The organism is Streptomyces sp. NPDC007205 (assembly GCF_040634095.1).
Taxonomy (GTDB): Bacteria; Actinomycetota; Actinomycetes; order Streptomycetales; family Streptomycetaceae; genus Streptomyces.
In genome coordinates this window covers 57,672-115,164 of the sequence record NZ_JBEYEW010000003.1, presented here as the reverse complement: position 1 = coordinate 115,164, position 57,493 = coordinate 57,672, and the positions used below count along the sequence as shown (strand labels likewise).

Sequence of the window (57,493 nt, the reverse complement as noted above, 5' to 3'; positions counted from 1 at the left end):
CGTACGGGAACGTCTTGGGCTCGGCGGCCTGTGCCGATGCGTCCGCCTCGGTGGCACTGGTGGTCACGGTGGGTCCTTTCGGGAGGATCGGAAGGAGTGAATGCCTGGGGGGCGCCCGGGAGCTGTCCGGGCCCGCCGCGGGGCCCTACCGGGCGGCGATGTCCAGACCGCCGTCGACCGTGATGATCTGGCCGGTGACCAGCTCGTTCGCCCGGTCCGCGAGGCGGGTGATCCACTGGGCGACGTCCTCGGGCTCGCCGATCCGGCCCAGCGGGACGGTGGCGGCGACACCCGCGAACAGGCCCTCGACCTGCTCGGGGCCGAGGCCGTTGGCCGCGTAGGCGTCGGTGCGTACGAAGCCCGGGGCGACGGCGTTGACCCGGATGCCGCGCGGGGCCAGTTCGGCGGCCCAGCTCCGGGTGAAGCTGTGCACGGCCGCCTTGCTCGCCGAGTACACGGAGCTGTCCGGGCCCGGGTTGTGGCCGCCCCGGCTGGAGACCAGGACGATCTGGCCGCCGGGGGAGCGCAGCTGGGGCAGCAGGTGGCCGGTGAGCAGCAGCGGGCCGAGGACGTTGGTCTCGACGACGTCCCGGGCGGTGGCCGCGTCCAGCGCCGCCAGCGGGCTGAAGCGGAAGATCCCCGCGTTGTGCACCAGCACGTCCAGCACGCCGCCCCGCTCGCCCACCGCGTCCGCGACGGCCTGGGCGCCGGCCTCGGTCGTCACGTCCGCGCCCACCGGCACGATCGCGTCGTGCAGCGCGGCGACCTCGGCGAGCCGTTCCTTGCGCCGCCCGGTGATGATCACGGTGCGTGCGCCGAGTTCCGCGAACGACAGCGCGGCGGCACGGCCGATACCGGTGCCGCCTCCCGTGACGACGACGGTCTGCTCCGCAAAGGGCTGGTCCGGCATGGCGGTCCCTCTCTGGTTCGGTCCGAGGGGGCCAGTACAGCGGGTGCGTCTTGGGCGGCGGTCGAGCCCGGGGAGAGCAGACGCCGCCGGTCACGGGGCGGGCGCGGCCTCACGCCCGGCGGTTCTCCCGGGCGTGCGGTCCGGTGGCGTGACGGCCGTGGCGGGAGCCGCGGCCATCACGGCCGGCGGCGGTCGCGGGCCGCACGGTCCGGTGCTGCGCAGACCGGCCGGCGCCGCCGCCTGTTGCGGAGGCGGGCCGGGCCTGTGGGCTCAGATCCAGCGGATCTCCGGGTTCGTGAGGCCCGGTGCCGTGAAGGCCAGCAGAGCACGGCCCTCGCGCTCCACGGCCGTGCGGTCGCGGCGGGCGAGGGCACGCCCCAGCGGCTCGACGACCAGGGCACCGTCCTCGATCCGCCACAGCGCCCGTACGAAACCGTCCACGAGCACCGTCGACCTGATCAGCCCGTTGCGGGTGAAGACCAGACGCCGCTGCTCCTCGGTGAGGATGCGGCTGCGGTCGGCGTGGCCGAGCAGGATGTTGTCGAACTCCGGCAGGAACCGCACCGGTACCGGCGTCGAGGGATCGGGCAGCGGCGCGTCGGGGACGTCGTACAGGTCGGCCCCGTTCTCGTCCTGGAAGACCCGCAGTCCGGGCCGCAGCCGCTTGACGACCGCGCCGATCCGGGTCATCCCGGACCAGGCCTGGATGTCCTTGACGGTGGCCGGCCCGAAGGCCGCCAGATACCGCCGCACCAGGGTGTCCGGCGAGGTGTCGGTGCCCAGGGGCCGGCCCAGCCAGGTCTCGGCCGTACCGTGCACGGCCTGCCCGCTCTCGCCCCACAGTCCGCGCGGCGGCAGCTGCACCAGCGGCACGCGGGCACGGATGACGTTGGCCAGGGCGAACGGCTCGTACTGCGGCCAGCGTTCGGCGAGCTGCGCGCCGAGGCCGCCCAGCGTGAGCCGCTCGGCATCGGACAGCTTGCGTCCGCAGGCGGTGACCTCGTCGAGGTCCAGGCCCTCCAGCTGGCGGCCGAAGGTGCTGGTCAGCTGCCGGTCCAGGGCACTCTGCAGCACCGGCCGCAGGGCCAGGCAGTCCCGTGCCGTGACCAGGTGGATGGTGCCGCGCATCAGCGCGACACGCACGGCCTCGCGCCCGCGGATCAGCTCCGCGAGTTCCTCGGCGGCGAAGCCGGCCAGCCGGGTCCACAGGCCGATGTACGGCGGGTCGGGCGCCTGCGCCTGCATGCCGACCAGATGCTCCAGGACGGCGGAGGCGGACCCCGGCCGCCGTTCGAGCAGCAACTGCCGTGCCAGCAGCGCCCGGTTCAGCGCGCGCCGGTCCAGTACGGTCATCCCGCCTCCGCCTCTCTCTCCCCGCCACCGGGGCCCCGATCAGGACAGCTTCACCACGACGGTGCCGGTGTACCTGCGGTCCAGCAGCGCCACGAAGGTCTCGGGCAGCGCGGCCACCCCGCCCTCCACGACAGTGTGCGGGAAGACGATCCGCCCCTCCCGCAGCCAGGCGCCGAACTGGGCGTTCCACTCCTCGATCTGGTCCGGCGTGTGCAGCGTCGCGAAGCCGCGCAGCGTCAGCGACTTGGTGATGGCCGACATCAGCGCGAGCCGGGGCCGGCCGCCGTCGTCCGCACCGTGCTGCCCGGACAGCGCGCCGCACAGCGCGAACCGGGCGCCCGGCGCCGCGACCTGGACCGCCGCCTCGAACTGCTCGCCGCCGACGTTGTCGAAGACCACGTTCAGCCCGTCCGGGGCCAGCTCCGCCAGCCGCTCGGCCACCGGGCCGTCGTGGTAGTCGAACGCGGCGTCGAAGCCCAGCTCGTCCACCAGGAAGTCGGTCTTCTCCTTGGAACCGGTGCTGCCGATGACCCGGGCCGCGCCCTTCAGCCTGGCGATCTGCCCGGCCAGCGCGCCGACCCCGTTGGTGGCGCCGGACACGAACACCACATCGCCCTCACCGACCTCGGCGGTGCCGACCATGCCGTGCCAGGCGGTCGGGCCCTGGGAGAGGAAGTACTCCGGCCCCGGCAGCAGCGAGCGGTCCCGCTTGAAGAACTCGTGGGCGGTGCCGACGGCGTACTCGCGCCACCCGTTGAAGTGCTCGACGAGATCGCCGACGGCGAGCAGGGGGCTGTTGGACCTGACCACCGTGCCCACCGTACGGCCCCACATGGCCACGCCCGGCTGGAACACCGGGATCGGCAGTTTCGTGTCCGGGTTCATCTGGTCCCGGGCGACCGAGCCCAGCGTCATCCAGTCGTTGCGCACGACGACCTGGCCGTCGCCGGGCTCGCCGAGCGGCGACTCGCCGGGCTCGAAGTGCTCCAGGGTGACGGGTCCTTCGGGATAGGCGGCGAGCCGGATCTCGCGGCTCGTCGCGGGCAGGTGCTCGTGCTCGGTGGTCATGGGGGCTCCCTGGGGGTGCAGGTTCATGGGAAGGGCCAGCAGGTTGTGGTTCACGTCGCCCAGTCGCCAGCACAGCTCCTGTTCCGGCACGGCGAGCCGGGCGCCGGGAAACCGGCGCGTCAACTCCTCGATGGCGACGGCCAGTTCGAGTCGGGCCAGCGGGGCGCCGAGACAGCGGTGGATGCCGTGGCCGAACGCCAGATGGCCGGGCCCCGTGCGCCGCAGGTCGACCTGGTCGGGCCGGTCGAACACCGCCGCGTCCCGGTTGCCCGAGGGGAAGGCGAGGAAGACCGCGTCGCCGGCCGGGACGGTGACGCCGCCGACCACCACGTCCTCGGTGGCGATTCTCGGCAGTCCGGAGGTGTCGTTGCCGTTCAGGTTGACCGTGCGCAGCAGTTCCTCCACGGCGGGCGGAACGTCCTCGGGGTGCTCGCCGAGGTGTCGCCAGGCGTCGGGGTGGTCGGCCAGCAGGGCCAGGGTGAAGTTGGCGATCTGGCCCGCGGACGAGTCGAAGCCGGCGCCGAGGAGGGTGAAGCCGAGGGCTACCAGCTCGTCGAAGGAGAGTCTGTCGTCCGCGGGCGCGGCATGGTCGGTCCGTGCGGCGATGAGCGCGGACAGTACGTCGTTGCCGGGGGTCTGCCGCTTGGCGGCCACCAGCCCTGCGATGTACTCGCCCAGCTTCTTCCCGCCCTCCGCGCTGTGCTCGGGGGGTGCCGACACATCGGCGAACCGGCGTACCCAGGCATGGAACCGGTTACGGTCCGCCTCGGGTACGCCGAGCAGTTCGCAGATCACCGTCATCGCGAGCGGGGCCGCGAAGGACGCGACTAGGTCCACGGGGCCGCCGGTCGTCCTCGCCTCGCGTTCCACGGAGTCCAGCAGCCGGCCCGCCAGCTCCCGTACACGGGGGCGCATGGCCTCGATCCGCTCCGCCGAGAAGGCCTGCTCGGCCAGGGCACGCAGCCGGGTGTGGTCCGGCGGATCGACCGAGATGATCATTCCGGGCGGTGCCTGGAAGAGCCCGCTGAAGGCCGGGGCCCCGGGGGCGTAGGCGGCTGCCCGGCTCAGCCGGGGATCTTCGAGGGCGGCCTTGATGTCCGCGTACCGGGTGACCAGCCACGCGTGACCACCGCCCTGCCAGGCCACCCGCACGACCGGCCGCTCCCCCCGCAGCCGCGCGAACAGCGGCGCGGGCCCCCGGTAACTCGACCCCGGGAACGGGAAGAGGGGCAGCTCCTCGGTGGAGTGCACGTCGGGCACGATGATGACTCCTCGGGGGAAAGCGCCCTGAAGGGGCGCGGGGCTGGGTCAATATGCGGCTCCGCCCCGTGGGCGCGACAAGCCACGACGCCGCCGCACTCGCGCGACGGCACAACGCGGCACTACCGGACGCGCACTCAGCGCACGGAACGGAAAAAGAACCGCAGCTCGTCCACGAGCGCCCCCGGCTGCTCCAATGCCGGAAAGTGCCCACCCCGCTCGTGGTCGGTCCACCTGCGCAGATCCGTGAACCGGGCCTCGCACCAGGCCCGCGGCATCCGCGCGTCCTTCGGAAACACGGAGAGCGCCGCAGGCACCCGCACGGGGGCGAGCGCCATCCTGTTGTGGCTCTCCCAGTAGATACGGGCCGACGACGCACCCGTGCGGCAGAGCCACGCCAGGGTCACGCAGTCCAGCAGCGTGTCCCGCGGGATCAGCTTCTCCAGGTCGCCGTCATGGTCGCTCCACGCCCAGTACTTCTCGGCCATCCAGGCCAGCTGGGCGACGGGGGAGTCGGTGAGGCCGTATCCGAGGGTCTGCGGGCGGGTCGCCTGGATCGCCGAGTAGCCGCCCTCGCTCTGCTGGAACTCCTTGAGCGCGGCGAGACCGGCCAGGTCCCTGTCGTCCAGGGCCACCTGCTCCTGCGGCGGCTTGGCGAACGGCATCGCCAGGTGGATGCCCGCCAGGTGGGCGGCGTCCGTCTCGCCGAGTACGCCGGTGAGGAAGGAGCCCCAGTCGACGCCGTGGGCCGCGTACCGGTCGTAGCCGAGCCGGGCCATCAGCTCGGCCCAGGCGGCGGCCGTACGCTCGATCGTCCAGCCGGGGGCGGACGGCTTGTCGCTGAAGGCGAAGCCGGGCAGCGAGGGGCACACCACGTGGAAGGCGTCGGCCGGGTCCTCGGGGTGTGTCAGGGGCTGGATCAGGTCGAGGAACTCCACCACCGAGCCGGGCCAGCCGTGACTGAGGAGCAGCGGCAGGGCGTCCGGATGCGGGGAGCGCGCGTGGAGGAAGTGCACGCCCAGGCCGTCGATCTCGGTGCGGAACTGGGGCAGCGCGTTCAGGCGTGTCTCGGCCGGCCGCCAGTCGTACCCGGTCCGCCAGTACTCGGCCAGTTCCTTCAGGTACGCCAGCGGCACGCCCTGTGACCAGTCGTCCACCGTCTCGGGCTCGGGCCAGCGGGTGCGGGCCAGGCGGTCCTTGAGGTCGGTGAGGTCCGCCTCGTCGAATGCCACGTGGAACGGCGTGACGTCCCTGCTCATCGCTGGGCCTCCCGGGTCGGGTACGTACTGGTGTCCCGCGGAGGGTAGGAGGGCCGGCTCGAGCACGGCTGGAACCGGCAGCGGGTGTACCGCGTGCTGCCGGCCCGCCACAGGCGCCGCGAGCCGCTTGCGGGGCCGTCCGGGCGTACCGGTTCGAGAGCGGCTCGAGTGCTCCTGAGGCGGAGTTCCAGGGGCCGCTTGCAGCGTGCCCACTCCGACGAGGAGGAGCCGCAGATGTCGACAGGCACAGGACCGTTGAACGGCCTGCGGGTGGTGGAGCTCGCGGCGATCGGGCCCGCCCCGTTCGCCTGCATGATCTTCGCGGATCTCGGGGCCGACGTGGTCCGGATCGACCGGGCCGACGGCGTCCGGTCGTTCGTGGACTGGCACGGAGAACTCGACCGTGGGCGCCGGTCGGTGGAGCTGGACCTCAAGGACCCGGGTGACGTCGACTGGCTGCTGCGGCAGCTGGAGCAGTCGGACGTCCTGGTGGAGGGGTTCAGGCCGGGCGTGGCGGAGCGGCTCGGTATCGGTCCGGAGGTCTGCCTGGGGCGCAATCCCCGCCTGGTGTACGGCCGGATGACCGGCTGGGGTCAGGAGGGGCCGCTCGCCCGTAGCCCGGGTCATGACATCAACTACCTCGCTCTGACGGGTGCGTTGCACGCCATCGGCGAGGCCGGCGGTCCTCCTGTGCCACCGGTCAATCTGCTCGGCGACTTCGCGGGTGGCGCGATGTTCCTGGTCGCAGGGGTGCTGGCCGCGCTGTACGAGCGCCAGACCTCGGGCCGGGGACAGGTCGTGGACGCCGCGATCGTGGACGGGGCCGGCGCGATGCTCGGCATGCTGACCGCGATGGCCGACAGCGGCCAGTGGCGGCATGAGCGCGGGGTCAATCTGCTGGACGGTGGCGCGCCCTTCTACACCTGCTACGAGTGCGCCGACGGCGGACATGTGGCCGTCGGCGCACTGGAGGAACGGTTCTACCGGGCGCTGCTGGAGGGTCTTGAGCTGGATCCCGAGCGGCTGCCCGACCGGAGTGACCCGGTCAACTGGCCTTCGCTGCGCCGGGTGTTCGCCCGCCGGTTCCTCACCCGGAGCCGGGACGACTGGGCCGGTCGCCTCGCCGGGACGGAGGCGTGTGTGACGCCCGTCCTCAGCGTCGCGGAGGCGGCCGCGCACCCCCACCACCAGGCCAGGGGCAGTGGGCCCGCCACCCCGGCGCCGCGCTTCAGCAGGACTCGAGCGGAATTCGACTGACCGCGGTCATCCTGCCGGGTGGGCGACAGGTTTGCCCACCATCGCCCCACCCCACACCCATCCCCCAGACCACCCCCCAAGTAATAGGAGAGGCCACATCATGGCTATTTCGTCCGAACAGGCTCCGTCCGTCGAGACGGAGGTGGACAGCAGGACGGCGGGCGCGGATCCGACGGCGGGGGACAGGCCGCTGGACCCCCGGCGCTGGGCAGCCCTGCTGGTGCTGCTCGTCTCCGCCTTCCTGGATCTGCTGGACGGCACGATCGCCAATGTGGCGGCGCCTTCCATGCAGCGGGAGCTGGGCGCCGGATACTCGGCCATCCAGTGGGTTCTGGTGGGCTACCAGCTCGCCTTCGCCCTGACCCTGATCCTCGGCGGCCGGCTCGGTGACATCTACGGCCGCAAGAAGATGTTCCTCGTCGGCGTCGCCGGGTTCACCCTGTGCTCGCTCGCGGCCGGTATCGCCCAGGAGCCGTGGCAGCTGGTCGTCGCCCGGGTGATCCAGGGTGCCTCGTCCGGTGTCATGGTGCCCCAGGTGCTGTCGATCATCCACGTCACCTTCAACGACAAGGAACGCGGCACCGCCTTCGCGCTGCACGGCCTGGTCGGCGGTCTCGCCGCGACGCTCGGTCTGGCCCTCGGCGGCCTGCTGGTGGAGTGGAACCTGTTCGGTCTCGACTGGCGTCTGGTGTTCCTGGTCAACGTGCCCGTCGGCCTGGTGGGTCTGGCGTACGGCGCCAAGGTCATCACCGAGTCCAAGGCGCCGCAGGCGCTCCGGCTGGACATCCGTGGCGTGGTGCTGCTGACCGTCGGCTTCGTGATGCTGGTCTTCCCGCTGCTGCAGGGCCGGGAGCTGGACTGGCCCGTGCTCGGCTTCGTCTCCATGGGTGCTTCGGTGCTGGTGCTCCTCGGCTTCGTCGCCTGGCAGCGGGCGAAGACCCGCCGGGACGGGTCGCCGCTGGTGGAGCTGGGTCTCTTCCGCACCCGCAGCTACTCGGCCGGCCTCGGGGTGAACCTGATCTTCTACGCGGGCATGGGCATGTTCACCATCGGGTGGACGCTGTACATGCAGGTCGGCCAGGGCTGGTCCCCGATGCGGGCCGGCCTGACCAGCCTCCCGTTCTGCGTCGGCGCCTTCCTCACGGCCACCTCGTCCGTGATGATCCTGGTGCCCAAGTTCGGCCGCAAGGCGATGCAGGTCGGTGCCGTGGTGCTGATGATCGGCCTGGGCACGTACATCTGGGTGGCCGGCAAGTACGGCCATGACGTCACCTCCTGGAAGATCGCGATCCCGCTGTTCCTGGTCGGTCTCGGCTTCGGCACGGTGGCCACGCCGCTGCCGCTGATCGTCACCTCCGAGGTGCCGCACGAGCACGCGGGTTCGGCCTCCGGTGTGGTCAACACCAACACCCAGCTCGGCTTCGCCATCGGCGGCGCCCTGATCAGCGTGGTCTTCTTCGGCGGCATCGTCGGCAACACCACGAGCAACGTCGATCACCAACTGCCGCAACTGCGCAAGGAACTGGTGGCGAGCGCCCGGGTCACCCCGGGTGACGCGGACAAGATCGCCGCGGCCTACCGGACCTGCGCGATCGACCGGGCGAGCGAGAAGGACGCCTCGCTCGTGCCCGCGAGCTGCACCGTGCAGCCGCTGCGCGACCCGAAGGTGGCGCAGGTCGTCGGCACCTACGGCAAGGAGCAGGTCGGCGACTCCTTCGCCGACAGCTTCCAGACCCTGCTCAAGGCCTTCGTCGGCGTCACCGCCGTGGTGTTCCTGCTGATGTTCGCCCTGCCCAAGCGGCTGAGCCAGGAGCAGCCGGCCGCGGAGCCGGAGACCGCCCCGGCGTCCTGACACGCTCCCACCCAGGGGCCGGACGGCACACCAGCCGCCCGGCCCCTTGTACGTGCCTCGGCGGCAGCGCCCCGAAGGGGGGAGCGGGGCACCGCCCCCGCAGGTGTTCGACCCCGGCTCCGGTCCCCTTCTAGTCACCGGTCCGACCCTTGGCCCAAGCCGGCGCAGCGAAGTGCAGGCCCGACAGGAAGGAGGGACGATGGCGCAACAGAGCGGTTTCCAGCTCTACGACACGACCCTGCGCGACGGGACCCAGATGGCGGGCCTGGCCCTCACCGTCGACGACAAGCTCGCCATCGCGCGCAGCCTGGACGCCCTCGGCGTGGGATTCATCGAGGGCGGCTGGCCCGGCGCGATACCGAAGGACACCGAGTTCTTCCGCAGGGCGCGCACCGAACTGGACCTCGGAGCCGCCCTCCTGACGGCCTTCGGCGCCACCCGCAGGCCCGACGTCGCCGTCTCGCAGGATCCGCAGGTGCGGGCGCTGCTGCAGGCGGAGACGCCCGTGGTGACGCTCGTCGCCAAGAGCCACACCGGGCATGTGGACCGGGCGCTGCGCACCACGCTCGCCGAGAACCTCGCCATGATCCGGTCCACCGTGCAGCACCTGGTGCTCGCCGGCCGCCGGGTGTTCCTGGACGCCGAGCACTACTTCGACGGATACGTCACCAACCGCGAGTACGCGCTGGAAGTGGTGCGCACCGCCGCGGAGGCCGGCGCCGAGACCGTGGTGCTGTGCGACACCAACGGCGGTTCGCTGCCGGAGGAGGTGAAGGCGGTCGTCGCCGACACCATCGCCATGACCGGCGCCGCCATCGGCATCCACTGTCACGACGACACGGGCTGCGCGGTCGCCAACACCATGGCGGCCGTGGACGCGGGTGCCGTGCACGCCCAGGGCACCGCCCACGGCTACGGCGAACGCTGCGGCAACGCCAACCTGTTCACCGTCATGGCGAACCTCGTCCTCAAGCGGGGCCGTGAGGTGATCCCGCTGGAGCGGCTCGCGGAGCTGAAGCCCACCGGCCGGGTCATCACGGAGGTCACCGGGATCCCCGGCGTTCCCGCGGCCCCCTACGTCGGTGCGGCGGCCTTCACCCACAAGGCGGGCCTGCACGCATCGGCGCTGCGCGTCGACCCCGGCCTGTACCAGCACATCGACCCGGCCCGGGTCGGCAACACCATGCGCGTCCTGGTCTCCGACATGGGCGGACGGTCCTCGGTCGAGCTGAAGGCCCGCGAGCTGGGCTACGACGTCGGGGCCGGCTCCGAGGCGGTCGGCCGGGCCGCGGCCCGGGTCAAGGAGCTGGAGAGCCGCGGCTACAGCTTCGAAGCCGCCGACGCCTCCTTCGCGCTGCTGCTGCGCGCCGAGCTGGCCGGGCACACCCCGCCGGAGCCGTTCGGTGTCGAGTCCTGGCAGGTGGCCCTGGACGGGGACGGCGGCGCACGGGCCTCGATGCGGGTGCGCGTCGCGGGGTCGTCGTGCACCGCCACCGGCCTGGGCCTGGAGCCCGTGCACGCCCTGGACGCCGCCCTGCACCAGGCGCTGGACCCGGTCTTCCCCGAGCTGGCCGGGCTGCGCCTGACCGGGCACACGGTCCGGGAACTCGCCGGGGACCGTACGACGCCGCCCTCCGTACGGGTCCTGCTGTCGTTCGAGTGCGGCGACCGGCGCTGGGGCACCGTCGGCGTGGACCGGCATGCGGCGGGGGCGGCCCTGGCGGCCCTGCTGGACGCCGTCCACTACGCCCTGTCCGACGCGCCGGAGCGGCGCCAGGACGCCGAGAGCCTGGTGGCCGCACCGGCCGGCTGACCCTTCGAACCCTCTGGAGCGGCTGTGCGTGTGGAAGACATCTATCTGCGGGGGACCTCCGTACGTCTCCCCTCCCGACTGCGCATCGAGGACGCCGTGGCCGCCGGCGAGTGCCCGCCCGGCCTGGTCGCCGCCACCGGCGCCGTCTCGGTGGCGTACTCCCCGGACGAGTCCGCCGCCGAGATGGCGGCCCACGCCGCCCGGACGGCACTGGCCCGTGCGGGCAGCGCCCCGGCCGACGTCGACCTGGTGCTGCACGCGGACACCTACCACCAGGGCCAGGACCTGTGGCCCGTGGCCTCGTACATCCAGCGGGAGGCCCTCGGCAACAACTGCCCCGCACTGGAGATCCGGCAGATGTCGAACGGGGGCCTCGCCGCCCTCGACCTGGCCGCCGCCTATCTCACGGCCGGCCACGGCCACGGCGACGCGCTGCTCACCTGCGCCGACCGCTTCTGCCCCCCGGGCATCGACCGCTGGCAGACCGACCCCGGCACGCCCTACGCCGACGGCGCCTCGGCGCTGGTCCTGTCCCGGCGCGGCGGCTTCGCCCGCCTGGTCTCCCTCGCCCTGCACGCCGACCCGTCACTGGAACCCCTGCACCGCGGCGACGAGCCGTTCACCAGGGCGCCGTTCAGCAGCCGGATACCCGTCGACTTCGAAGAGGCCAAGCGCGCCTTCGTCGGCCGGGTGGGGATGTCGTACGCCATCACCCGGGCGCACGCCGGACAGCAGACCGTGCTCAAGCAGGCGCTCGCCGACGCCGGCATGGAACTCGGTGACGCCCGGTGGGTGGTGCTGCCGCACTTCGGGCGGCGCCGGCTGCAGTCCATCTACTACAAGCCGTTCGGCATCGAACCGGACCGCACCACCTGGGAGTTCAGCCGGACCGTCGGCCACCTCGGCGCCGGCGACCAGTTCGCGAGCCTCGACCACCTGCTGGTCTCGGGCAAGGCCGGCCCCGGCGACCGCTGCGTACTCGTGAGCGTCGGAGCGGGATACAGCTGGGGCTGTGCCGTCGTCGAGATCACCGAATGCCCCGACTGGGACAGCCCCGACAGGTCCTGAGGCCGTACCCGGCCCGATATGGCCGGTCTCCACCCGCCGTCGAGGTGCGCTCGAGGCGGCTGTGCCACTCTGCTGATCGCCGTCCCGGACGGCACGACTCGAAGGAAGGACCCGCCGTGGCGACGACCGTTACGAGCGAGACACCGGACACCGCCCTCGTCACCGGAACGCATCTGACGGAACACTCCGTCACCGTGGCGGCGCCCCCGGAGGCCTGCTACGCGCTGGTGGCCGACGTCGCCTCCTGGCCCCAGGTCTTCGGGCCCACCGTCCACGTCGAGGTGCTGGAGGAGAGCCGGGACGAGAGGGGCGCAGGCGAGCAGCTGCTGCGCATCTGGGCGATCGCCAACGAGCAGGTCCGCACCTGGACCTCACGCCGCACCCTCGATCCGCACTCCCGTACGGTCACTTTCCGCCAGGTGGTCCCTGCGGCCCCCGTCGCCTCGATGGGCGGCACCTGGCGCATCGAGTCCCTGGAGGACGGCACGACCCGGGTGGTGCTGCTGCACGACTACCGCGCGGTCCACGACGACCCGGAGGCCGAGCAGCTCATCGAGCGCGCCGTCGACCGCAACAGCGTCGCCGAACTCGCCGCCCTGAAGAACGCGGCGGAACTCGGCGAGTCCGCCGACGAACTCCGGTTCACCTTCAGCGACTCCGTGACGGTCGCCGGGGCCGCCGGTGACGTGTACGCCTTCCTGGACCGCGCCGACCTGTGGCCCGAGCGGCTGCCCCATGTGGCGCGGCTCGCCCTCACCGAGGACGAACCGGGCATCCAGCACATGGACATGGACACCCGCAGCCCGGACGGGTCCCTGCACAACACCACCTCGGTCCGGGTGTGCTTCGCGGACCGCAAGGAGATCGTGTACAAGCAGCTGCGGGTACCGGTGGCCATGCGCGTGCACACCGGACGCTGGACCATCGAACCGTCGGGCGACGCGGAGACCCTCACCGTCACCTCCTGGCACACGGTGGTGCTCGACCCCGAGGGCGTGCGCTCCGCGCTCGGCCCCGACGCCACGCTCGCCGAAGCCCGGGCCCTGGTCCGCAAGGCCCTGGGTACCAACAGTTCGACCACCTTGCGCCATGCCAAGCAATACGCGGAGGACGTGCATGCCGGGACGTGATCTCACCGGACCCGTCACGATCATCAACCGTTTCGAGGTCAAGGGCGACACCGACAGGTTCGAGCGGCTGTTCCGGGAACACTCCCAGTTCCTGCGCCGCCGCACCGACTTCGACTTCCTGGTGACCGTACGCCTCGCCGACCATCCGCACGTGTACGTCCACCTGGGGCACTGGCGCACCCTGCGCGCCTTCCGCGACACCGTGCACGACGAGACGTTCCTCGGCCACGTCGAACGTCTGGAACCGCTCGTCGAGACGGAGGTCGACCAGGCCGTCAGCGTCGGCCGGGTGCTGCGGGACAACGCGCGCGTCGGCACCGAGAGCGTCGTCCTGCTGCGCGCCCGGGTCGGCGGGGACTGGCGCGCCTTCGAGCGGCGGTTCGCCGGCCTCACCGACCGCCTCGGCGAGGCCGACGGCTTCGGCGGCAGCGACCTGCTGCGCTCCCTGCTGCGCCCCACCCTCTACACCGGCCTGCTGTGGTGGCGGGACGCCGAGTCGCTGGACCGGGCCCTGGACAGCGAGCCGGTCCAGGCCGCCCGGCGGGAGCTGCAGCGGGGTGCCGAGGTCGTGCTGGAGCGGACCCGGCACGTGGCCTACGAACGCGTGATCGACTGATCCCTCCCGGGGCGTGCGGGCCCCAGCGGTGACCGAGCCGAGGACCTCCTGGTCCTCGGCTCGGTCGCGTTCGGGACGCGAGGGCGGCTCTAGCTGCCGCGTGCACGCTGGTGCCATGACCGACGAGACGCACATCACCGTGGTGCGCGGCCGTCCCGACGCCGCGGAACTGGCCGCCGTCACCGCCGTGTTGCTCGCCCTGTCCCGCCGTGACCGGGAGCCGGACCAGGAGGTGAAGGCGGCGTACGCGGACTGGACCGTCAAGAGCGCGGGTCACCGGGTGCCGTCCTGGCCGGGGAGATGACCGGCGGACCACCAGCAGCTGTCGCCCCGGCGCACGCGAGCGACATCACGACACCGAAAGGGGAGGGCGTTGACCGGCCACCGGACATTCACCGACATCGTGCGGAGCAGAGTCGCCGCGTCACCCGACCGTGAGGCGCTGATCGTCCTCACCGAGCGGGACGGAGCGCTGCGGCCCCAGACGCTCTCCTACGCCGAACTCGACCGGGCCGCCCGCACCGTGGCCGCCCGGATCGGACGCCACACGGCGCCCGGCGAACGGGTCCTGATCCTGCACGAGTCACCCGCCCTGTTCGGCATCGGCTTCCTCGCCTGCCTCTACGCGGGCGTGATCGCGGTGCCCGCCGCGCCCCTCGGCGCGCTGGGCCGGCCCGGGGAACGCATCGCGGGCATCGTCAAGGACTGCGCCGCCGGCTGTGTGCTCACCTCGCTCGCGGAGGCCCTCGACGTCACCCAGCTGCTGGCCCGCACCGGACACGGGCACGTCACCTGCATCCCCACCGACGCCGACGTCACGGGCCCGGCGGACGACGACGAACCGTGGCAGCCGCCGCGGCGCGAACCCGACGACGTGGCGTTCCTGCAGTACACCTCCGGCTCGACCCGCGAGCCCCGCGGGGTGACCGTGACGCACCGCGCGCTGCTCGCCAACCACCGGGCGATCCACGCGGCGCTCGGCACCGTACCGGGCGGCAGGATCGGCGGCTGGCTGCCGCTGCACCACGACATGGGCCTGATCGGCCAGCTGCTGCACGCCCTGTGGCTCGGCGGCACCGCCGTCCTGCTCTCCCCGGTGGCCTTCGTCAAGCGCCCGGCGCACTGGCTGGAGACCATCTCGCGCTACGGCCTGACCGTGAGCGGCGCCCCCGACTTCGCCTACGACCTGTGCGTGCGCCGCGTCAACGACAGCCAGCTCGCCGGGCTCGACCTGTCCGGCTGGCAGGTCGCCGTGAACGGTGGCGAACCCGTCAGCTCGGCGACCATGCGGGCCTTCGCCGACCGGTTCGCCGCCGCGGGCCTGCGCGCCGAGGCGCTGGTGCCCGCCTACGGCCTGGCCGAGGCGACGCTGCTCGTCAGCGGCGACCGCACCACCTGCGGGTTCGGCACCCATACTTTGCCCGCGCCGCCGGGTGCCGTCGCGCCGGAGCGCGAGGTCGTGGCCTGCGGCCGGCCTGCGGGCGTCGAGGTGCGCATCGTCGACCCCGACACCCGCAGAGCGGTCGAGGACGGCCGGGTGGGCGAGATCTGGGTGCGCGGCGAGTCGGTCTCGCCCGGCTACTGGGGCAGCCCGCGGGACGGCGCCGACACCTTCGACGGGCGGATCAAGGACGGCGAGGGCGGCTATCTGCGCACGGGCGACCTCGGCGCCCTCGTCGACGGGCGGCTGTGCGTGACCGGCCGGATCAAGGACGTGATCGTGGTCGCAGGGCGCAACCTGTATCCGCAGGACCTGGAGCGCACGGTGCGCGAGGTCAGCGCCCTGTTCGGCTCCGGCACCGCGTTCGGGGTGCCCGGCGACCGTGAGCGCGTCGTCGTGGTCCAGGAGCTGCGGGCCCGCAGCCGCTACGGCGTCGACCTGGCCGAACTCACCGCCGGCGTGCAGCGGCGGCTGAGCGAGCAGTACGACGTGGCCCCGGGCGGTGTCCTCCTGGTCCGCCCCGGCACGGTCCGCCGCACCACCAGCGGCAAGCTCGAACGGGCCGCCATGCGCCGCATGTTCCTCAACGGCGAACTCACCGCCCTGCACCAGTGGGTCGACCCGGAGGTCGAACGCCTGGTACGAAAGGAACACCGATGACCACGACGCCCCCAAGGGGCGCGGGGCAGCGTCACCGTGCGGCTCCGCCGCCGGGCGCGGCCAGCCACGACGCACCCGCGGACGCGCCCCGGCCCAGCACGGCACCCCCCGCGGCGCACTCCGTGCCCCCGGCCACCCGGATCGACGCCCTGGAGGCCGCCCTGGGCCCCCTGGACGACCCCCACAACCCGCTCGGCGCCGCCGCCCTGCTCGCCGCCGACGCGGCGGGCGAGCCGGTACCCGGTGCCGAGCGGGTGCTCGACGTGTTCGGCCTGAACGCGGAGTTCGTGCCGGCGGAGCTCGGCGGCCGGCTGAGCCGTATGGACGTCCTCGGCCGGCTTCTGCGTCCCCTGTTCCGCCGCGACGCCTCCGTGGGCTTCGGATACGGCCTGAGCTGCTTCTTCGCCGCCGTACCGGTGTGGACCGCGGGCAGCGACGCACAGCGCCGTTTCGTGGCCCGGCTGCTGCTGGGCGGCGACCGCGTCGCCGTCGCACGGCACGAGGTGGCGCACGGCAACGACTTCGTCCGCGACGAGCTGACCGCCCGGCCCGCCGCCGGCGGCGGTCTGTCGGTGAGCGGCAGCAAGACCGCGATCGCCAACGCGGCCCGCTCCCGCGGCCTGGTCGTCTTCGTCCGCACCTCGGACGCCCGGGAAGGGGGCCGCAGCCACTCGGTCCTGCTCCTGGACCGCGCCGGCCACCCCGCCGACCGGATCACCGACACCGGGCGGCACTCCACCACCGGGATGCGCGGCGCCGAGTTCGGCGCCCTCACCTTCACCGACTGCACCGTGCCCGACAGCGCGGTGCTCGGCCGCGTCGGCGACGGCTACGAACTGTCGCTGCGCTCCTCGCTGTTGATCCGCGGCCTCATCCCGTCGATCGTGCTCGCCGGCGTCGACACCGCGCTGCGCACGGTGGCCGCCTTCGCCACCCGCCGCCGCGCCGACGGCCGCTCCTCGCTCGACGTACGGCACGTACGCGACGTGCTCACCGGCGCCTTCCTCGACCTGCTGCTCATCGACTGCCTGGCCCTGGTCGCCACCCGGTCGCTGCATCTGCTGCCGCGGCAGATGAGCGTGTACGCGGCCTCCGCGGCCTACCTCGCGCCACGGCTCGCCGCCGAGACGATGGACGAGATGGCGGCGGTGCTCGGCGAGGAGAGCTTCGCGGTGAGCGGCACGTACGGGATGTTCCAGAAGCAGTTGCGCGACCTGCCCGTCACCTCGCTCGGCCACGCCGGGAGCGCGGGCCGCCAGGTCAGCATCCTGCCGCAGCTGCCGTACCTGGCCCGCACCGCGTGGTTCACCGAGGCGGAGGCGCCCGCCGCGCTGTTCCGGCCGCACGAGGACCTGCCGCCGCTGGACCTGCCGCGCCTGTCCCTGCTCACCGACGGCGACCCGCTCGCCGCGACCCTGGTGGCCTGCACCGCGTGGCTGGAGTCGGCCGACCTCACCGTGCCGGGACGCGAGGACTGGCCGCTGCTGCGCGCGCTCGCCCGGTCCTTCACCGGTGAACTGCGGGAGCTGGCCAGGGCGTTCGGCGAGATCGACCCCGGCGACCGCGCCGCGCTGGCCAGCCCGAGCAACTTCGCGCTCGCCGACCGCTACACCCTGGTCCTGGCGGCGGCGGCCTGCCTGGGGACCTGGCGCGCGCAGACCGCCGCTCCGTCCGACGCGTTCCTGGCCGATCCCGCCTGGGCGTCCGCGGTGCTCCACCGCCTCGCCCGGCGCCTCGGCCTGCCCGTGCCCGACCTGCCCCCGGACCGGACGGGCGGGGCCGGCCCCTTCGCCGCCTGCGAGCAGCGGGTGCTCGCCGAGGCGCTGGACCGCCTGCACGGCCGCCGCAGCTACGACTTGTACGGCTCCGCGCTGGCCTGATCCGCGAGCGGAGCCATCCACCCGAGCCCGAGATGGAGCACCGACCATGTCCGAACCCCAGCACGACGAAGCACACGACGACTCCTTCGGCGCGGCCCAGCGCGAATGGCTCACGGAGCGGCTCACCCACTACCTCGGTGTGCCGGTCGACGAGAACGTGCCGTTCCACCAGTACGGAGGCTTCGACTCGGTCGCCGCGCTCAGCCTGTACGGCGACATCGAGGAGGAGTTCGGCCCGGTGCTCGACCCCACCGACATCGAGACGTACCCCACCGTGCGCGAGCTGGCCCGGTACATGGCCCAGCACGACCCGCGTCCGGCGGGCGGCGGCCTGGTGCGGGCGGCGTTCGTGTTCACCGGACAGGGCTCCCAGCACCCGGGCATGACCTCCGGCCTGTACTGGAACTGCACCGGCTACCGCACCCATCTCGACGAGGCCGCCGCCGAGCTGCTGCCCTACACCGGCACGTCCGTGGTGGAGCTGATCCTCGGCAACGACCCGCGGATCCACCAGACCGCGTTCACCCAGCCCGCCCTGTTCGCCGTCGAGTACGCGCTGGCGCAGACGCTGCGGGAGGAGGGCGTGACCCCGGTCGCCGTACTGGGCCATGGCATCGGGGAGTTCGCGGCGGCCGCCGTCGCGGGCGCCCTGTCGCTGCCCGACGCGGCCAAGCTGGTCGCGCTGCGCGGCGCCTTCATGCAGTACCTGCCCTCCGACGGCGGCATGATGGCCACCTGCGCGGCTCCGTTCGAGGCGGCCGAGCTGGTCGCGTCCGAGCCCGGCGTCGGCATCAGCGCCATCAACGCCGCCAAGGCCACCGTGCTCTCCGGTGACCGGGCGGGTCTTGAGCGCATCCAGGAGCAGCTGGAGAGCCGGGGCATCGCCTGCCGTCATCTGACGGTGACCCACCCCTTCCACTCGCCGCTGATGGCCCCCATGGTGCCGAAGTTCGACGCCGTGGCCCGCCGGGTCGCGGGCGGCGCCGCCCGGGTGCCGTTCTACTCCACGCTGTACGGCCGGCTGACCACCGAACCGCTCTACGGTGCGTACTGGAGCGAGCAGATCACCTCCCCCGTGCGCTTCGCCGACGCCGCCCGGGCGATGCTCGCCCAGCAGACCCCCACCCATGTGGTGGAGATCGGGCCGCGCGTGGTGCTCACGCCGTTCCTGCGCCGGATGGGCGGCAGCGAGGGGCCGGCCTGCCTGGTGGTGTGCCGCGGGCCGGAGAGCGACGCGGTGGACCTGGCCGGGGTGATCTCGGCGCTCGACGCGGGACCGCTGGCGGCGGCGCTGGCCGGGGCGTGAGCCGATGACGACGATCGGCCGGCCGCTGTGCGCGCCGGGACCGGAGAGCTCCTGGGAGCGGGTGCACGAGGAGCTGGTGCGCACCGGCAGCGTCGTGGTGCACGGCAGGATGCCCGGCTGGCAGCCGGACCCCGGCGCGGCGGACCTGCGCCTGCTCCTCGGCCGTGACTGGGCCCGTTACGAGAAGCTCGCCCGGGCCGGTATGAGAGAGCGCTTCCTCGCCTCCCGCCTGTTCCTGCGGTACACCGCCGCCGCGGCCGTGCAGACGCTGCCGCACCTGGTGGACGTGGCGTACCTGCCGGGCGGCCGCCCCTATGTGCGGGGCCTGGACCAGATCGACATCAGCCTCAGCCACACCGACGAGACCATGGTCGTGGGCGTCACCCGCCGGGGCCGGATCGGGGTCGACGTGGAACGCGCCGACCGCCGGCTCGCGCACACCGGTTCCGAGGCGCAGGCCTGCACGCCGTTCGAGAAGCGGTACCTCGACCGGGGCGCGGAGAGCGCCCGCAACGACACGATGGTGCGGCTGTGGACCCTGAAGGAGGCCTACAGCAAGGCGCTCGGCCAGGGCCTGCGGTTCCGTTTCACCGAGTTCGGCTTCGCCCTGCACGGTTCCTCCGGCGCCCGGCTGGTCCGTCCCGACGGCTCGGCCACGGACGACGGCGGCTGGACGTTCGGGACCTTCGCCGTCGGCGGCAGCCATGTGGTGAGCGTCGCGGTGTTCGACGACGGGTTCGGGGAGCTGTCGGACGTCTCGGTGGGGACGACGCTGCACGAGGGACTGCTGGACGCGCTGTACGGGGCGACCGGTGAGGAGCCGCGGCCGCCCGGCCCGGCGGGCTCAGGGGATCCAGCCGGCGTCCTCGGCGATGCGGATGGCGTCGACGCGGTTGCGGGCGCCGAGCTTGCCGACGATCGAGGTGAGGTAGTTACGCACGGTGCCCTTGGTGAGGTAGAGACAGCCGGCGATCTCGGCGGCGTCGGCTCCCCGGGCCGCCAGCCGTAGCACCTCCATCTCCCGGCGGGACAGCGGATTGTCCGGGTAGTCCCAGGCGGTCAGCGCCAGTTGGGGGTCGACGACCCGTCCGCCCCTCGCCACGGAGCGCACGGCGCAGGCGAGCTGGTCCGGCGGGGAGTCCTTCAGCAGGAAACCGGAGACATGAGCCGACATGGCACGGCGCAGGGTGCCGGGCTTGCCCAGGCTGGTGAGGATCAGCGAGCGGCAGCTGGGCAGTTGTACATGCAGGTCGGCGGCGGCCGTCAGACCGTCCATGCCCGGCAGGTCGACATCGATCACCGCCACGTCGGGCCGCACCTCGAGCGCGGTGCTGACGATCGTGTCACCCCGGTCCACGGTGGCGATGACCTTGAGATCGGGTTCGAGTTCCAGCAGGGCGACCAGAGCGCCGCGGATCATGTGCACGTCCTCGGCGAGCAGGACGGTGATGGACAGCACTGTTACCTCCCCCAGGCAGCGGTGTCTCGTCTGACCAGCCCTGTTCAGGCTGGGGACTTCTCGGCGTCCGGTGCGCCGGTGGCCGTGCCCGCGCGCGCCTCCCCCTTGCGCGGTTGCAGCGGGGCCCGTGCCACGAGGCGGAACATACCCTCCTCGTCGACGCCGGCTGTCAGTTCCCCGCCGATGCCGGTGAGCCGGGTCCGCAGATTGCCCAGACCGCTCCCACCCGCGGAACGCGTGTCGGGCACCCCCTCGTTCGCCACGCCGTCGTTCAGCAGCGTGAGGAGAACCGTTTCAGTCCCGCTGGTGGCCTTGATGGTACAGACCTCGGCCTTGCTGTGCCGGAGGATGTTGGTGACTCCTTCCCGCAGCGCGGTCGCGAGAACCGTGTCGACCACAGGATGCAGCCGGTCGACCTGTACGTCGACCTCCGTGCGCACATCGGCTGACATCAGCACCTGCGCGGCCGACTCCGCCTCGTCGCGCAGCGACATGTCCCGGTAGCCGCGCGAGACCAGCCGTACGTCCGCCAGGGCCTGCCGCGCGACCAGCAGCAGGGACGTGGTCTCGTCCGCGGCCACCTCCGGCCGGGTGGGGATCAGCCGGCTGACCAGCTCGCCCTTGAGCGTGATGGTGGACAGGCTGTAGCCGAGCAGGTCGTGCAGGTCCCGGGCGAAGCGGAGCCGTTCCTGGGTGACGGCCATGCGTGCCAACTGTTCACGGGTGTCGTGCAGTTGGCGGACAAGGTCGGTGAGGCGGGTCAGGCCGTAGATGACCAGTCCGCCGAGGGCGATGGAGATGAGGATGTACGCACCGTAGAGCGGGCCCGACTCGATGGTCGGGTACACCGGTGAGCCGACGACCACGAGCCCGAACAACGGCCAGGCGACCCGGTTGGGGAGTGTGAGCAGGACCGTCGCGGCGAAAGGCCCCTGCATACTGCCCCAGTTGAGGCCGAACCACACCGCCGGCAGATACGTCAGGACGGCCTGGGCGGCCAGGGTGACCAAGCGTCGCCGCAGGGGCCAGCTGCGCGCGGAGGGCGAGGTGAGCGCGAACTGCAAGCCGAACTCGACCAGTACCACGCCGACGCAGACGGCGACCTTGGCGGCGCCTGCCGAGCCGTACGTCAGCACATTGAGGATGACGATGGAGCAGTAGCAGCACAGGACGACGATCATGATCGCGCGGGCGAGGCGGGGCGCCAGTGCTGGGGGGACCGAGGTGTGGGGGGATCCCTCGGCATCCGCGGGACTTTCCGTTATTCGGAAAGTGTCCGGCATCGCGACCTCCTCGCCCGGGGACATGGCGCAAGGCATGGTATGGGCACGACTGGATGGCGGCCAGTGATGGCTGTAATTAGCCGGTTTCACACGAACAACGGAATCGGGTTGAGATCATCGTAACGCGTAGCGCGCGTGGTGCGACCGAGGGTCACGGGGACGTCGAAGAGGCGGCCCGGCGCGAACCGGGCCCAGAAGTGACGCATTCCGGGAACGATCACCTTCACCACGGGAAGGCGCACGTCAGGCCGAGTCTGATCGAGGACCAGCAGTTCCATGCCCCGCTCCCGCACCAGTCTCCCGGCCACGGCGAGGTCGTCGAGCAGGTCCCCTCGTGGTGTGCACACGTAACTTGCGGGCGTACGCGGTGACTCGGCTGGGTCCGGTATGAGATATGGCTGATTCCGGGTAGTAGCCCTCTTCCACCAGGAGGCCAGCTCCGGGTGGAGGGAGGCGAACTCCGTGTCCACTTCCGCTTCCGCCTCCGGCGGTGGCAGCAGCTGTGCCATCTCCGTCACCGCCCGGCGCAGCGCCGTACGCGGGTCGAAATGGGCGCCGAACCCGAAGCAAATGCCCGGGAACGCCGCATCCCTGCGGCAGGAGACGGCGGCCATGACGGGGATGCCGAAGTCGGTGGTCAGGTCCAGCACCCACACATCGCGCCGCAACTCGCCGTAGGTGGCGCGGACTTCGGCGAGCCAGGGCTCGTCGAAGGCGTCCAGGTCGACGCCCGGCTGCCGGGTGCGGTTGTACCACCACAGACCCACCGCGTCGCGCTCGACCACTTCGAGGAAACCCTGCAGCGTCGCGTCCTCGAGGCTGCTGCCTGCCGCGTTGCCGTTGGAATCCGCCCACGGCGCGGACGGCCGTCCACCCGGGGCGTGGCCGAAGTAGAGCATCGACGTGGGCAGCAGACGGTGGACGCCCGCAGTCACGGACCACACCGGCGTCCATTCCGCGGGAGCGTGCAGGTCGAAGGGCGGTGGAACCTGCTGAAACGCGGCGGCCGAGCGGTTCCAGCCGTCTCGCTCCGCGAACTGCCGGTCGGCGTACAGCTGGCACGCGTTGGGGTGCAGCGCGCTCTCACCGAGTCCGGCGAGGGTGTCGACCACGACCGGCTCGTCCCCCTGGCGGGTCGCGCTGTAGCGCTCGACCGCCTCGCACAGCGCTCCGACCTCGGCCTCCAGTGGTGTGGTGCCCTTGCCACCGCTGTGGCTGCGCAGCCCGTGACGCAGCCCCACGAGCGAGTCCGCACGCAGCGCGGCGTTGCGCCCGGAGACATATCGGTTGAGGCCCTGCGGGGTGCCCGGGGCCGGCCGCAGTTCCGGAACGACGCCGGTCAGCGGATCGACGAGGTGCTGGTAGCGGCGCAGTACCGTGTCGGCCGACAGGGCCCGGTGGCCGCCGCCGGCCGTAGCCGATTTCAGCCGGGAGGCGAAGGTCACCGGGCTCCTTGCGCTCGCCGCCATCAGGCCGGGATCGCCGCACTCGGGGCACTGGGGGCGCCGGGCCACCGGGTGGTGGCGGGTGCGTAGCGTGCGCGTGTCCAGAGTGCACAGGGCGCCCTGTTCGGTGTAGCGCATCCCGGCGACCCACTTCATCGTCTCCAGGACGGCGCTCTGGAGCCCCAGAGCGCGTACGGAAGCCAGGTAGGCCCGCGGCAGCGGCACCGGGCCGGGCAGTCCGAGGACCCGCTGCACCGGCGCCTGAGTGGCGCGGTGCCCGCGCAGCCGGTGGGCCAGGCACGACCAGCAGGCCCGGTCCGGGACCCCGAACACCGGCCCGACCCAGGCCTCGACGCCGCACGGCTTGGCCAGCAGCCAGGGCCGGCCCGCTGCCCGGTGATCGGCGTCCACCTCGGCCAGTGCCGGGTCCAGGTAGTCGTCGCACACGACCAGCGTGAACGTGGCGGACCCGTCCTCGCCGGCCAGGGTGAGACCGGAGGCGAGGCACTCCTCGCGGATGAGGCCGGGGTCCGTCCGTCCGAGCACCAGGATCTGCACCGGTGTGCCGCTCAGCGCAGCCTGGGCGCCCGTGCCGCTCAGACCGGCGAGTTCCCAGTACGCCTCGGCTGCGGCATCCGCCGACGGAGCGCGATAGCCGATGAGCTGGGCCTGGGCGAGCGCGGCGATCGTCCGGCCCGCCGCGGCGACGTCCACCACGGTCGCGGCCTCCTGGAGAACGGCCTCCAGGGTCCGCGTCCCGTCCAGCAGCGGGGCGACGGCCTCGACGTGCGGGCCGTGCAGGGCGGTCGTGCCGCGCTCCGACAACAGATACACGGCCTCGCCGCCGACGACTTCGACGCGCAGGTGGGGCTTGAACCCCACCTGCGGTGCCCTGGCGGACACGGAAGATCTGCTCATGCGGCGGACACGGCCGAGTCGTACGGCGCGTCCTGCCAGCAGGTGGGGCAGCTGTACGTGACGCCGGTGTCCGTCCCGTCCAGCTCCTCGATCACCAGCGTCTCGCGGCCGGCCCCGACCAGATACACCGGCTCCGCCGCCACGAGCCCGAACTCGGCGAGTACCGACACCGGGTCGGTGAAGTAGCGCGCGGCCAGCTCCGGTTCCAGACCGGCGCGGGCCGTGAGGAGCGCGATGTCGTGGTGGTGCGGGGCCGTTCCGGCCGTACGGGCCGGGGCGGGGATGGTCAACGTGCTCATGGGGCCCTCCAGAGGCATGAGTGTTGAGAGGCGCTGCGAATCGGGAATCCGTTCGGCGTGTCCCGCGTCACCGAATTCTGGAGGGCGTGCTTTCCAGCCGCCCAGTGCGGCCGTCACCATCGCGGTATGACATTTTCATAGGCCTCTTCATGACCCGCGCACTGTGACTCGAACCCGGCTGCTGCGAAGCTTTTGCCTTGCTCGGGAGGCGGCGACCGCCGGTCCCTCGGCCGACGGCACCACCCGCGTAAGACGGGGGCGAGCACCGCCCGCGCGAGACGGGAGAGTGATCACATGGACATCAAGGTACTGGGTCGGCTCACGGCGGAACTCAACGGCGTGTCGGTGGTTCCGAGTGCCGCCAAGCCGCGGCAGATTCTCGCCCTGCTCGCCCTGCAGACCGGACGCGTCGTCACCGTGCCGACGCTGATGGAGGAGATCTGGGGCGAGGACATACCCCGCAGCGCCGCGACCACCCTGCAGACCTACATCCTCCAGCTGAGGCGCAAGATAGCGGCCGCCCTGGAGGGCGATCCGAGCCGGCAGCCCAAGGACATCCTGGTCACCCAGCACGGAGGCTACCTCCTGGAGGTGCAGCCGGGGCAGATCGACGTGCAGGAGTTCGAGCAGCTGTGCGCCTCCGGCCGGGACGCCCATGAGGCGGCCGACTACCGGACCTCCGCGGAGCTGCTGCGCAGGGCCCTGGACCTGTGGCAGGGGCCGGCGCTCGTGGACGTCCCCGTCGGCAGCGTCCTCGAACTGGAGGCGCTGCGGCTCGAAGAGGACCGCATGGCGGCGCTGGAGCTGCGCGTCGAGGCCGACCTGCGTCTCGGGCGGCACGCCGAGATCGTGCCCGAACTGCGGGTGCTGGTGGCCAAGCACCCCATGCACGAGAACTTCTGTGCCCAGCTGATGACCGCGCTGCACCGCTCGAACAAGGCCTGGCGGGCCCTGGAGGCCTACCAGCGGCTGCGCGGCTCGCTGGTCGAGGAACTCGGTCTCGAGCCGTCGGCCCGGCTGCAGCGACTGCACCAGTCGATCCTCTCGGCGGATCCGGCCCTGGACGCCGTGGTCGGCTGAGTCCGCGGAGCCTTCCCCGTCTGCGAGCGGGGTGCGGACCGGTTACGGCTGGTCCGTACGCGCCGTCCCCCCCCGAGCATGACGCTCTCGCCGATCTCGGCCTCGACGTGACCGATGTCGCCGTCGGCGTCGAGCATCCGGGAACCCGGGGTCCCGGCCGCTGCGAGCGCCGACTTCTCCAGGCGGGTTCGAGGTGGCGGGCCTACGTTCGGCCGATGACGATCCTCGATGACCTCACGGTCTCCACAGTCGCCCCTGACCTGCGTCGAGCCGCCGCCGAACTGCGGCGCCTCAAGGAGGAAGTGAGCCGTGGCCCGGATCCCGAGGCCACCCGGCGGCAGCACGCGAAGAACAAGCTCACCGCGCACGAACGGCTGGCGGTCCTCTTCGACGAGGGCACCTTCACCGAGATCGAGCCCCTGCGCAGGCACCGCGCCACCGGATTCGGCCTGGAGGACAGGAAGCCGCACGGCGACGGAGTGGTGATCGGCTGGGGCCTGGTCCACGGCCGTACCGTCTTCGCGTACGCCCATGACTTCCGGGTCTTCGCCGGTGCGCTCGGCGAGGCCCACGCCGCCAAGGTGCACAAGGTGATGGACCTGGCCGAGGCGGCCGGAGCACCCCTGGTGTCGCTCAACGACGGGGCCGGCGCCCGCATCCAGGAAGGCGTCACGGCGCTCGCCGGCTACGGCGGCATCTTCCGCCGCAACGTCGCGGCCTCCGGGGTCATCCCGCAGATCAGCGTGATGCTCGGCCCGTGCGCCGGGGGCGCCGCGTACTCGCCCGCACTCACCGACTTCGTGTTCATGGTGCGCGAGACCGCCCAGATGTTCATCACCGGACCCGACGTCGTACAGGCCGTCACCGGCGAGAAGATCACCCACAACGGCCTGGGCGGCGCCGAACCGCACGCGACGGCCTCCGGCGTCTGCCACTTCGCGTACGACGACGAGACCGAGTGCCTGGAGGACGTGCGCTTCCTCATCTCGCTGCTGCCGTCCAACAACCGCGAGCTGCCGCCCGCCGCGCCGGGCGCCGACCCCGCCGACCGGCGCACCGAGGCCCTGTGCGACCTCGTACCCGCCGAGCCGGGACGCTCCTACGACGTCCGTGACGTCATCGGGGAACTCGTCGACGACGGCGAGTACTTCGAGGTCCACGAGGCCTGGGCGCGCAACGTGGTGTGCGCGCTGGCCCGCCTGGACGGGCACACCGTCGGCATCGTCGCCAACCAGCCCGCCGTGCTCGCCGGTGTGCTCGACATCCACGCCAGCGAGAAGGCCGCCCGCTTCGTCTCCACCTGCGACGCGTTCAACATCCCGCTGGTCACCCTCGTCGACGTCCCCGGCTTCCTGCCCGGCGTCGACCAGGAGCACAACGGCATCATCCGGCACGGCGCGAAACTGCTCTACGCCTACTGCAACGCCACCGTGCCCCGCATCTCCGTGGTGCTGCGCAAGGCGTACGGCGGCGCCTACATCGTCATGGACTCCCGTTCCATCGGCTGCGACCTGTCCTTCGCCTGGCCCACCAACGAGATCGCCGTGATGGGCGCCGAGGGCGCCGCGAACGTCATCTTCCGCCGGGAGATCAACGCGGCCGACGACCCGGAGGCCGTACGGGCGCAGCGCATCAAGGAGTACAGGACCGAGCTGATGCACCCCTACTACGCCGCCGAACGCGGCCTGGTGGACGACGTCATCGAGCCGGCCGAGACCCGCTCCGTACTGATCCGGTCCCTGGCCATGCTGCGCGGGAAAAAGGCTGAAGTACCGGCCCGCAAGCACGGCAATCTGCCCACCTGACCTGCGCGGACGCGGCGTCCACGCGGACGCGAGCGGCCGTCGAGCACCTGCCCGTTCCATGGGATGCACCGGATACGGCGGCGCGTCACGAGCGGGCGGCCGTCCGGGCCGGCCGGCCGGGGCGAGATCCCATCCATGGCAGCCCCGGCCGCCGCGACACCGCAGTGCTCCGGACGAAGGGATCGACAGTGGCCCGCACAGTTCCATCCGGCAGGGAGTGCGCGAAGCACCCCGCCCCGTCGAAGGCGAGGTAGATGATGCGTCGAGTTGCCATCACCGGACTGGGCGTCGTGGCCCCTGGCGGGATCGGCGTCAAGGAGTACTGGGACCTGCTCACCGCAGGCCGTACCGCCACCCGCACCATCTCCTTCTACGACCCCTCCCAGTTCCGCTCCCGGGTCGCCGCCGAGTGCGACTTCGACCCGCTGGCCGCCGGCCTCTCCCAGCAGGAGACCCGCCGGCTGGACCGGGCCGCGCAGTTCGCGGTCGTCTCCACCCGTGAGGCGCTCGCCGACAGCGGCCTGGACACCTCCGCCCTCGACCCGGGCCGGATCGGCACCTCGGTCGGCAGCGCGGTCGGCTGCACCACCAGCCTGGAACGCGAGTACGCGGTGGTCAGCGACGGCGGCCGGGAGTGGCTCGTCGACCACACCTACGCGATTCCCCAGCTGTACCGGCACTTCGTGCCCAGCTCGATGGCCGCCGAGGTGGGCCAGGCGGCCGGCGCCGAGGGACCGGCGGCGGTGGTCTCCACCGGCTGCACCTCGGGCCTGGACTCGCTCGGCCACGCGGTGGAACTGATCCGCGAGGGCACCTGCGACGTCATGATCGCCGGCGCGACCGAGGCCCCGATCTCCCCGATCACCTCCGCCTGCTTCGACGCCATCCTCGCCACCACCCCGCGCAACGACACCCCCGAGAGCGCCTGCCGCCCCTTCGACAGAACGCGCAGCGGCCTGGTCCTCGGGGAGGGCGCGGCCGTGCTGGTCCTGGAGGAGCTGGAGAGCGCCCGCGCCCGGGGAGCGCACATCTACGCCGAGATCGCGGGCTTCGCCCAGCGCTGCAACGCGTACCACATGACCGGGCTCAAGCCGGACGGCCGCGAGATGTCCGAGGCCATCGACGCCGCCCTCGCCGAGGCCCGGCTCGACCCGACCGCGATCGACTACATCAACGCGCACGGTTCCGGCACCAAGATGAACGACCGCCACGAGACGGGCGCGTTCAAGCGCAGCCTGGGCGAGCACGCCTACCGCACCCCGGTCAGCTCCATCAAGTCGATGATCGGGCACTCGCTCGGCGCGATCGGCTCCCTGGAGATCGCCGCCTGCGCCCTCGCCATGGAGCACGGGGTGCTGCCGCCCACCGCCAACCTGCACGAGCCGGACCCCGAACTCGACCTCGACTACATCCCGTTGACCGCCCGCGAGAAGCAGACGGACGCCGTTCTCAGCGTGGGCAGCGGCTTCGGCGGCTTCCAGAGCGCGATGGTCCTCGCGCGACCGGAAAGGAGCATCGCATGACCACGACGACCGTGGTGACCGGCCTCGGCATCGCCGCGCCCAACGGTCTGGGCACCGAGGACTACTGGAAGGCGACACTGGCGGGCGAGTCGGGCATCGGCCCGGTCACCCGGTTCGACGCCACGCGCTACCCGTCCCGGCTGGCCGGCGAGGTGCCGGGATTCGTCGCCGAGGAGCACATCCCCAGCCGGCTCATGCCGCAGACCGACCACATGACCCGCCTCGCCCTGGCCGCCGCGGAATGGGCCCTCCAGGACGCCGGCATCGACACCGGGGAGGTGTCCGAGTACGGCATGGGCACGGTCACCTCGGCGTCCGGCGGCGCCGTCGAGTTCGGCCAGCGCGAGCTGCAGAACCTGTGGAGCAAGGGCAAGGAGCACGTCAGCGCCTACCAGTCCTTCGCCTGGTTCTACGCCGTCAACACCGGCCAGATCTCCATCCGGCACAAACTGCGCGGCCCCAGCGGCGTCCTGCTGACCGAGCAGGCCGGCGGCATCGACGCGATCGGCCAGGCCCGCCGCCACGTCCGCAAGGGATTCCAGGCGGTCGTCTCCGGCGGCGTCGACGCGGGCATCTGCCCCTGGGGCTGGGTCCCGCAGCTGGCCACCGGTCTGATGAGCACCGAGCAGGACCCGGCCCGCGCGTTCCTGCCCTTCTCCGCCGAGGCGAGCGGATACGTGGTGGGGGAGGGCGGCGCCATCCTGGTGGCCGAGGACCTCGCGGCGGCCCGCGAGCGCGGCGCGTCCCACATCTACGGCGAGATCGCCGGGTACGCCGCCACGCTCGACCCCGCCCCCGGCTCGGGGCGCCCGCCGGGCCTGGCCAGGGCCGTCCGCAGCGCCCTCGCCGACGCCGGGCTCGCCCCCGCCGACATCGACGTCGTCTTCGCGGACGCCGCCGGTGTCCCGGAGCTGGACCGGGCCGAGGCCGAGGCGCTCGCGGAGGTGTTCGGCCCCCACGCCGTACCGGTGACCGCGCCCAAGTCGCTGACCGGCCGGCTGCTCGCCGGCGGCGCCGCCCTCGACGCGGCCACCGCCCTGCTCGCCCTGCGCGACGGGGTCATCCCGCACACCGCGGGCGTCGACGCCCCCGCCGCCGGCCACCCGATCGACCTGGTCACGGGGGCGCCCCGGGAGGCGGACCTGCGCACCGCACTGGTTCTCGCCCGCGGCCACGGCGGCTTCAACGCGGCACTCGTCGTACGCCGCACGGCGTGAACCGCCCTCATCCCACCCTGAGCCAGGCACCACACCCATCACCCAACGGAGGACCCACCGTGACCACCACCACGAGCACCACCGTCACCCTGGCCGACCTGACCCGGATGCTGCGCGAGAGCGCCGGCGAGGAGGAGGGCATCGACCTGGACGGCGACGTCCTCGACACCCCCTTCCTGGAACTCGGCTACGACTCGCTCGCCCTGCTCCAGGTCATAGGCGAGGTCCAGCGCACCTACGGCATCAGCGTCCCGGACGACGCGGTCGTCGACGCCGAGACCCCCCGCGCGCTGCTCGAACTCATCAACTCCGCCGGCGACAACGCGGCCTGAGCCGGAGTGCGGGCCGCCCCCATCCGGATCCCCCGCCGCCAGGGCCGGCCCGCACTCCTCCCTCCCCGATCCCTCCCCCCACGCCCCCTGGTTCCTGTCGATCCTTGCCCCACCGGCCGCGGCGGTCCGCGGCCCACGAGGAGGTACCCATGCCGCTGACGGCTGACAGCGCGGTGATCCGGAGGCTGATGGTCCGTCCGGGCCCCGCGGGAGAGGACAGGGCACCCGTGCCGGCGTCGGCCGCCGCGGTCTCCGCGGTGCTGCGGGCCTTCGGCCGCTCCCCGCGCGACCTGCCCGTACGAACCGTCGTCTACGTCGGTGCCCACGCACCCGACCCCGCCCTCGCACCCGAGCACGAGGGCTTCGCGGTACGGACCGCCTCGGCGCCCGGCCGCGCTCTGCGCCTCGCCCACCAGGAACTCCACGACGGCACCGCGGACTTCGCGCTCGTCGCCGGATTCGACGAGCCCGAGGCCGGGACCATCACGGTCTACGCGGTCAAACGCGCCGCCGAGGCGGTCGCCGAGGGCGACACCGTCCTCGGCGTCCTCGACCTCACCACCGACCCCGACGCCGCGCCGGAGCTGACGGCCCTCGCCCACGGCCACCGCGCCACCGACCCGGACCGGCACCGGCTGCTGCTGTGGTCGGGCCGGGACGAGCGGGACGAGCAACGGGTGCGCGGCGAACTGCTGCCCCTGCTCTCGGGCCTGCACCACGAGGCGTTCCCCGCCCTGCCCACCGTGGTGCCGTGCGGCACCGCGCCCGGACCGGTGCGCGGCGCCGCCGTCACCGTCGCCGCACTGTCCGCCGCCACGGTGCACAAGGCGACGGCGGTCACCGCGGCCAGACCCCGGCCCGTCGCCCTGCTCTTCCCGGGCCAGGGCTCCCAGCACCGCGCCATGGCGGCCGGCCTGTACGGGCGGGAGCCGGTGTTCACCGCCGCCTTCGACGCGGCCCTGTCCCACATGGGCGAGGAGGGCCCGCGGATCCGCGCGGACTGGCTCACCGACGGCCGCCCGCTGATCCCCGTCGACGACGTACGCCGCGCCCAGCCGCTGCTGTTCGCCGTCGACTACGCGCTCGGCCGCATGGTGATCGGCTGGGGAGTGCGCCCCACCGCGGTGCTGGGCCACAGCGCGGGCGAACTCGTCGCCGCGACCATCGCCGGTGCCGTCGCCCTGCCCGACGCGGTCGCCATGGTCATGGCACGCGTCCGCGAGGCGGTGAAGATCCCGCCCGGCGGCATGCTCGCGGTCGCCGCGGAAGAACACCGCCTCCGTCCCTACCTCCGCGACGACGTGGCCATAGCCGCCGTCAACGCCAACCAGCAGACCATGCTGGCGGGTCCGGCCGAACCGCTCGCCGAGATCGCCCAGGCCCTCCGCGCCGACGGCCTGACCGTGGTCACCGTACCGGCGACCAGCCCCTTCCACTCCCCGGCGATGGCCCCCGCGTCCGAGGCCGTGGAGGCGGCCTACCGGGACATCCCCCTGCGCCCGCCGGCGCTGCCGCTGTACTCCGGGTACACGGGCGAGCTGCTGAGCCCCGAGAAGGCACTCAGCCCCCGCTTCTGGGCCCGCCAGATCACCGACACCGTGTACTTCAAACAGGCCCTGGAGTCCCTGCTCGCCGCCGACGACATGCTCCTGATCGAGGCGGGCCCCCGGCAGACCCTCACCGCCTTCGCCCGCCGCCACCGGGCGGTACGCCTCGGTGCCAGTGCCGCCGTACCGCTGCTCCCGGGCCGCCCCGGCACGGCGGAGGCCGACCGCCAGTCGGTCCTCACCGCGGCGGCCAGGCTGTGGACCGAGGGCCACGTCCCCTCCCCGGTGGCGCTGTCCGCCCTGTGGACGTGGAGCGCCGATGCGCACACGGGCGCCGAGGCCACCGCCCCCGCCCCCCAACTCGCCGCGGCGACGCCATGAGGTCCATGACGGCGACGAGGGCGCTGCGCGTCCTGAAGGTGATCTACGGCACCCTGGTGGCGGCGGGCCGCATGTACGTCTGGCTCCCCCCGACGGAACCGCATCCCGATTGCTCCGACCCGCCGCTTCTCCACCCCGAACGCCTGCGCCCCGACGTCCCCCTGACCGCATACGAACGCGCCCTGGAACGGGAGCTGACGACGGGGGAGCAGGTGCCCTGAACACCCGGGCGCCGCTTCTCCTGTGTGGTGCCCCGGCCCGGCTCCCGCCCGGCCGGGGCACGGCAGTTCACCCAACGCCCTCGGATCGACGCCCGGTCCGACGCGCTCACCGATGCGCTGACCGAGGCGCGGACCGGCTCACGCGGGCGCGAAGACGAACAGGGCCGCCTCCGTGCCGACGTAGCCGTAGCCGGTGGCCGTGTCGACGGACGGGATGTTCTCCTCGGGCAGGTTCTTCGCCAGCACCTTCTTCGTCCGGGTGTCCACCGCGATGCCGGTGTCGGTGGCGCTCTTGTCGTCCGTCACCCCGTACAGCACCGACCCGTCGGCCGTGAAGCGGACCGGGTCGAGGGCGTGTTCGCCGCCCTGCTGCTCCCACAGCCGCTTGCCGTCGGCGGTCTGCCACACGGCGGTGCCGGGGAAGTCCTCGAACTTGACCACGTCCCGGGCGGCGAGGTCGCCGGAGGGCGAGAACAGCACCTCCTCCGCACCCTTGTACGAGGTCAGGAGCGCGCCGCTCTTCAGGTCGTACCAGGCGTGGATCCAGCTGCCGGAGGAGAAGGAGAGGCCGGCCTTCCAGCCGACGAGGACCTTGCCGTCGGCGATCCGCAGGATGCGCTTCTCCTCGCTCTCGGGGTGGTGGCCCTTGTCGTCCAGTGCCACGCCCTCGGGGATCTTCGCGCCGGCGGTGCTCCACACCTGCTTGCCGGTGGCGAGTTCGCTGAGCGTGATCTGCTCGGGCTCGGTCTGGAAGTCGCTGGCGTTCAGGAAGCCCGCGTAGTAGCCGCCGCTGATGAGCGGGGCATGGGCCACCGAGGCGTCCGCCGTGCCGGTCTCGGCGTCGTAGGTGCAGCTGGCGGCGGTGCCGGTGCAGGTGACCGTGCGGGACGGGCCGCCGCCGACGGGCGTGAGGCGCAGGGTGTCGCCGGTCTTCTCGACGCGGTAGCCGTCCAGCAGGGCGCCTCGCTCGTACGAGGGGACCTTGGCGAGCTCGCCGCCGTCGGCGCCGTACAGGGTGGCCGTGGTGGTGGTCTTCGCCTCGGTGAGGCCGTCGGACTTGCTGGTCGTGGAGGAGGTCACGGCCACGGCGGGGGCACCGCCGCGCCAGGTGACGGCCTCGACCGTCCTGGCCCGCACCTTCAGCGCCTTGCGGACGGCGCCGGTCTTCACATCGCGGAACTCCAGCGTGAGGGGCGCGGCCTCCTCGGAGTCGGACAGCACGCTCCCGGTCGGCGTGCTTGCGTAGTCCCCCTGCGCGTCCTTCGCCAGCAGCAGGGTGGAGCCGAGGTCGAGGGCGCCGGGCGCCGAGGTGCTTTTGGCGCGCAGGCTCCAGGCGGGCCGGGCGGCGAAGCCGGGCAGCGCGGGCCCCCGGTAGGCGGGGCCCTTCACGGCGTCGTCGGCGGCCGGGGCGGGCGCCGTCGCCTTACCACCGCCGGCCGTCCCGTGACCGCCACCGCCGCCGCATCCGGTCAGCAGCGCCAGGGACAGCGACATCCCGACGAGCGACATCCCGACGACCGCGCCGCGCTCCCGCGGACGTATCCCGCTCCTGTGGTTCACGGACCCACTCCCCCGTGTTCATGACATGACGGGGGGTGATCCTAGCGGAATGATGATCTTCCATTGGGCTCGGTCAGCGGTTGACGGTGATCGTCTGGCGGTCGGAGCACATGGAGTCCGGGTGCGCGCTCGCCGTCTGCCCACCCTTGATCTCCACACGGGCGCCGGGCTCGATGGCGTCGTACACCCGCTTCCCGGCTTTGGGCGCGAGGGCGATGGAGCCGGCGGGGGCGTTGTGGCCGAGGCTGCTGAGACCGGCGGCGGGGTCCAGCGCCCACATCAGCAGCCGCTGGTGGTGACTGCGGTCGGTGAAGGTGACCGCCCACTGCCTGATGTCCGCGTACTTGGTGATCGGGTCGGGGCGCAGGGTGAGGCTGGGGTACTTGGCGGTGACCGTGACCGACGTCTCGCCGATCGGGCAGGTCTCCTGCGGCGCGCTGATGGGGAACCTCCTGCCCTCGATGGTCAGTGTGTGGGCGTCCAGGTCGACCGTCACCCGCTGGACGGGCGCCGGGGACGGATGGGGCACGGACGTCGCGAGGGGCACGGCCGGCGGGGTGGGGGAGGAGCCGAGGGCGCCGGAGGCGACGGTGGCGAGGGCCGCTGCCCCCAGCGCGCCGGCGGAGAGCAGAACGCGTCGGCCACGGCGGCGGCGTGCCGCCCGGCTCCTCACCTGCGCCCCCGTGGCCGGGGCTGGTGCCACGCCGCGCGCGGCCAGGCCACGAAGACGGGCGGACAGCTCCGCCTCGGTCAGGGAACGCGGTGGCGGCTGATCAGACACAGGCTTCCTCCGTCGGGTGGGGTTCCTCGCTCACCAGATGAGCTGCGAGTGACGAACGGCCGCGTGACAGCCGCGCTTTGACGGTGCCGACGGCCACGCCCGTCTCGGCGGCTATCTGCTCCACGCTCAGATCGCACAGGTGATGCAGCACGATCGCGTTCCGCTGGACTTCGGGCAGGCACCGCAGAGCGGCGACCAACACCACATGGTCCGGGCTCGGTTCGGGCACCGGCAGCGGCGCGGACTCGCCCCGCACCAGTTCCCACCAGCGGCGTGCCCGCCGCCAGCGGCTCATCGCCAGACGGTGTGCCACCGTGCGGATCCACGCCTCGGGAGCCTGGTCGCCGGCCAGAACGGACGAACGCCGGTCCCAGGCGCGTACGAACGCCTCCTGCACCACGTCCTGTGCTTCGGCGTAGTCCCCCGTCAGGGCGTACAACTGGCCGACCAGACGCGGGTAGGCAGCCGTGTAGAAGAGGTCGAACTCGTCCTCGGTCACCTTGTCGTGCTCTCTCTCACGGCGCGGGGCGCGTCGTGTACGGCCGGTGCGGTGGGGGTCATGCGGTCGTGGTCTCTCCGGCGGCGCTGTGCTCGAGCCACTGCTTCCAGGTCAGGTTCCAGTCGCCGTAGCCGTTGCCGGCGGCGACGGTGGCCTTGTCCGACCCGGTGACCGTGACGACGTCGCCGACCCGTACCTGGTCGTAGAAGCGCTTGGCGGTGCCGTCGGTGGCGAGGCCGACACAGCCGTGGGTGACGTTACGGTGTCCGGCCTCGGTGTCGGCCCGCGGGTTCTGGTGCACGTACGTCCCCGATGTCGTCAGGTGCACGGCCCAGAAGTAGTCGCCGCGGTACTCGGCACCGAGACCGACGGTGCGGGAGTCCATGAGCACCTTGGACTGCTTGTCCATGACGACCATCGTCCCGTTCCAGGTGTCCATCCCCGGCTGCCCGGTGGTGACCGGGATCCGCTGCGTCGCCCCGCCGGTGCGGACGGTCATCTCGTGCCTGCTCGCGTCGACGGTGGCGACCAGCGACCGGCCGACGGTGAAGTGGCGGACGCCGTGCGAACCGAGGCGCAGGGTGACCTTGGCGCCGGGCTTCCAGTAGGCGGTACCGGGGCGGAAGTCGACCCGCTGCCCGTCCAGAAGGTTCTGGTCCTTCAGCCAGCTCCAGGCGCCGGTCGTGCCGGACGAGGTCTGCACACGCAGCCAGCTCTCCACGGCCTTGCGCTCGGCGGCGAGGACCGGCCGGGAGAAGGTGACGGATATCGGCATGCCCACCCCGACCGTCTGCCCGTCGGATATGTTCACCCGCGCCTGCGCGAGCACGGCGGGCTCCGGCATGGACGGAGCCGGGCGCGCGCCGCCGTGGTTCCCACCCTTGTCCTTCGCGGCTGTCGCGGCGGAGCCCCGGGCATCCGGCGCATCGGCGGCCACACGAACGCCGGTACCCGCGTCCGTCGAGCAGCCGACGGCCGACAGCAGAGCGATACAGGCCGCGACAGCGGCGCCGAGACGGCCGACGGTCCGACCGGCCGAACGGTCCACGTGCATGTCAATCCCCCTGTGAGGTGCGGTATCGCCTCCTATACGCACGGGCTCGGGGGCAGGTTGCATCGAATCGGAACTTCGTACGTCCGAGATCGCGGCGCAGCGCTTCGGCGAGTACCTGGCGGACCGCCATGAACGGCTCTGGAGAACGCACGCATGAGCGGCCGGTTGATGTGGAGAGCCTGTCGGGCCGCCGGGCACGCGCCGTCACCTGGTCCGGCGGGAGGCCGAGGTCCTTGTGGTGTTCGCGGCGTTCATGCCCGGCGGGTACTCGCCGGTGCTCCAGATCGGCCTGCTCGGACCGGCCGCTAGCGAGCAGCCGTGAACCGGTGGAGGAAGTGGTAACTCACCGGCCGGGATCGGTAGGTTGATCAGTTCCCGGGGTGTGAGTCCGCACGATGCGGCGGCCGTGTTCGGCAGCTTGTAGCAGTGACTGGGCTACCCGTTCGGCGTCGTCGGGATGCAGGTGGATCTCCTGGGTCCACAACACTGACAGTCGGATCGTGCCGGTCAGCAGGTTCGTGGCCACGTCCACTTCGACGCCGTTTCCGGTGGCATCGGTGACCTTCAGGTCCAGGTCGCTGCTGTAGGCGCTCATGCAACTCAGCATGCATGAGGCCCGGCTTCAGGTGCGAGGCCGGGCCTTCGTCATTCATCACGATGGACGTCTGCATCCATGAGCCACATGGATCGCCTGCTCAGGAGGCGGGTCTGCAGTGACCGCCCCCGTTGATGTCAGCTGTAGATGTCGGCAACCTCTGATCAGACGGCCCGCGGCGAGTTGCCGCAGCCACCGTCATTCGTGGAGCTAAGCCGCCTTGGGCCGCGCCGCACGCATGCCCGGGTCGGGCTCCTGCGCGCCCTCGAACGGCAAGGTGTCGTACGGCCCGAAGTCAGGGGCGTGGAACGGGTTTGTCGTCGGAGGCGGCGATGCTGCACTGGAACAGCGGGGTTGCCCGTCCGGAGCGGAGAACAGCGGCGTCAGATCGATGAGAGGTCTCCCTTTCGTTGCAGGTCCCTGAAGGGGCCTGGTGTGCCGTGACCGGGCACAGCGGTCCTACAGCTTGGTCATCTTGGCGTACGGGCTCAAGATCCGCATTTGCTCTGAGCCGAAGTCCACGAGCGCCGCGATTCCCACCTCGATGCCGATCACCCGGCCGAGGCCGTACACGTCATGTGTGACCTTGTCGCCCAGGGCGAAGTGCTTGGGAGCCGGTGTGACCGGGGCCTTGAAGGGGCTGGTAGGCAAATGACGCTTCGGTGCAGCGGGCTTTGTCATGGCTCAGTATGCGCCTATGTGTGTCCTGTTCGCTGTGGCCGTCGGCACAGATCCGGAAGGGGACAACCGCGTCACGCCGCTGACCTGCGGTTTCGAGCCCTCGTGAGGCGAAACTCGACCGCAGGTCTCCTTCGCAGACAGCGCTGACCTCTGCACCGGGCACGAGTGAGCGACCGATCAGGCGCGCGTACGCTCCGCCGACCTTCACCGAGACGTGACCGAGGCTACACGACAGGTGATGACAAGGATCGAAAACCACGGACATCTGAACATGAGTGACACAGAGTGGCCACTTGTGCGGGATGTGCTGCCGGTGCCGGCCTGGACACCACTGTCTCCCACACCTCGCGGGGCTCCGAGACCGGCAAGAAGATCAACGGGCGCAAGTGGTCCCTTGCTTTCCTCTGCTTTCCTCTACTTCCCTCCGAGCGCTTCCGCCGTCCCTGTGCTGTACAGCGCCTCGCCCATGGAGGAGCCCTCTCCGGTGACATGAGCACGGATCGACGCGATGTACTCGGCACGGCTGATGCGTCCGTCACCGTCGCTGTCCAGTGCCGCGAACGCTGCTTCGGCGTTGACGACCGGGTTGTTCAGTGCCGTGCGCAGCGCTGTGAACTCGGACAGCTTGAGGGCGCCGTTCCCGTCGGTATCGGCGAGGTCGAAGAGCGCGCCGAGGACGGGCGCGCAGACGGTGTCGAACGCCTCAGCGCCCGCCCATGCCGCGTACTCGTCGAAGGTCATCCCGCCGTCGCCGTCGGCGTCCATCGACGCCCACGCCTGCTCGCCCAGCGTGCGCGCGGTGACGACGAGCGGGTCGTCCTCCTTACGGCCCGTCGCCAGCGCCGCGTTCCTGGTGCGCGCCATGTACTCGTCCCTGGAGACGACCCCGTCCCCATCCGCGTCCAGCATGGCGAAGACGAGCCTCTGCGCGGTTGTCTGATCCATCGATATCCCTTCTGCCGGGTGCTGTCCGGCCGGTGAGAGCCGTATGCCGGTCGAGCTGTCCTACCCGGTGGCCCGGAGGCCAAGGCACCCACCGGGTGTGCGTTGCGCACGTCCAGCGCGTGGCGCGCGTTGCGCGCCGTCGGTGTGCCGCAAGGAGCCGGGGCGGCAGGAGCGGCTTGGGGGAGTCGGGGTCCGGCTTGGGGTAGTCAGGGCCCGTTGGCTGATCGGATTCCGTGGAGGGCGCATGTTCGGCAGACGCGGTGTGGCAGTGGCGCTGAGTTCCCTGGCCCTGGTGGGCTCTTCGGTGGTGTGGGCTCCAGCCGGCCAAGCCCATGAGAGCGAGCACGTACTGTGCGCCGGCTCCAGTACCAGCATGTACGACCCGCCGTTGACCCTTGAGTCCCGCTCGACCCGTGTTCGCACACAGGCCAGTTACGAGTGCACGGCCAAGCCCGGCCGCACCGTGCCGGCCACCGGCTACCTGGAAGGGGTGTCGCCCTCGGCGTCCTGCATCACGCTGGACAGCCCGCACCTCAAGGAGTTCGTCCACTACGCGGACGGCAGACGCTCCTTGATCGTCTACAACAGCGGCACCAGTGTCCGCGTCGCCGGCGTCCTCGTCGTCAGGCTGTCGGGCCGGGTCGTCGAGGGCCGCGGCGAAGGGCTGCCGGCGCAGCGGATCGTCCCCGCGCTCCCTGGAGGGCTGCCCACCGAGTGCCTGTCCTCCGGGCTCCGGGGAAGCAGCGGTGTGGCTGCGCTGGAGATCGGGCTGTGAGCCGGCCCGTGGCGGGGATCCCCACCGAACCCATCGGCAGCATCCCCCGGCCCGCTGAGCTGCTCGCAGCCATGGCCGACCACGCGGCAGGCCGGATCGGGGACGGCGAACTCGCCGCCGCCCAGGACCGCGCGGTCGCCGACACCGTCCGCCGCCTGGAGGAGATCGGTTCCCCGGTCGTCACCGACGGCGAACAGTCCAAGCCCAGCTTCGCCACCTACCCCCTGGCCGGTCTGGACCGGCTGGCGCCCGACGGTGTCGTCATCCCCTTCGCCGACGGACACCAGCGGCAGCTGCCCCGCCTGACCGCCGGACCCCTGCGGTATGCCGTCCACGCCGACCGCTATCTCCGCGCTGCCCTCCGGCACGCGACCGTACCGGTCAAACAGGCTGTCATCGCGCCCTCGGCGCTCAGTCTGCTCTACCCTCCCGATGGCATCGACGGCTATCCCCGCGAAGCCTTCCTCGACGACCTCACCGCCGAGGCCGAGGCCGACATCCGCGGCTGCCTCGATGCCGGCGCGCACAGGGTCCAGCTCGACTTCACGGAGGCCCGCCTCGCCCTGAAGCTCGATCCGGGCGGGAGCCTGCTGGAACAGTTCCTCGCTCTCAACAACCGCGTACTGGAGCGGTTCTCCGCCGCCGAACGCGCCAGGATCGGTGTGCACACCTGCCCCGGTGGCGACCAGGACTCCACCCACAGCCTCGACGTCGAATACACGGCCCTGCTGCCCGCGCTGCTGCGGCTCCAGGTCGGCGCCTTCTACGTGCAGCTCGCGAGCGAGCCCGAACCGGACAAGGTCCTCGGCGTCATCGCCGATCACCTGCCCAGCCAGGCCCGCGTGTTCATCGGCGTCACCGATCCGATCGACCCTTGTGTCGAGACGCCCGAGCAGGTCCGCGACCGTGTCCTGGCGGCCGCCCGCCACGTGCCGGTCGACCGCCTCGGCACCTGCGACGACTGCGGCTTCTCTCCCTTCGCCGACGACACCTCCACCTCCCGCGAGACAGCCTTCGCCAAGATCCGCGCCCGTGTCGAAGGGACGACCCTGGCCGCCCGCGAACTGGTCGACTGAGTCTGCGACAGGGCCGCGCCGACGGCACGCCGCCCCCGGAGGACTTCCGGAGCCGACCACTGGGCTCAGTGGTTCTCCCTGGTCCGTGGCGTTTTCCGCGGCGCTGTGGCCTGGATGTGCCCGCTCCGGGCACATCCAGGAACGCCGTGTCGTCCGGCGAGGACCCGCTACGGCGCGGCGGTCTTGTGGAAGCCCTTGTCGAGGTAGGGGTACTGGTCCACGACGAAGCCGTCGTGGACCAGGCGGCCGATGCCGCCCTCGTCACGCCAGACCTGCTCGGAGGAGCCGAAGGAGAACCCTCCGAACTCCTGGCGGACCTCGTCGGTGTAGACCCGGTAGCGCTGGCCGGGCTGGATGACCGTCCCCGGGGGGAAGGCGTAGGTGTGCCCGGTGGGCTTGGACTCCACGACCCAGCCGGTCAGGTCCTGGGGCGCGCCGCCCTTGTTGAAGATCTCGATGTACTCGTCGGGCTGGCCCGTGCCGTTGCCCAGGTAGCGCAGGTCGGAGATGATCACGTCCGGCTCGTCGACGGTGAACATGCAGACGACCTCGGCGAAGTTGACTCCGCCCTCGGGGCTGCGGAACTGCCGGACGATCTGGCCGCCCCGCTTGAACCCGCTCAGGACCGCCCTGTACTGCTTCCCGTCGATCGTGACGGGCTGAGGGTGGATGAACTCCTGCAGGTCGACCAGGTCATCGTCCGCGGGGCTGCTGCCGCTGGTGTTGGGTGTCTCGTAGTGATGGAAGGTGAAGCTCAGATCGGTCGTGCTGCCGTCCTCGAACATGACGTTGATGGCGAGCGCGACGTTGAACTTGTCCGGGCTGACGTTGGTGGGGAGATTACGGTGCACGAAGGTACCGACGACGAACTCGGTGCCGTCGAGCTCGACGTCCGCGGCGGAACCGCGGAACTGGTACCCGCTCTGGGAACCGCTGCTGCCCCACCTGACGTCGGCGGTGCCCAGGCCGTTGATCGGCGAGGCGGCCGGACTGGTGGACGGGAAGACGCCGGAAGTGACGACGGTGGTCATGGTGTCTGACTCCTGCTCTCTCAGTCCTCGTCCTCGATGACCTCGGCCTTGAGCTTGGCCGGGGGCGCGGTGCCGATCTGGGCGACGCCGTCGGTGAAGCGGCCGGGCTTGGCGCCGTCGACGGCTTCGAGGCCGCAGGTGTAGGCGATGAGGTCCTTGTCCTCGCCGTTCGTGTTCAGGTGCACGTGGTAGGTGAAGGTCAGCGTGCGCCCGTCCTCGCTGACCTTGGCCTGGACGGGCGGCAGACTGCCGCCCGTGGTCTGGTCGATGCGCTTGTACTGCGCGCCCACCATGCCGTTCCAGCGGAATCCGGTGGGGGCGGTGAAGACGTGCTCCCGTTCGCCGGCATCGACGGTCTCGCTCCAGTTGGGCGTACGGACGCAGATGTTGACGGTGGTGCCGAGGCCACCGGGGGCGTCTTCGACCCCGCCCTCCTGCCAGACCACCAGGTCCAGCTTCTGCGCACGGCCCTGTTCGTAACCCCAGTCGTAGCCGTTCGCGTAGTGGTCCTTCTCCCCGCGTGTGCCGTCGCGCGGCGGGTCGGCGTACGGGCGTCCGGCGAGCGCGTCGGCCCGCCCCTGTTCCTCTCCCCGTTTGTAGGCTTCCTTCTTCGCGGACTGCACTTCAGTGGCCATCTCCGGGTCCTCCTGGGGCTGTGATCGAAGCGTGCGGTGAAACGGGACGCCCTGGCACAGGCACCCGGTCCCCGGGCGACGGGCAGGACCGGGCATGAGCATGCCGCGCGGTTCACGGAGCACGGGAGGCCAGGAGAGCGGTCTCCGGAGGCGGAATCCAGAACGCCGTCGGCGGCTTCGGCCGGGGCGTTGCGGCAGACAAACGGAATGCACCTGGCCGTCATCTGCGTCCATGGTTAGCCCAGTCCTGCGGGCGGTATGCCGCCGTTCCGCCGTTTGGAATGCTGGATCGATTCTGCGTCACTTGTTCGAGTGGAGCCGAGGCGTACGGGGCGCACGGATGCGGAGTGCAGCGCACCGGCGCCGGCCGGCCGGTGTGCAGGGGGTGTCAGCGACCGCTCGGGAAGGAGGCGGACATGATCCGGCGGCGGCCTTGGTCTCCACCCTGTCGGTGGCGGCGTCCCGCACAGACAGCTCTTTGCAATTTCACACCCGGATACGGAAATGAACGTTTCTGTACGCCCAGGTCACCCGCCTGATCGTTACTGCATGTGACTTTTCCACAACACTGGGTTAGCGTTCGAAATGTGTCCATGCCGACCCTTCCGAGGCTCGGGCCTCCGGGCCCCTTCCCGCACGCCCCGCTCACCCATCCGCTCGACCGCAAGTGGCTGCACTACGCGTTTCTGTCCCGGTGCGGCCGGCAAGCCCTGATCGCCAACCTGTCCGTGCTGGGGTCCTCCACAGGCGCGGTCATCGCGGATCCGGGCGCTCCGGTCACGGGGCGGCGCAGCGGTACCGGCACGGCGGCCGAGGGACAGCACATGGCCATCCTTCTCGCCTACGAGGAGGGGCACGGCTGGAGTTCGACGCAGTTCAACGCCGACCAGCCCGAACTGCCCTGGTCGGCGTTCCGGTTACCGCATCCGCACGGTGAGTCCGGCGCGTTCCGGGTGGCGGCGCGGTCCAGCGGGCCGGCCGTGGACGTACGACTGATCCGGACCAGCAGGCCGTGTACCTCCCAGTGCGCGCCCTTCGGCGAGGACGAACATCTGCGGTGGCAGTCGGAACCCGGAGTCCTCGGCTCGGGCACGCTGCGGCACGGCGACGGAACGGCCACGGAGACGGACCTGCTGGGCTATCACGAACGGGTGCGCGGCCGCTGGTCCTGGCCGACGCTGGGGGGCTGGGTGTTCGGGTTCGTCAACGACCCTTCCGGCTCCGCCGACTCCGCTCCGCCCTCCGCGGTGGTCTTCACCCTGATCCAGCCCACGAGCCCGGCGGACGCGGCCAACGGGTCGGTGATGCTGTGGCGCGAGGGACGCATGATCCGGCACTTCCCGCGCCGTAATCTGAGAGTCGCCGTCAGCGGCAGCCTGGACCGCGACCGGGTGGTGATGGTGCCGCCGCTCGCGGACATGCTGGGGACCCCACCGATGGCGGCGGTACCCGGCCGGTTGCTGATCACCGCACGGCTCGGCGACGACCGTCTCGTCCTCGACTTCCGCTCACACACGGCGGGCCGGATCACCAACCCGTCCGAGACGAGCCTGCACCCGTTCAGCGTCCACGAGACGCTCGGCCCGTGCACGGTGGAGGGCAGGGTCGGCGGACGCACCATCGGCTTCCGCACCAAGGGCATCGTGGAGTTCGCCGGTGGTGCCCATGACTGAGCCGGTGGTGCCCATGACCGAGACCGTGCCTGCCTTCACGGGTGCCCGGCTGCTGGACGAGACCGTCGCCGCCCTGTCCGACCGGGCGCCGGCCATCCTCGCCGCCGCCGCCGACCAGCTCCACGGCATCCGGCTCGGCCTGCACTTCAACGACGACAGCCACGCCACGCTCACCGCGCGGCACAGCCGTATCGTCGTACGCCAGGACCGCTGCCCGGACCCGGACGTCGAGGTCGTCTTCGACAACCGGGCCATGAACCTCCTGTTCGACCTCCAGCGCCCGCCCGTCGACCAGGTCCTGCCCGACAGCCTCGACGTCCGCGGCTCCCGGGAGGACACCCTCGCCGTGTGGCGCGCCTTCACGCTGCTGTCCCAGCGCGCGGCGGGCCTGCGCAGCATGCAGGAACTCTGGGGCACCTACCGTGAACAGGCTCCTCGGCTGTGGGGCAGCGCGGCGCCCGCCGCCCATGAGCCGGCCGCCGAACCGGTCGACTGGACGGCACTGGACTTCCTCGCCCGGCGCTCGCCCGAGGACGCTCCCGCGCCACCCCCGTTGATCGGCGGCACGACCATCGCGGCCCCGCGTCTGCTGTGGGACGGCCGGACCAGCACGAGCTGGTCGCTGGAGGACACCGTCCGCGACGCGGACCTGATGGAGACCATGCGCCGGTGCCGGGCCCGCACCAACGAGGAGATCGAACGGCTCCTGCCGGACCGCGAACCCCGCGCCGAGCTGTACGACCTCATGCGCTCCTACCCGGCCCGGCAGGGCAAGGGCCTGCGCCCCACCCTGACCATCGCGGCCTGCGCCGCATTCGGCGGACGCCCCGAGGACGCCGTACGCGCCGCCGCCGCGCTGGAGCTGTTCCACAACGGCTTCCTCGTTCACGACGACATCGCCGACGAGTCCACCCATCGGCGCGGCCTGCCCACCATGCACGAGGAACACGGCTTGGGCCTCGCCGTCAACGTCGGCGACGGGCTCAACCTCCTGGCCGTCGACGCCGTCCTCTCCAATCTCGAAACACTCGGGCTGGTACGCACCCTCGGCCTCATCCACGAGGCGGTGCACATGTGCCGGGAGTCCATCGAGGGCCAGGCCATGGAGCTGGGCTGGATCCGCCACGACGTCGTCCCCGAGGCCGACGACGCCTACTTCACGATGAGCACGAAGAAGACCGGCTGGTACACCTGCATCAGCCCCTGCCGTATCGGCGCCGTCTGCGCCGGCGTCACCGACCCGGCCGTACTGGGCCGGTTCGACGAGGCGTTCCGCCTGATCGGCATCGCCTTCCAGATCCAGGACGACATCCTGAACCTGGTCGGTGAGGAAGCCCTCTACGGCAAGGAGCCCCTCGGGGACCTGCTCGAAGGCAAGCGCACCGTGATGCTGATCCACCTCTTCCGCACCGTCTACACCCACGAGCGGCCTCGCCTCTTCGACGTGCTGCGGCAGCGCCGCACCGACAAGACCCAGCAGCACGCCGAGGAACTCCTCGCCGCCATGCAACGGCACGGCTCCATCGAATACGCCACCGACCTCGCCGACCGGCTCGCCGCCGAAGGCATCGCCCGTTTCGAAGAAGACCTGCGGGCCATCCCCGAAAACGAAGGCAAAGCCGTCCTGCGGCAGATCGCCCACTACGTCACCTCAAGGCCACTGTGACCACCACCACGACCACACCCCCGCCGGCCGATCCCACCGCCACCGGCCCGCTGACCCCGATCGACCACCGGGCGTTCGCTTTCCTCGGCCAGGTCAACAGCTGTCTGCGCCGGTGCCTGTGCACGCTGGCCAGGCACGGCGTGGCCCTGCGCCGACACGACCCCGAACGCGCCCGCGTCCTGCTCGACACGGTCCGGCCCTGGCCCCTCTACAAGGGCGGCCAGTTCCTCTTCGACCTCATGGAGTGGGAGGACCTCATGGTCGACGGCGAGCCCCCACCCCTCATGCCCCCCGAGCGGCTCGTCTCCGCCTGCACGCTGCCTGTGCAGTGGCTCGCCGCCGCCACCGCGGAGGTCCCCACGGCGGCGAAACTGGTCCCCGGCCAGCGCACCGCCGCCGCCCTCGACCTCCCCCTCCGTCTGCTGGCCACCACTGCCCGCTCCGCTCTCCAGGGTGCCGCGCAGGACCTCACCGACCTGCTCGGCACGCCCGCTCCCCAAGACGACGGCGGCCACCACGCCGGACACGCCACCGACCTGGACTTCGACGACGACTCCGGCACGGACGCCGACACCGACAGCAGCGATGACGCACTGCCGCCGCTGGAGGCGGGGTTCCACCTCTACGAGGACGTCGTCCTCGGCGCCCTCGTCGTCCTCGGTCCACTCCTTGCCGATCACGCACCCGCAGCCGACCCACCCGCCTCCGGCAGCGACTGACCACCCGCCTGCTGCCGGCCCCCACCGGAGCTCAAGGCGCCCGTCACCGACCCCGACGGGCGGCCGAGCTCCGCCACAAACCCGCCACCGGCGGGTCCGCTCATGCGGACAACCCGCATCCACAGAAGGGAAATCATGGCCACGCAGACCCAGGCCCCCGTCAAGGAGGGGTCCGAGAAGAAGCTGTACATCCTCCAGCAAGGCATCGTCGAAGACGCGCCGGGCGGTGTACCCGCCCACCTCAGCTTCGGCGTCCTCAGCACCGTCCCCGACCCGGTGAACCCCGGCGACATCACCTTCACCCTCAAGGCACCCACGGGCTTCTACTTCACCGGCTGGCTCTCCTGGGCCTACCACGACGTCAACACCCTCCAGGCAAAGGGGAATCTCAAGACCACCCAGGGCGCCGTGAGTGACGGAGGCCGCAAGCTGACCTTCACCCACAACCCGTCCCTGTCCAGCAACCAGGAGTGCATCGGCTACGCGGCACAGGTCTCCGCCCTCGACAGCGCGACGCCGGGCCGCTACACCGACGGAGAGCTCCGCGTGGGCACCGCCGACCCCGTCAAGCTCAAGGGCCGCGTCCTCGGCTCCGACGAGGACTGATCCTCCGCGAACGCATCAGTTCCCCAGGTGGCTCCGGCACTTAGCCCGGAGCCACCGCCCACATCCAGGGCGCCACGAGCTGACCACCGCGACGGCTGGACGAGCCGGGATCGGGTCATCGGTGTGGCCTCATTCGGGCGATGCAGAGAAGGCCGTAGAGGTGGTGGATTTCATGGCGGACGAGGCGGGCGAGGCGGGCGAGGCCGGCGAGGCGGGCGAGGCCCGGTCGGTGCCGTGATCCGAGGTGGCGGGGGAGCGGCTTTCGACCGTCCGGGATTCGAACGTGCGACACCCGCACCGAGGCGATCTGCCCGCCCTGATCGTGTCGGCCCGCCGCTCGGCCGCTGCGGGCGTTACCTCCACTGCGGGCTGGTTGCGATGGCCCGCAGTTGGGCCAGTGTCAGGATCGGCGTGGTACGGGTCGAGGGGGCGTTCTGGTTCGGTGCCTGCCACTCCATGATGGTGACGTAGAGCCCGTCGGGATGCAGTACGTTCACCGCCTCGTGCCCGGGGTCCGTTCCGGGTGGTGCCTGCCGGGACTCGATCAGGGTGCCGTCGGCCAAGGGCGTCGTGCCGGCGAAGACGTGGCTGCGGATCGCGGTGGTGGAGGTCTGCCGCGAGACGTGCACTTCGAGCAGTGACGTGCCGTGGCCGTCGTCCACCCACAGCTGCCCGGACCGCCGGCCGCCGGGCGGGCTCGAATGGGTCAGGCCGGTCGGCAGCAGCGCGGTCAGGGTGGCAAGGGCGCGGTCGGCGGGCAGTGTGCCGGTGAAGGTCGGCTTCGGGGTGGCGGATGCCGTGGTCGAGCCGGTTGTGGCCGAGGCCGCCGGACCGGCGAGCGTTCGGCCGGCTGTTCCCTCGTCGGACAGCAGTCCGGGAACAACCGCCGCGCCGAGCCCGACGAGTGCGAGTACGGCCGCTCCGCTCACGCCGATGGCCACGGCGCGGCGGCGGCGCCTGCGCCGGCCGTTGCGGACACCGGCCTGCAGCAGTGACGGGGTGTGGGGCGGCTCGAAGGTCAGGAGGGTGGTGCGGAGGGCTTCGGTGAAGTCTTCTTCGATGGGCATGGCGGGTCACCGCGTTTCGGGGGTCGGTGATGAGGGCGAAGTAGGTGCCGCGGCACCGGGTCAGGGACTGACGAGCTCGGACAGGTCGTGGCCCAGAAGGTCCCGGATGCGGGCGAGCGCGCGCATGCTCTGGTTGCGTACCGCGCCCGGCCGGACCTGAAGGATCTCGGCGGTCTGCTCGACGCTGCGGTCCTCCCAGTAGCGCAGGAGCAGCACGGCCCGGTCCCGGGCGGACAGCCGGCCGAGCGCGTCGAGCAACGTGACCCGCAGCGTGGCGTCGTGCTCGCTGACGGCACGGGAGTCCGGCAGGGTGTCGGTGGGCTGCTCAGAGCTGCTGCGCCGGCGGCGGTAGGACAGGTAGGTCCGTACGAGGACGGTGTGGGTGTAGGCCGCTGGGTCGTCCACCTGCGCGATCTTGCGCCAGCGGGCATACATCCGGCCCAGCGTGTCCTGCACCAGGTCCTCCGCGAGGTGCACATCCCCGCTGGTGAGCACACACGCAGAGCGGAACAGAGGTGCGGATCGCACAGCGGCGAACGCCATGAAATCCTCTTCGTACCGGCGCTTCATCCAAGATCCTGTTCGTCGTCCACACTCTGAAGACGCTGTGGCCACAGGGTTACGTCCCACCCGGAGAAGCAGAAATCCTGCAGCCTCGGGCGAACCTCGCCTTCGGGCGTCGGCGGCAGTCGTTCTGGGGGCCCTTCTGGCTGTTTGGTGCACGGTCGGGCTCGCGCCGACCGGTCCGTGAGCACATCTGGCGAAACATCAGGTGGGGAAGATCGGTTTCTCTGGCGGCAGTTGCTGCGCTGAAGGCTGCGGGGCGGTGTTGGGACCATGATCTTCGAGGCTCGCGTCAAAGTGGCTGCATCGGAGTGCCCTCAACCGCCCTGGAGGCCGGCCGGGGTCTTGATCGAGTTCCAGGACGGTGAGGGGTTCACTTGGGCGAGTGCCAGAAGTCGACGTTGGACGTCACGTAGCCGACTCGTTGGCCGTCGGCAAGGGCTTGAAGCCATGCACACCAGGGGAGCTGGTCCGCGATCGGCAGACCGGCGAGATCGCCAAGGATGCCAACAGTGGTGAGGTGCTGAGGATCACCGGAGGCGTTTCGTCGAGGACGGCGAGTCCTCGCTCATTACGCTCGCCCACGGCCGGTGCCGGCGCGCGAGCTGATGACCCGCATGGGCCACAGCAGCTCACGCGCCGCACTGATCTACCGGCACATGACCAGCGACCGTGACCGGACCCCCGGTAGCAGCGACTGCGTAGCCGTAACGCCTGAAACGTGAAGGCCAGGGAGGAAACCTCTCGTGAGCCGGCCCTTCTGCCTGCGCCCGGACCCTCGCCCGCTTCGCACAATTCGTTAAATGCGTACTCTGCTTGCTTTACGTCCTGTGGTTGCGTTAGTCTTCAATGGTCGACACCGACTGGCAAGGGGGAGGGCATGAGCCCGACGATTGAGGTTGACGAACAGACGTACCGCTCCATCGAGTTCGCGGCGCGCATGGGTGGTACCACTGCTGGCGAGGTTGTTGCTCGGCTCGTGAGAAACGCAAGCATGCCGCCCTCCGCCCCGGCCGCCGCGGGCGCGGAGAAGGAGCGTACGGTCGACGTGTACGTCGACTACGAAGGTCATCGGACCCGTGGCAGCTATGACCGGGACACGAAGCGCATCGACATCACTTCGGGGCCGCTTGCCGGGCAGAGCTTCAAGACGCCGACGGGGGCGGCCCGGGCGGTGGTGGCGCACTACAAGCCGGACGTGAACCCGAACCGCAACGGCTGGTCGTTCTGGCTGCTTGATGATGGGTCCGGCGGGACCCTGCAGACCATCCGGCACTCGGAGTGAGTTAGCGGAGGGCGCCCCGTTGCGTGGCTTGCCGCCTGGGTGCGGGTGGGCCGCCCACGGCGGGGAGGCGGACGTAGTGGCACGCGTGTGGCACGGTGCCTGAAACGGCGAAGGGCCGGCTCTGGAGGAAACCTTCCTGAGCCGGCCCTTCTCTCTGTGCCCCGGCAGGATTCGAACCTGCGACACTCGCCTCCCACGTGTTCACGGGGTTTTCTGTCCTGATGTGTGCTGAATCCGTTCCGTTCCCGACGTCGTGCGAGCTACATGCGCAAGGACGGGATGCGAACAAGGCGAGAAGGGAGCCGTCCGGACTGCTTGGCCGCCTCATCGCAGCCGCTTTCGCGGCCATGGGGTGCAGCGATTCCGGAACCGGGCCCGAGGTGCGCATGGTCTGCCAAGGTGATGCAATGGACTCAGCGGCATGAGAACCGCCGGATGGCTGGGTGATCCTTGGGGCCCCCGCGCCGGATGCGCGACGTCAGCGGCCCCTCGTGCTCGCCCTCGGACCGCCAGAAATCATGTGGCCGCTCTTTGCCGCGAGGGCTTGCAGCATGGCGCGTAGCGGTCGGCCGGTGACGGGCTCCGTTGAGCTGTGAGGAGCTGCAGCCGAGCCCGGCAGGGTGCTTGTTCGGGGCTGGCTTCGTTCTCACGCTTCACCCCGAGTAGGCCGCCCGACGAACCGGATGAACGTACGGGAGTCACCATGGATCGCTATCCGCCCATTGCCGACCATGGTCTGATCGGTGACTTGCAGACCGCTGCTCTGGTCTCCTCCGGTGGTGTGATCGACTGGTTCGCCGCTCCGCGGTTCGACTCCCCGAGCGTCTTCGCCTCCCTGCTGGACCACGACCGGGGCGGATACTTCATGTTCGCCCCGCAGGACCGTGAGGCTGTCTGCAAACAGCTCTACTATCCGGACACGGCCGTGCTGGTGACGCGGTTCATGTCACCGGCCGGCGTCGGTGAGGTCCTTGACTGCATGCCACCGGACAAGGCCCTCGTACCGACAGACCGACACGCCGTGATGCGTCTTGTACGCGCCGTACGCGGCACCGTGCGCTTCTCCCTGGAATGCCGGCCCCGATTCGACTACGGGCGGGCCGTCCACGACCTCGATCTGACCAGTGAGACAGCTGTGTTCCGGGCGTCGGCGCAGACCGGTTACCTCCAGACCACGTTCCCCGTGCAGCGGGACGGGCGGGACGTCCGGTGCGAGATCACGCTAGAGGCCGGGCAGACGGCCGCGGCGGTCTTCACCGTCTGCGACATCGGCGGGCAGCCGCCTGCCCCCGTCACCCTGGAGGAGCTGACCGATCAGCTCCTCGTCGTCGGCGAGTTCTGGCAGAGCTGGCTTCGTACCTCCGGCTATCGCGGTCGGTGGCCGGCCATAGTGAACCGCTCGGCCATCACCCTCAAGCTCCTCACCTACGCCCCGACGGGCGCACCGGTCGCCGCGGCCACCATGGGACTTCCCGAACAGGTCGGCGGCGAGCGCAACTGGGACTACCGGTACACGTGGGTGCGCGACGGAGCCCTGTCCGTAAGGGCGCTGCTGGATCTGGGATTCGTCGATGAGGCGGCCCGGTTCACACGCTGGCTCGGCGACCGGATGCGGGACCGCGCCGACGTACCGGGCGAACGTCTCCAGATCATGTACCGGGTAGACGGGAACCCTGACATCCCGGAGGAGACCCTCGACCACTTCGAGGGTTACCGCGGTTCCGCGCCGGTGCGGGCCGGGAACGCGGCGATGGACCAACTGCAGCTCGACATCTACGGCGAGGCGCTCTATGCCCTGTCCGAGAGCCGGGGAGTAGGAATTCAGACCGGCTACCACGGATGGAAGGGTCTCGCCGCGATCCTGGACTGGCTCGCCGCCACCTGGGACCGGCCGGACGAGGGCATCTGGGAGACCCGCGGCGGCCGCAAGGACTTCACGTACAGCCGGGTGATGTGCTGGGTCGCCTTCGACCGAGGACTGCGCCTGGCGCAAGAGTTCAGCCGTCCTGCCGACATCTCCGGCTGGACCACTGCGCGCAACGCCATCCTGGAACAGGTGATGGAACGCGGGTGGAGCGACCAGGAGCAGGCCCTGGTCCAGCACTACGGCGGCCATGTCCTTGACGCGTCGCTGCTGCTCATTCCCCGTGTCGGCTTTCTGGCCCCCAGGAGCCCCGGCTGGCTGTCGACGCTCGATGCGATGGACCGCACCCTCGTCTCGGACAGCCTCGTCTACCGCTACGACCCGACGGCATCTCCGGACGGCCTGCGCGGCTCCGAGGGCACCTTCAGCCTCTGCACCTTTCTCTACGTCGACGCACTCGTCCGGGCCGGCCGGGTCCGGCAGGCGCGTTACGCGTTCGAGAAGATGCAGACGTACGCCAACCATGTGGGCCTGTTTGCCGAAGAAATCGGCCCGAGCGGCGAACAACTCGGCAACTTCCCCCAGGCTTTCACCCATCTTTCCCTCATTATGGCGGCCACCACTCTCGACGACGCCCTCGACCGTGAGCAGGCGTGACAAGGGCCATGAATCCGGCGCCGGTGGGTGTGCTCACAGTGCAGTTCCCCGGGTGCGGGGGACCTTCACACGGCATAGGCTGGTGAGGGTCAAGTCGGGTTCTCAGGGCGCAGAGCGGCAGACGCAGATCCCTTACATTCGGAGATCGGAAATACCTGCGGAGACCTTTGACGAGCGCGGTTGTCATCTGCCTGCGAGCGAGGTGGCAACGGTCCGCCATCTTCTTCCCGCAGTTGGTCTGTTCGCCCCTCGGGTTTCGCGCGCCGGACGGCGCTGCCCTCAGAACCTGCGCTTATTCAGTGTTCAGGCGGAGGTCGGTCAGGATGAGAGTTGTCGTGGATCTTTCCCGCTGCGAAGGATATGCGCAATGCGCGTTTCTGGCTCCGGACGCTTTCCGGATGCACGGCGAGGAAGCACTGATGTATGACCCGCAGCCCGACGACGTCCAACGCGAGCAGGTGCTGCGCGCCGCGGCTGCTTGCCCGCTCCAGGCCATTCTGGTCGACCAGTTGGAGGGGTCGGACACGTCGGCGGGGGTGCCGCAGCCATGAGCAGTGCCGACACCCTGCAGGAGTTCAAGCGCGACGGCCGCGTCGTGATCGTCGGGGCGTCACTGGCGGGACTGCGAGCCGCGGAGGCCCTGCGCGACGAGGGGTTCACCGGGACGTTGACCATGATCGGTGACGAGCCGGCCGAGCCCTACGACCGCCCCCCGCTGTCCAAGCAGGTGCTCACCGGGTGGGTGCCGGCCGAGGGCACCGCGCTGCCGCGACGTCGTGACATCGATGCGGAGTGGCTGCTGGGCGTGCCCGCTGACGGGTTGGACCTGGCGACCAACCAGGTACACCTCGCCGACGGTCGCCGGATTCCCTTCGACCGCATGCTGATCTCCACCGGTGTACGTGCGCGGCCCTGGTTCGTCGAGGACGAGGCGGCCCTGGACGGCGTGTTCGTGGTGCGCACACGCGAGGACGCCGACGGCCTGCAGCGAGCGATCGCCGCCGGGCCTTCCCGCGTACTGGTCATCGGCGCGGGTTTCACCGGCTCCGAGATCGCCTCCATCTGCCGGGAGCGTGACATCCCGGTGACCGTCGCCGAACTCGCGCCGGCCCCGCTGGTCGGGGGGCTCGGTGCCATGATCGGTGAAGTCGCGGCGGACATGCAGCGCGCCCACGGTGTGGATCTGCGCTGCGGTGTCAAAGTCACCCGGCTGGAGGGCGACGCGCAGGGACGGTTCCGCCGCGCGCACTTCGACGACGGCAGCACCGTCGACGCGGACGTGGTGGTGGTGGCGCTCGGGGGCATCCGCAACACCGAGTGGCTACGCGATTCGGGGCTGGCGGTGGGCGTGTGGGGAGTCGCCTGCGACTCGGGGTGCCGTGCCTTCGACATCAACGGCCTGGTCACCGATGACATCTTCGTCGCCGGAGACGTGGCTCGCTGCCCGAACCCCGTCTACGAGTACCGGTTCATCTCGCTGGAACACTGGGCCAACGCCGTGGAGCAGGCCCGGATCGCGGCGCACAACATGGTCAGCGCCCAGGCGGACCGCTGGCCGCACCTGTCCATCCCGACGTTCTGGTCGATCCAGTTCGGCGTCAACATCAAGTCCGTCGGCGTACCGACCTACGCCGACGAGGTCGTCGTCACACAGGGGTCCGTGCCCGACCACCGCTTCGTCGCCGTCTACGGGTACCAGGGCCGCGTGACCGCGGCGGTCAGCTTCAACAACGCGAAGTGGCTGGACCACTACCGGCGGTTGATCGAGGCCGCCGCGCCGTTCCCGCCCCCCTGTCCCACGCCCGACCAGCCCGTCGACGCGAAACCGGTGCCCGTCGACTTCCCCGGCCCCACGCTGCTCGCGCAGGGCGCCACGGTGGTCGTCACCGGCCATGACCCGGGCGAACGACGCGTCACCGCCGTGCGGCAGCACCGGTAGGAGAGGAAGCAGGAGGGTAAGTGACATGACCGCAAACGAGACGTCCGACATCCTGCCCCGGATCCTCGACTACTCCTCCCGGGCCGACCCGTACCCGCTGTACGCCGAGCTGCGCAAGACGCCGGTGGCCCGGCAGGCGGACGGCAGTTACGTCATCAGCACCTATCGGGAGCTCACCGGCATCCTGCACGATCCGCACCTGAGTTCCGACACCCGCAATCTGTCACGGCCGATGCCCGGAGCCGAGGAACGCGCTGCGCCGGCGTTCCTCAACCTCGACCCGCCCGAGCACGACCGCCTGCGCCGCCTGGCCATGCGCCACTTCGGGCCCCCGCACACTCCGGGACTGGTCACCGGCATGGAATCCGACCTGACCGCCACCGTCAGCGGCCTGATCGACAACTTCGCGGGCAAAGAGCAGATCGACATCGTCGACGACTTCGCCTACCCGTTCCCCGTCACCGTGATCTGCCACCTGCTCGGCGTGCCGCGCGAGGACGAGCCGCGCTTCCACGTGTGGGTGAACGCCATCATCGACTCGATCAATTACGACCCAAAGACCGACCCGAAGGAGAAACTGGACAACGGACTGCAGGCCACCAAGGACCTGCGCCAATACCTGGGCGGGCTGCTGGACCAACGCCACGGCCGGCCAGGCGACGACCTGCTGACACGACTGGCCAACGACGACGGGCCCGACGGGCGGATGACCGACGACGAAATCGTCAGCACCGCGAACCTGCTGCTCATCGCCGGCCACGAGACCACCGTCAACCTCATCACCAACGGCATGCTCACGCTGCTGCGCAACCCCGACGTGCTGCAACGCCTGCGCGCCGAACCGGACCTGATCGTACCGCTGGTCGAGGAGCTGCTGCGTTACGAGCCCCCCGTCCACATCATTCCGTGGCGGGCGGCATACAGCGACATCGCCGTCGGCGACACCGTCATCCCCAAGGGCTCGCAGATCATGCTCATGCTCGCCTCGGGCAGCCGCGATCCGCAACGCTTCGACCATCCCGACCGCTTCGATCCCGACCGTCAGGACAACCAGCACCTGGGGTTCGGCAGCGGCATCCACCTGTGCTTCGGTGGACCGCTGGCCCGCCTGGAGACGCAGATCGCGTTGCAGGAGCTGGTACGCCGTCTCGACGGGCCCCGGCTGGTCGCCGATCCTCCGCCGTACCGGCCAAGCCCTGTGCTTCGGGGGCCGATCCATCTGCACGTCGAGCAGAGCGGCTGACGGTACAGGAGGCCGAAACCGCCGGCGCTGGTGCCCTGCGCAGCGGAAGTCGCGGTACGCGGTCCTGCGGGACCAGGGGACACCGAGCGAGGAGGCAGACCATCGTGAACTCCACCCCCGACGACGCACGTCCTCGGGACGTGATACCCGCCCACATCCTCAAGGGCCAGAAGGCACTGGTCACCGGCGCCAACTCCGGAATCGGCAAGGCAACGGCCATCGCCCTCGGCCGGGCCGGCGCCGACGTCGTCGTGAACTACGTGGCCGGCCGCGAGGACGCCGAAAAAGTGGTCGAGGAGATCACCTCCTTCGGCGGCCGCGCTGCCGCCCACGAGGCGGACGTCTCCAACGAGGACCAGGTCGTCGCCATGCTGGACCGGATGATCCAGGACTTCGGCACGATCGACATCCTGGTCGCCAACGCCGGACTCCAGCGTGACGCCCCCTTCACCGAGATGACCCTCGCCCAGTGGCAGAAGGTACTGGACGTCAACCTCACAGGTCAGTTCCTGTGCGCCCGGGAGGCGACGAAGGAATTCCTGCGGCGCGGGGTCGTGCCGGAGGTCTCCAGCGCCGCCGGGAAGATCATCTGCATGAGCTCCGTACACCAGCTCATCCCGTGGGCAGGACACGCGAACTACGCCTCCTCCAAGGGGGGCCTGCAGATGATGATGCAGACCTTGGCGCAGGAACTGGCACCGCAGAAGATCCGCGTCAACGCGGTGGCCCCGGGAGCCATCAAGACACCGATCAACCGCAGCGCCTGGGAGACGCCCGAGGCCCGGGAAGACCTGCTGCGGCTGATTCCCTACAAGCGCATCGGCGACCCCGAGGACATCGCCAACGCCGTCGTCGGTCTCTCCTCGGACCTCATGGACTACGTGGTGGGAACCACCCTCTACGTGGACGGCGGCATGACCCTCTTCCCCGGCTTCGCCACCGGCGGATGACCTTCAGGGAGCGGCGCCACGGGCCCGGGAGCTCTCGGGTGGGTCGGTGGCGGTCGCGGTGCCGGTGTCCAGGAACTCGCGGATCGCGACGCCGAGCAGGGTGAGCACCGCCGTCCAGATGACGACCATCGTGGTCGGACAGCTCCAGGTGAACAGGACGATCAGCGCGACGACCAGGATGGCGCCCCGATCCAGGCGCAAAGGTCCCCCGAAGGCTGCCGAGGCCGTGGTCGTCCTGGAGGATCCCGCGGCATGATGTGTGCCTTATGCGTGCTGTGTATGACAGCAGGGGTCGCTTCGGCGGCGCGGCGGAACGCCCCCTGCTTCCGGGCTACCAGGGCAGGTCGCGGCGGACCAACGCCTGAGCGAATGGTTCGCCGGTGGCCCGGGCGTAAGCCATCCGCTCGCGAACCTCGCCGAGGGTGCGCGGGCGGTAGCCGGGGCCGCCGCAGCAGCTCTTGTGGAAGCGCACACCGGCGTGCAGCAGCACGGAGAGGGTGCGCCAGGCGGCGGTGTCCCGCCTCTTGGGTGCCGCGAAGGCGGAGCCGACGTGGATCAGTGGTTCGGCGCAGCGTGGACAGACCCGGTGGTGGTCGTGGTAGCCGGGGTAGGGCTGCTTGTACGAGGCCCGGCAGGGCAGGCAAACGTACGAGGTCTTTCCATGGGCCATGCGGGAAGGGTAGAGCCACCACAGGGTCGGGCTCGACAGATTTCCGGCATGCTGCGCAGGCTCGTCAGCAAAGGTGGGGCGGCGACGGCCGACCGTACTCGCTTCTCCTCGCAGCCTCGGAGTTCTGCGTCGATGGCCTCAGCAGCATCCCCTGCGGCCAGCTCGCTGTTCTCCTTGGAGACCTCGCGGTCGTCATACACGAAGAGTCTTGCGTCAACGACATGGGTCTTCGGGTGGCACCCGAGACGACGGCCCGCCTCGCACGACGGACGGCCTTCGACCAGCTTCTCGTACCGGAGCGGGGCCAGTTCGTCCTTCGCGGGCATGTCGCACAGCTCCCCACCGTTGCCCGCAGCCACGTGTGCGCCACATGCGTACCGCGAGTGCGAAGGCCCTCCCGTCTGCCGGACGGGAGGGCCTCTGACCGGGTGTTTCTCTGTGCCCCCGGCAGGATTCGAACCTGCGACACCCGCTTTAGGAGTTCGATCCGGGCCCGTTCCGGCTGCTGCCGTCGACTGGAGCGACGGCCGGACAGAGGCGCTGTTGTACGCCCCCGTCCGGCATCGTTGATGTCA

General features: G+C 71.2%; 51 protein-coding genes and 1 pseudogene (1 of these 52 running past the window's edge). 30 read left to right on the top strand and 22 right to left on the bottom strand.

All coding sequences use genetic code 11. The annotated features are described in order from the left end of the window. The 5 genes from ABZ624_RS06900 to ABZ624_RS06880 form a co-directional block, all read right to left on the bottom strand. Positions 1-67: the beginning of a cytochrome P450 gene (locus ABZ624_RS06900; RefSeq protein WP_360083407.1), read on the bottom strand. It extends 1,166 nt beyond the left edge of the window; 67 of the gene's 1,233 nt are visible here — the first part of the coding sequence; it begins with the start codon at positions 65-67; its stop codon lies off the left edge, out of view. 78 nt (positions 68-145) lie between these two features. After that, positions 146-910 (bottom strand): SDR family oxidoreductase, encoded by a 765-nt coding sequence (locus ABZ624_RS06895; protein ID WP_360083405.1) that lies wholly within the window; start codon positions 908-910, stop codon positions 146-148. Positions 911-1,180: 270 nt separating this feature from the next. After that, entirely contained in the window at positions 1,181-2,263 is a 1,083-nt protein-coding gene (locus ABZ624_RS06890) for a winged helix DNA-binding domain-containing protein (RefSeq protein WP_360083403.1), read from the bottom strand. A 39-nt stretch (positions 2,264-2,302) separates the two neighbouring features. Continuing rightward, on the bottom strand, positions 2,303-4,591 hold the full coding sequence (locus ABZ624_RS06885) for a cytochrome P450 (protein ID WP_360083401.1): 2,289 nt from the start codon (positions 4,589-4,591) through the stop codon (positions 2,303-2,305). 137 nt (positions 4,592-4,728) lie between these two features. Continuing rightward, positions 4,729-5,850 carry an epoxide hydrolase family protein gene (locus ABZ624_RS06880; RefSeq protein ID WP_360083399.1) on the bottom strand — a complete coding sequence of 374 codons (1,122 nt, stop codon included), beginning with the start codon at positions 5,848-5,850 and terminating at the stop codon, positions 4,729-4,731. 234 nt (positions 5,851-6,084) lie between these two features. On the opposite strand from ABZ624_RS06880, the gene ABZ624_RS06875 reads away from it, so the two are divergent. The 11 genes and pseudogenes from ABZ624_RS06875 to ABZ624_RS06825 form a co-directional block, all read left to right on the top strand. Beyond that, positions 6,085-7,107 (top strand): CaiB/BaiF CoA-transferase family protein, encoded by a 1,023-nt coding sequence (locus ABZ624_RS06875; RefSeq protein WP_360083397.1) that lies wholly within the window; start codon positions 6,085-6,087, stop codon positions 7,105-7,107. 100 nt (positions 7,108-7,207) lie between these two features. Next, entirely contained in the window at positions 7,208-8,959 is a 1,752-nt protein-coding gene (locus ABZ624_RS06870) for an MFS transporter (RefSeq protein WP_360083395.1), read from the top strand. A gap of 199 nt (positions 8,960-9,158) precedes the next feature. Continuing rightward, on the top strand, positions 9,159-10,772 hold the full coding sequence (gene cimA / locus ABZ624_RS06865; RefSeq protein WP_360083393.1) for a citramalate synthase: 1,614 nt from the start codon (positions 9,159-9,161) through the stop codon (positions 10,770-10,772). Positions 10,773-10,796: 24 nt separating this feature from the next. Further along, a complete protein-coding gene (locus ABZ624_RS06860) occupies positions 10,797-11,840 on the top strand; it encodes a ketoacyl-ACP synthase III family protein (RefSeq protein WP_360083391.1) in 1,044 nt (347 codons plus the stop codon). A 116-nt stretch (positions 11,841-11,956) separates the two neighbouring features. Next, positions 11,957-12,970, top strand: a complete 1,014-nt coding sequence (locus ABZ624_RS06855; protein WP_360083389.1) for an aromatase/cyclase — start codon at positions 11,957-11,959, stop codon at positions 12,968-12,970. Next, positions 12,957-13,586 carry an antibiotic biosynthesis monooxygenase gene (locus ABZ624_RS06850; RefSeq protein WP_360083387.1) on the top strand — a complete coding sequence of 210 codons (630 nt, stop codon included), beginning with the start codon at positions 12,957-12,959 and terminating at the stop codon, positions 13,584-13,586. The genes ABZ624_RS06855 and ABZ624_RS06850 overlap by 14 nt, the downstream gene beginning before the upstream one ends. Before the next feature lie 115 nt (positions 13,587-13,701). Next, a complete protein-coding gene (locus ABZ624_RS06845; protein ID WP_360083385.1) occupies positions 13,702-13,890 on the top strand; it encodes an acyl-CoA carboxylase subunit epsilon in 189 nt (62 codons plus the stop codon). A gap of 99 nt (positions 13,891-13,989) precedes the next feature. Further along, positions 13,990-15,687 carry a fatty acyl-AMP ligase gene (locus ABZ624_RS06840; RefSeq protein WP_360083383.1) on the top strand — a complete coding sequence of 566 codons (1,698 nt, stop codon included), beginning with the start codon at positions 13,990-13,992 and terminating at the stop codon, positions 15,685-15,687. Then, entirely contained in the window at positions 15,684-17,567 is a 1,884-nt protein-coding gene (locus ABZ624_RS06835) for an acyl-CoA dehydrogenase (protein WP_360083381.1), read from the top strand. The genes ABZ624_RS06840 and ABZ624_RS06835 overlap by 4 nt, the downstream gene beginning before the upstream one ends. 46 nt (positions 17,568-17,613) lie before the next feature. Continuing rightward, positions 17,614-18,873, top strand: coding sequence for an acyltransferase domain-containing protein (locus ABZ624_RS06830; RefSeq protein WP_360083379.1), 1,260 nt, complete (start codon positions 17,614-17,616; stop codon positions 18,871-18,873). Between the two features lie 4 nt (positions 18,874-18,877). Next, positions 18,878-19,519, top strand: a pseudogene (locus ABZ624_RS06825) (4'-phosphopantetheinyl transferase superfamily protein); the annotation flags it as partial. Positions 19,520-19,717: 198 nt separating this feature from the next. Here ABZ624_RS06825 and ABZ624_RS06820 read toward each other — a convergent pair. The 4 genes from ABZ624_RS06820 to ABZ624_RS06805 all read right to left on the bottom strand — a co-directional run bounded on the left by ABZ624_RS06820 (position 19,718) and on the right by ABZ624_RS06805 (position 24,277). Continuing rightward, a complete protein-coding gene (locus tag ABZ624_RS06820) occupies positions 19,718-20,329 on the bottom strand; it encodes a response regulator transcription factor (protein ID WP_360084059.1) in 612 nt (203 codons plus the stop codon). A 47-nt stretch (positions 20,330-20,376) separates the two neighbouring features. Beyond that, positions 20,377-21,615: a histidine kinase gene (locus ABZ624_RS06815; protein WP_360083377.1), complete on the bottom strand. Its 1,239-nt coding sequence runs from the start codon at positions 21,613-21,615 to the stop codon at positions 20,377-20,379. A gap of 86 nt (positions 21,616-21,701) precedes the next feature. Next, positions 21,702-23,978 carry a TOMM precursor leader peptide-binding protein gene (locus ABZ624_RS06810; RefSeq protein WP_360083375.1) on the bottom strand — a complete coding sequence of 759 codons (2,277 nt, stop codon included), beginning with the start codon at positions 23,976-23,978 and terminating at the stop codon, positions 21,702-21,704. Then, the gene (locus tag ABZ624_RS06805) at positions 23,975-24,277 is read right to left on the bottom strand and encodes a hypothetical protein (RefSeq protein ID WP_360083373.1); all 303 of its coding nucleotides are present in this window, start codon (positions 24,275-24,277) and stop codon (positions 23,975-23,977) included. The genes ABZ624_RS06810 and ABZ624_RS06805 overlap by 4 nt, the downstream gene beginning before the upstream one ends. Before the next feature lie 294 nt (positions 24,278-24,571). Between ABZ624_RS06805 and ABZ624_RS06800 the strand changes: the two genes are divergently transcribed. From ABZ624_RS06800 to ABZ624_RS06770, 7 genes are all read left to right on the top strand, one after another. Next, a complete protein-coding gene (locus ABZ624_RS06800) occupies positions 24,572-25,357 on the top strand; it encodes an AfsR/SARP family transcriptional regulator (protein WP_360083371.1) in 786 nt (261 codons plus the stop codon). A 215-nt stretch (positions 25,358-25,572) separates the two neighbouring features. Beyond that, positions 25,573-27,162 carry an acyl-CoA carboxylase subunit beta gene (locus tag ABZ624_RS06795; RefSeq protein ID WP_360083369.1) on the top strand — a complete coding sequence of 530 codons (1,590 nt, stop codon included), beginning with the start codon at positions 25,573-25,575 and terminating at the stop codon, positions 27,160-27,162. A gap of 257 nt (positions 27,163-27,419) precedes the next feature. After that, entirely contained in the window at positions 27,420-28,685 is a 1,266-nt protein-coding gene (locus tag ABZ624_RS06790) for a beta-ketoacyl-[acyl-carrier-protein] synthase family protein (protein ID WP_360084057.1), read from the top strand. Further along, complete coding sequence (locus ABZ624_RS06785) at positions 28,682-29,902, top strand: ketosynthase chain-length factor (protein WP_360083367.1); 1,221 nt, start codon at positions 28,682-28,684, stop codon at positions 29,900-29,902. Before ABZ624_RS06790 ends, ABZ624_RS06785 begins: the two co-directional genes overlap by 4 nt. 107 nt (positions 29,903-30,009) lie before the next feature. Beyond that, on the top strand, positions 30,010-30,234 hold the full coding sequence (locus ABZ624_RS06780) for an acyl carrier protein (protein ID WP_360084055.1): 225 nt from the start codon (positions 30,010-30,012) through the stop codon (positions 30,232-30,234). A 149-nt stretch (positions 30,235-30,383) separates the two neighbouring features. Then, a complete protein-coding gene (locus ABZ624_RS06775; protein ID WP_360083365.1) occupies positions 30,384-32,162 on the top strand; it encodes an acyltransferase domain-containing protein in 1,779 nt (592 codons plus the stop codon). Between the two features lie 5 nt (positions 32,163-32,167). Beyond that, positions 32,168-32,383, top strand: coding sequence for a DUF6059 family protein (locus ABZ624_RS06770; protein WP_360083363.1), 216 nt, complete (start codon positions 32,168-32,170; stop codon positions 32,381-32,383). Positions 32,384-32,521: 138 nt separating this feature from the next. Here ABZ624_RS06770 and ABZ624_RS06765 read toward each other — a convergent pair whose 3' ends face one another. From ABZ624_RS06765 to ABZ624_RS06735, 7 genes are all read right to left on the bottom strand, one after another. Further along, positions 32,522-33,943 (bottom strand): hypothetical protein, encoded by a 1,422-nt coding sequence (locus ABZ624_RS06765; RefSeq protein ID WP_360083361.1) that lies wholly within the window; start codon positions 33,941-33,943, stop codon positions 32,522-32,524. Between the two features lie 73 nt (positions 33,944-34,016). Next, positions 34,017-34,724, bottom strand: a complete 708-nt coding sequence (locus ABZ624_RS06760; protein WP_360083359.1) for a L,D-transpeptidase — start codon at positions 34,722-34,724, stop codon at positions 34,017-34,019. Continuing rightward, a complete protein-coding gene (locus ABZ624_RS06755; protein WP_360083358.1) occupies positions 34,717-35,223 on the bottom strand; it encodes a SigE family RNA polymerase sigma factor in 507 nt (168 codons plus the stop codon). The genes ABZ624_RS06760 and ABZ624_RS06755 overlap by 8 nt, the downstream gene beginning before the upstream one ends. 58 nt (positions 35,224-35,281) lie before the next feature. Next, entirely contained in the window at positions 35,282-36,277 is a 996-nt protein-coding gene (locus tag ABZ624_RS06750) for a L,D-transpeptidase (protein WP_360083357.1), read from the bottom strand. Positions 36,278-36,620: 343 nt separating this feature from the next. Further along, on the bottom strand, positions 36,621-36,872 hold the full coding sequence (locus ABZ624_RS06745; RefSeq protein WP_360083355.1) for a hypothetical protein: 252 nt from the start codon (positions 36,870-36,872) through the stop codon (positions 36,621-36,623). 459 nt (positions 36,873-37,331) lie between these two features. After that, on the bottom strand, positions 37,332-37,553 hold the full coding sequence (locus ABZ624_RS06740) for a hypothetical protein (RefSeq protein WP_360083353.1): 222 nt from the start codon (positions 37,551-37,553) through the stop codon (positions 37,332-37,334). Positions 37,554-37,967: 414 nt separating this feature from the next. Further along, a complete protein-coding gene (locus ABZ624_RS06735; RefSeq protein ID WP_360083351.1) occupies positions 37,968-38,498 on the bottom strand; it encodes an EF-hand domain-containing protein in 531 nt (176 codons plus the stop codon). Between the two features lie 244 nt (positions 38,499-38,742). On the opposite strand from ABZ624_RS06735, the gene ABZ624_RS06730 reads away from it, so the two are divergent. Both ABZ624_RS06730 and ABZ624_RS06725 read left to right on the top strand, forming a co-directional pair. Continuing rightward, the gene (locus tag ABZ624_RS06730) at positions 38,743-39,273 is read left to right on the top strand and encodes a hypothetical protein (protein ID WP_360083349.1); all 531 of its coding nucleotides are present in this window, start codon (positions 38,743-38,745) and stop codon (positions 39,271-39,273) included. Further along, complete coding sequence (locus ABZ624_RS06725; protein ID WP_360083347.1) at positions 39,270-40,349, top strand: cobalamin-independent methionine synthase II family protein; 1,080 nt, start codon at positions 39,270-39,272, stop codon at positions 40,347-40,349. Before ABZ624_RS06730 ends, ABZ624_RS06725 begins: the two co-directional genes overlap by 4 nt. Positions 40,350-40,516: 167 nt before the next feature. Here ABZ624_RS06725 and ABZ624_RS06720 read toward each other — a convergent pair whose 3' ends face one another. Both ABZ624_RS06720 and ABZ624_RS06715 read right to left on the bottom strand, forming a co-directional pair. Continuing rightward, complete coding sequence (locus tag ABZ624_RS06720; protein ID WP_360083345.1) at positions 40,517-41,380, bottom strand: lamin tail domain-containing protein; 864 nt, start codon at positions 41,378-41,380, stop codon at positions 40,517-40,519. A 20-nt stretch (positions 41,381-41,400) separates the two neighbouring features. Continuing rightward, complete coding sequence (locus tag ABZ624_RS06715; RefSeq protein WP_360083343.1) at positions 41,401-42,015, bottom strand: hypothetical protein; 615 nt, start codon at positions 42,013-42,015, stop codon at positions 41,401-41,403. A gap of 593 nt (positions 42,016-42,608) precedes the next feature. Between ABZ624_RS06715 and ABZ624_RS06710 the strand changes: the two genes are divergently transcribed. From ABZ624_RS06710 to ABZ624_RS06695, 4 genes are all read left to right on the top strand, one after another. Continuing rightward, positions 42,609-43,688, top strand: a complete 1,080-nt coding sequence (locus ABZ624_RS06710; protein ID WP_360083341.1) for a hypothetical protein — start codon at positions 42,609-42,611, stop codon at positions 43,686-43,688. Next, positions 43,681-45,354 (top strand): polyprenyl synthetase family protein, encoded by a 1,674-nt coding sequence (locus ABZ624_RS06705; protein ID WP_360083339.1) that lies wholly within the window; start codon positions 43,681-43,683, stop codon positions 45,352-45,354. The genes ABZ624_RS06710 and ABZ624_RS06705 overlap by 8 nt, the downstream gene beginning before the upstream one ends. Beyond that, positions 45,351-46,073, top strand: coding sequence for a hypothetical protein (locus ABZ624_RS06700; RefSeq protein WP_360083337.1), 723 nt, complete (start codon positions 45,351-45,353; stop codon positions 46,071-46,073). Before ABZ624_RS06705 ends, ABZ624_RS06700 begins: the two co-directional genes overlap by 4 nt. Positions 46,074-46,208: 135 nt before the next feature. Beyond that, entirely contained in the window at positions 46,209-46,679 is a 471-nt protein-coding gene (locus ABZ624_RS06695) for a hypothetical protein (RefSeq protein WP_360083335.1), read from the top strand. 353 nt (positions 46,680-47,032) lie between these two features. Here the strand turns inward: ABZ624_RS06695 and ABZ624_RS06690 are convergent, their stop codons facing one another. Both ABZ624_RS06690 and ABZ624_RS06685 read right to left on the bottom strand, forming a co-directional pair. Further along, positions 47,033-47,746, bottom strand: a complete 714-nt coding sequence (locus ABZ624_RS06690; protein WP_360083333.1) for a hypothetical protein — start codon at positions 47,744-47,746, stop codon at positions 47,033-47,035. 60 nt (positions 47,747-47,806) lie between these two features. Beyond that, entirely contained in the window at positions 47,807-48,316 is a 510-nt protein-coding gene (locus ABZ624_RS06685) for a SigE family RNA polymerase sigma factor (RefSeq protein WP_360083331.1), read from the bottom strand. A gap of 874 nt (positions 48,317-49,190) precedes the next feature. Between ABZ624_RS06685 and ABZ624_RS06680 the strand changes: the two genes are divergently transcribed. The 6 genes from ABZ624_RS06680 (at position 49,191) to ABZ624_RS06655 (ending at position 56,248) form a co-directional block, all read left to right on the top strand. Then, entirely contained in the window at positions 49,191-49,595 is a 405-nt protein-coding gene (locus tag ABZ624_RS06680; protein ID WP_360083329.1) for a hypothetical protein, read from the top strand. Between the two features lie 703 nt (positions 49,596-50,298). After that, on the top strand, positions 50,299-52,116 hold the full coding sequence (locus ABZ624_RS06675; RefSeq protein WP_360083327.1) for a glycoside hydrolase family 15 protein: 1,818 nt from the start codon (positions 50,299-50,301) through the stop codon (positions 52,114-52,116). 323 nt (positions 52,117-52,439) lie between these two features. Beyond that, the gene (locus ABZ624_RS06670) at positions 52,440-52,667 is read left to right on the top strand and encodes a ferredoxin (protein WP_360083325.1); all 228 of its coding nucleotides are present in this window, start codon (positions 52,440-52,442) and stop codon (positions 52,665-52,667) included. Then, positions 52,664-54,055, top strand: a complete 1,392-nt coding sequence (locus ABZ624_RS06665) for an FAD/NAD(P)-binding oxidoreductase (RefSeq protein ID WP_360083323.1) — start codon at positions 52,664-52,666, stop codon at positions 54,053-54,055. The genes ABZ624_RS06670 and ABZ624_RS06665 overlap by 4 nt, the downstream gene beginning before the upstream one ends. Positions 54,056-54,080: 25 nt before the next feature. Continuing rightward, positions 54,081-55,298, top strand: a complete 1,218-nt coding sequence (locus ABZ624_RS06660; RefSeq protein WP_360083321.1) for a cytochrome P450 — start codon at positions 54,081-54,083, stop codon at positions 55,296-55,298. A gap of 155 nt (positions 55,299-55,453) precedes the next feature. Continuing rightward, the gene (locus tag ABZ624_RS06655; RefSeq protein ID WP_360084053.1) at positions 55,454-56,248 is read left to right on the top strand and encodes an SDR family oxidoreductase; all 795 of its coding nucleotides are present in this window, start codon (positions 55,454-55,456) and stop codon (positions 56,246-56,248) included. A gap of 3 nt (positions 56,249-56,251) precedes the next feature. On the opposite strand, the gene ABZ624_RS06650 is transcribed toward ABZ624_RS06655, so the two are convergent. Together ABZ624_RS06650 and ABZ624_RS06645 are read right to left on the bottom strand one after the other, a co-directional pair. Then, entirely contained in the window at positions 56,252-56,449 is a 198-nt protein-coding gene (locus ABZ624_RS06650; protein ID WP_360083319.1) for a hypothetical protein, read from the bottom strand. 130 nt (positions 56,450-56,579) lie between these two features. After that, positions 56,580-56,918, bottom strand: a complete 339-nt coding sequence (locus ABZ624_RS06645) for a deoxyxylulose-5-phosphate synthase (protein WP_360083317.1) — start codon at positions 56,916-56,918, stop codon at positions 56,580-56,582. Positions 56,919-57,493 lie beyond the last annotated feature (575 nt).

Coding starts and splice junctions, on each gene's coding strand:
- ABZ624_RS06770 (WP_360083363.1), top strand. CDS start 32,168: ATGACGGCGACGAGGGCGCTGCGCGTCCTGAAGGTGATCTACGGCACC.
- ABZ624_RS06795 (WP_360083369.1), top strand. CDS start 25,573: ATGACGATCCTCGATGACCTCACGGTCTCCACAGTCGCCCCTGACCTG.
- ABZ624_RS06735 (WP_360083351.1), bottom strand. CDS start 38,498: ATGGATCAGACAACCGCGCAGAGGCTCGTCTTCGCCATGCTGGACGCG.
- ABZ624_RS06805 (WP_360083373.1), bottom strand. CDS start 24,277: ATGAGCACGTTGACCATCCCCGCCCCGGCCCGTACGGCCGGAACGGCC.
- ABZ624_RS06890 (WP_360083403.1), bottom strand. CDS start 2,263: ATGACCGTACTGGACCGGCGCGCGCTGAACCGGGCGCTGCTGGCACGG.
- ABZ624_RS06780 (WP_360084055.1), top strand. CDS start 30,010: ATGCTGCGCGAGAGCGCCGGCGAGGAGGAGGGCATCGACCTGGACGGC.
- ABZ624_RS06750 (WP_360083357.1), bottom strand. CDS start 36,277: ATGCACGTGGACCGTTCGGCCGGTCGGACCGTCGGCCGTCTCGGCGCC.
- ABZ624_RS06680 (WP_360083329.1), top strand. CDS start 49,191: ATGAGCCCGACGATTGAGGTTGACGAACAGACGTACCGCTCCATCGAG.
- ABZ624_RS06675 (WP_360083327.1), top strand. CDS start 50,299: ATGGATCGCTATCCGCCCATTGCCGACCATGGTCTGATCGGTGACTTG.
- ABZ624_RS06685 (WP_360083331.1), bottom strand. CDS start 48,316: ATGAAGCGCCGGTACGAAGAGGATTTCATGGCGTTCGCCGCTGTGCGA.
- ABZ624_RS06665 (WP_360083323.1), top strand. CDS start 52,664: ATGAGCAGTGCCGACACCCTGCAGGAGTTCAAGCGCGACGGCCGCGTC.
- ABZ624_RS06715 (WP_360083343.1), bottom strand. CDS start 42,015: ATGGCCACTGAAGTGCAGTCCGCGAAGAAGGAAGCCTACAAACGGGGA.
- ABZ624_RS06645 (WP_360083317.1), bottom strand. CDS start 56,918: ATGGCCCATGGAAAGACCTCGTACGTTTGCCTGCCCTGCCGGGCCTCG.
- ABZ624_RS06790 (WP_360084057.1), top strand. CDS start 27,420: ATGCGTCGAGTTGCCATCACCGGACTGGGCGTCGTGGCCCCTGGCGGG.
- ABZ624_RS06810 (WP_360083375.1), bottom strand. CDS start 23,978: ATGAGCAGATCTTCCGTGTCCGCCAGGGCACCGCAGGTGGGGTTCAAG.
- ABZ624_RS06705 (WP_360083339.1), top strand. CDS start 43,681: ATGACTGAGCCGGTGGTGCCCATGACCGAGACCGTGCCTGCCTTCACG.
- ABZ624_RS06720 (WP_360083345.1), bottom strand. CDS start 41,380: ATGACCACCGTCGTCACTTCCGGCGTCTTCCCGTCCACCAGTCCGGCC.
- ABZ624_RS06845 (WP_360083385.1), top strand. CDS start 13,702: ATGACCGACGAGACGCACATCACCGTGGTGCGCGGCCGTCCCGACGCC.
- ABZ624_RS06815 (WP_360083377.1), bottom strand. CDS start 21,615: ATGCCGGACACTTTCCGAATAACGGAAAGTCCCGCGGATGCCGAGGGA.
- ABZ624_RS06710 (WP_360083341.1), top strand. CDS start 42,609: ATGCCGACCCTTCCGAGGCTCGGGCCTCCGGGCCCCTTCCCGCACGCC.
- ABZ624_RS06670 (WP_360083325.1), top strand. CDS start 52,440: ATGAGAGTTGTCGTGGATCTTTCCCGCTGCGAAGGATATGCGCAATGC.
- ABZ624_RS06695 (WP_360083335.1), top strand. CDS start 46,209: ATGGCCACGCAGACCCAGGCCCCCGTCAAGGAGGGGTCCGAGAAGAAG.
- ABZ624_RS06745 (WP_360083355.1), bottom strand. CDS start 36,872: ATGAGCGCCTACAGCAGCGACCTGGACCTGAAGGTCACCGATGCCACC.
- ABZ624_RS06875 (WP_360083397.1), top strand. CDS start 6,085: ATGTCGACAGGCACAGGACCGTTGAACGGCCTGCGGGTGGTGGAGCTC.
- ABZ624_RS06785 (WP_360083367.1), top strand. CDS start 28,682: ATGACCACGACGACCGTGGTGACCGGCCTCGGCATCGCCGCGCCCAAC.
- ABZ624_RS06850 (WP_360083387.1), top strand. CDS start 12,957: ATGCCGGGACGTGATCTCACCGGACCCGTCACGATCATCAACCGTTTC.
- ABZ624_RS06835 (WP_360083381.1), top strand. CDS start 15,684: ATGACCACGACGCCCCCAAGGGGCGCGGGGCAGCGTCACCGTGCGGCT.
- ABZ624_RS06800 (WP_360083371.1), top strand. CDS start 24,572: ATGGACATCAAGGTACTGGGTCGGCTCACGGCGGAACTCAACGGCGTG.
- ABZ624_RS06730 (WP_360083349.1), top strand. CDS start 38,743: ATGTTCGGCAGACGCGGTGTGGCAGTGGCGCTGAGTTCCCTGGCCCTG.
- ABZ624_RS06740 (WP_360083353.1), bottom strand. CDS start 37,553: ATGACAAAGCCCGCTGCACCGAAGCGTCATTTGCCTACCAGCCCCTTC.
- ABZ624_RS06690 (WP_360083333.1), bottom strand. CDS start 47,746: ATGCCCATCGAAGAAGACTTCACCGAAGCCCTCCGCACCACCCTCCTG.
- ABZ624_RS06660 (WP_360083321.1), top strand. CDS start 54,081: ATGACCGCAAACGAGACGTCCGACATCCTGCCCCGGATCCTCGACTAC.
- ABZ624_RS06895 (WP_360083405.1), bottom strand. CDS start 910: ATGCCGGACCAGCCCTTTGCGGAGCAGACCGTCGTCGTCACGGGAGGC.
- cimA (WP_360083393.1), top strand. CDS start 9,159: ATGGCGCAACAGAGCGGTTTCCAGCTCTACGACACGACCCTGCGCGAC.
- ABZ624_RS06830 (WP_360083379.1), top strand. CDS start 17,614: ATGTCCGAACCCCAGCACGACGAAGCACACGACGACTCCTTCGGCGCG.
- ABZ624_RS06870 (WP_360083395.1), top strand. CDS start 7,208: ATGGCTATTTCGTCCGAACAGGCTCCGTCCGTCGAGACGGAGGTGGAC.
- ABZ624_RS06775 (WP_360083365.1), top strand. CDS start 30,384: ATGCCGCTGACGGCTGACAGCGCGGTGATCCGGAGGCTGATGGTCCGT.
- ABZ624_RS06880 (WP_360083399.1), bottom strand. CDS start 5,850: ATGAGCAGGGACGTCACGCCGTTCCACGTGGCATTCGACGAGGCGGAC.